The sequence below is a fragment of the Streptomyces sp. NPDC005408 genome (genome assembly GCF_040606445.1).
Taxonomy (GTDB): Bacteria; Actinomycetota; Actinomycetes; order Streptomycetales; family Streptomycetaceae; genus Streptomyces.
Genome location: NZ_JBEXEX010000056.1, coordinates 1 through 44,191, shown reverse-complemented (window position 1 = coordinate 44,191; position 44,191 = coordinate 1). Strand labels below are relative to the sequence as shown.

35 protein-coding genes are annotated in these 44,191 nt (G+C 69.8%); 17 read left to right on the top strand and 18 right to left on the bottom strand.

The window, feature by feature from the left end:
• The 8 genes from ABZS64_RS33165 to ABZS64_RS33130 form a co-directional block, all read right to left on the bottom strand.
• Positions 1–717, bottom strand: a 717-nt coding sequence (locus ABZS64_RS33165; protein WP_355837723.1) for an inositol-3-phosphate synthase, incomplete at its 3' end; no start/stop codon positions are given.
• Positions 718–823: 106 nt separating this feature from the next.
• Positions 824–4,513: a ThuA domain-containing protein gene (locus ABZS64_RS33160; protein WP_355837717.1), complete on the bottom strand. Its 3,690-nt coding sequence runs from the start codon at positions 4,511–4,513 to the stop codon at positions 824–826.
• A 284-nt stretch (positions 4,514–4,797) separates the two neighbouring features.
• Positions 4,798–5,802, bottom strand: coding sequence for a sugar phosphate isomerase/epimerase family protein (locus ABZS64_RS33155; RefSeq protein WP_355837715.1), 1,005 nt, complete (start codon positions 5,800–5,802; stop codon positions 4,798–4,800).
• 9 nt (positions 5,803–5,811) lie between these two features.
• Positions 5,812–7,056: a Gfo/Idh/MocA family oxidoreductase gene (locus ABZS64_RS33150; protein ID WP_355837714.1), complete on the bottom strand. Its 1,245-nt coding sequence runs from the start codon at positions 7,054–7,056 to the stop codon at positions 5,812–5,814.
• A 45-nt stretch (positions 7,057–7,101) separates the two neighbouring features.
• Positions 7,102–8,148, bottom strand: coding sequence for a substrate-binding domain-containing protein (locus ABZS64_RS33145; protein ID WP_355837712.1), 1,047 nt, complete (start codon positions 8,146–8,148; stop codon positions 7,102–7,104).
• A 62-nt stretch (positions 8,149–8,210) separates the two neighbouring features.
• Positions 8,211–9,245, bottom strand: coding sequence for an ABC transporter permease (locus ABZS64_RS33140; protein WP_355837710.1), 1,035 nt, complete (start codon positions 9,243–9,245; stop codon positions 8,211–8,213).
• Entirely contained in the window at positions 9,242–10,765 is a 1,524-nt protein-coding gene (locus tag ABZS64_RS33135) for a sugar ABC transporter ATP-binding protein (RefSeq protein WP_355837708.1), read from the bottom strand. The genes ABZS64_RS33140 and ABZS64_RS33135 overlap by 4 nt, the downstream gene beginning before the upstream one ends.
• 164 nt (positions 10,766–10,929) lie before the next feature.
• A complete protein-coding gene (locus ABZS64_RS33130; protein ID WP_355837707.1) occupies positions 10,930–12,111 on the bottom strand; it encodes an ROK family transcriptional regulator in 1,182 nt (393 codons plus the stop codon).
• Between the two features lie 210 nt (positions 12,112–12,321).
• Between ABZS64_RS33130 and ABZS64_RS33125 the strand changes: the two genes are divergently transcribed.
• Both ABZS64_RS33125 and ABZS64_RS33120 read left to right on the top strand, forming a co-directional pair.
• Complete coding sequence (locus tag ABZS64_RS33125) at positions 12,322–13,158, top strand: NAD(P)H-binding protein (protein ID WP_355837705.1); 837 nt, start codon at positions 12,322–12,324, stop codon at positions 13,156–13,158.
• A 203-nt stretch (positions 13,159–13,361) separates the two neighbouring features.
• On the top strand, positions 13,362–13,970 hold the full coding sequence (locus tag ABZS64_RS33120) for a hypothetical protein (protein ID WP_355837703.1): 609 nt from the start codon (positions 13,362–13,364) through the stop codon (positions 13,968–13,970).
• 50 nt (positions 13,971–14,020) lie between these two features.
• Here ABZS64_RS33120 and ABZS64_RS33115 read toward each other — a convergent pair whose 3' ends face one another.
• Together ABZS64_RS33115 and ABZS64_RS33110 are read right to left on the bottom strand one after the other, a co-directional pair.
• Positions 14,021–14,698, bottom strand: coding sequence for a GntR family transcriptional regulator (locus tag ABZS64_RS33115; protein WP_355837721.1), 678 nt, complete (start codon positions 14,696–14,698; stop codon positions 14,021–14,023).
• 91 nt (positions 14,699–14,789) lie between these two features.
• Positions 14,790–15,266, bottom strand: coding sequence for an NUDIX domain-containing protein (locus ABZS64_RS33110; protein ID WP_355837701.1), 477 nt, complete (start codon positions 15,264–15,266; stop codon positions 14,790–14,792).
• 490 nt (positions 15,267–15,756) lie between these two features.
• Between ABZS64_RS33110 and ABZS64_RS33105 the strand changes: the two genes are divergently transcribed.
• From ABZS64_RS33105 to ABZS64_RS33085, 5 genes are all read left to right on the top strand, one after another.
• Positions 15,757–16,653 carry a LysR substrate-binding domain-containing protein gene (locus ABZS64_RS33105; RefSeq protein WP_355837699.1) on the top strand — a complete coding sequence of 299 codons (897 nt, stop codon included), beginning with the start codon at positions 15,757–15,759 and terminating at the stop codon, positions 16,651–16,653.
• A gap of 324 nt (positions 16,654–16,977) precedes the next feature.
• Entirely contained in the window at positions 16,978–17,634 is a 657-nt protein-coding gene (locus ABZS64_RS33100) for a CatB-related O-acetyltransferase (protein ID WP_355837698.1), read from the top strand.
• A complete protein-coding gene (locus ABZS64_RS33095) occupies positions 17,631–18,569 on the top strand; it encodes a virginiamycin B lyase (RefSeq protein ID WP_355837696.1) in 939 nt (312 codons plus the stop codon). Before ABZS64_RS33100 ends, ABZS64_RS33095 begins: the two co-directional genes overlap by 4 nt.
• Positions 18,566–18,913, top strand: a complete 348-nt coding sequence (locus ABZS64_RS33090) for a YciI family protein (RefSeq protein ID WP_355837694.1) — start codon at positions 18,566–18,568, stop codon at positions 18,911–18,913. The genes ABZS64_RS33095 and ABZS64_RS33090 overlap by 4 nt, the downstream gene beginning before the upstream one ends.
• A gap of 100 nt (positions 18,914–19,013) precedes the next feature.
• Positions 19,014–19,961: a GNAT family N-acetyltransferase gene (locus ABZS64_RS33085; RefSeq protein WP_355837692.1), complete on the top strand. Its 948-nt coding sequence runs from the start codon at positions 19,014–19,016 to the stop codon at positions 19,959–19,961.
• Positions 19,962–20,184: 223 nt separating this feature from the next.
• Here the strand turns inward: ABZS64_RS33085 and ABZS64_RS33080 are convergent, their stop codons facing one another.
• Together ABZS64_RS33080 and ABZS64_RS33075 are read right to left on the bottom strand one after the other, a co-directional pair.
• Positions 20,185–20,355, bottom strand: a complete 171-nt coding sequence (locus ABZS64_RS33080) for a hypothetical protein (RefSeq protein WP_355837690.1) — start codon at positions 20,353–20,355, stop codon at positions 20,185–20,187.
• Between the two features lie 92 nt (positions 20,356–20,447).
• A complete protein-coding gene (locus ABZS64_RS33075) occupies positions 20,448–21,386 on the bottom strand; it encodes a beta-ketoacyl-ACP synthase III (protein ID WP_355837689.1) in 939 nt (312 codons plus the stop codon).
• 115 nt (positions 21,387–21,501) lie between these two features.
• On the opposite strand from ABZS64_RS33075, the gene ABZS64_RS33070 reads away from it, so the two are divergent.
• The 5 genes from ABZS64_RS33070 to fdhD are packed head-to-tail and all read left to right on the top strand — an operon-like array spanning position 21,502 to position 28,109.
• Positions 21,502–22,584 (top strand): 2-dehydropantoate 2-reductase, encoded by a 1,083-nt coding sequence (locus ABZS64_RS33070; RefSeq protein WP_355837687.1) that lies wholly within the window; start codon positions 21,502–21,504, stop codon positions 22,582–22,584.
• Positions 22,581–24,506, top strand: coding sequence for a molybdopterin-dependent oxidoreductase (locus tag ABZS64_RS33065; protein WP_355837685.1), 1,926 nt, complete (start codon positions 22,581–22,583; stop codon positions 24,504–24,506). The genes ABZS64_RS33070 and ABZS64_RS33065 overlap by 4 nt, the downstream gene beginning before the upstream one ends.
• Positions 24,497–26,407, top strand: a complete 1,911-nt coding sequence (locus tag ABZS64_RS33060) for an NADH-ubiquinone oxidoreductase-F iron-sulfur binding region domain-containing protein (protein WP_355837683.1) — start codon at positions 24,497–24,499, stop codon at positions 26,405–26,407. The genes ABZS64_RS33065 and ABZS64_RS33060 overlap by 10 nt, the downstream gene beginning before the upstream one ends.
• Positions 26,404–27,264, top strand: a complete 861-nt coding sequence (locus ABZS64_RS33055) for a 2Fe-2S iron-sulfur cluster-binding protein (RefSeq protein ID WP_355837681.1) — start codon at positions 26,404–26,406, stop codon at positions 27,262–27,264. Before ABZS64_RS33060 ends, ABZS64_RS33055 begins: the two co-directional genes overlap by 4 nt.
• A 5-nt stretch (positions 27,265–27,269) precedes the next feature.
• Entirely contained in the window at positions 27,270–28,109 is an 840-nt protein-coding gene (fdhD, locus tag ABZS64_RS33050) for a formate dehydrogenase accessory sulfurtransferase FdhD (RefSeq protein WP_355837719.1), read from the top strand.
• Between the two features lie 81 nt (positions 28,110–28,190).
• On the opposite strand, the gene ABZS64_RS33045 is transcribed toward fdhD, so the two are convergent.
• The 5 genes from ABZS64_RS33045 to ABZS64_RS33025 form a co-directional block, all read right to left on the bottom strand.
• Positions 28,191–29,864, bottom strand: coding sequence for a PHP domain-containing protein (locus ABZS64_RS33045; protein ID WP_355837679.1), 1,674 nt, complete (start codon positions 29,862–29,864; stop codon positions 28,191–28,193).
• A 63-nt stretch (positions 29,865–29,927) separates the two neighbouring features.
• Entirely contained in the window at positions 29,928–31,832 is a 1,905-nt protein-coding gene (locus tag ABZS64_RS33040; protein ID WP_355837677.1) for a LamG-like jellyroll fold domain-containing protein, read from the bottom strand.
• Positions 31,833–32,057: 225 nt separating this feature from the next.
• Entirely contained in the window at positions 32,058–33,422 is a 1,365-nt protein-coding gene (locus ABZS64_RS33035) for a GAF domain-containing SpoIIE family protein phosphatase (protein WP_355837675.1), read from the bottom strand.
• A gap of 132 nt (positions 33,423–33,554) precedes the next feature.
• Positions 33,555–33,974, bottom strand: coding sequence for a (2Fe-2S) ferredoxin domain-containing protein (locus ABZS64_RS33030; RefSeq protein ID WP_355837673.1), 420 nt, complete (start codon positions 33,972–33,974; stop codon positions 33,555–33,557).
• A gap of 512 nt (positions 33,975–34,486) precedes the next feature.
• The gene (locus tag ABZS64_RS33025; protein ID WP_355837671.1) at positions 34,487–35,527 is read right to left on the bottom strand and encodes a bile acid:sodium symporter family protein; all 1,041 of its coding nucleotides are present in this window, start codon (positions 35,525–35,527) and stop codon (positions 34,487–34,489) included.
• Positions 35,528–35,651: 124 nt separating this feature from the next.
• Here ABZS64_RS33025 and ABZS64_RS33020 point away from each other — a divergent pair, with 124 nt between their 5' ends.
• Positions 35,652–36,563, top strand: a complete 912-nt coding sequence (locus tag ABZS64_RS33020) for a LysR substrate-binding domain-containing protein (RefSeq protein ID WP_355837669.1) — start codon at positions 35,652–35,654, stop codon at positions 36,561–36,563.
• Here the strand turns inward: ABZS64_RS33020 and ABZS64_RS33015 are convergent.
• Positions 36,541–36,684 carry a hypothetical protein gene (locus ABZS64_RS33015; protein WP_355837667.1) on the bottom strand — a complete coding sequence of 48 codons (144 nt, stop codon included), beginning with the start codon at positions 36,682–36,684 and terminating at the stop codon, positions 36,541–36,543. The two genes, ABZS64_RS33020 and ABZS64_RS33015, sit on opposite strands and share 23 nt — an antisense overlap.
• Before the next feature lie 514 nt (positions 36,685–37,198).
• Here ABZS64_RS33015 and ABZS64_RS33010 point away from each other — a divergent pair.
• From ABZS64_RS33010 to ABZS64_RS32995, 4 genes are all read left to right on the top strand, one after another.
• On the top strand, positions 37,199–38,998 hold the full coding sequence (locus tag ABZS64_RS33010; protein WP_355837665.1) for a long-chain fatty acid--CoA ligase: 1,800 nt from the start codon (positions 37,199–37,201) through the stop codon (positions 38,996–38,998).
• A 131-nt stretch (positions 38,999–39,129) separates the two neighbouring features.
• Positions 39,130–40,386, top strand: a complete 1,257-nt coding sequence (locus ABZS64_RS33005) for an ABC transporter substrate-binding protein (protein WP_355837663.1) — start codon at positions 39,130–39,132, stop codon at positions 40,384–40,386.
• A 12-nt stretch (positions 40,387–40,398) separates the two neighbouring features.
• Complete coding sequence (locus ABZS64_RS33000; RefSeq protein WP_355837661.1) at positions 40,399–43,107, top strand: ATP-binding cassette domain-containing protein; 2,709 nt, start codon at positions 40,399–40,401, stop codon at positions 43,105–43,107.
• A complete protein-coding gene (locus ABZS64_RS32995; protein WP_355837659.1) occupies positions 43,104–43,883 on the top strand; it encodes an ABC transporter ATP-binding protein in 780 nt (259 codons plus the stop codon). Before ABZS64_RS33000 ends, ABZS64_RS32995 begins: the two co-directional genes overlap by 4 nt.
• The last annotated feature ends 308 nt before the right edge of the window (positions 43,884–44,191 follow it).

The following is a 44,191-nucleotide window of genomic DNA, read 5'->3' as shown; positions in this document are numbered from 1 at the left end:
CGACCACGCCCGTACCGACAGGGCGCGCTGCACGAACATCGGGGCGAGCACGGAACGAAGCAGCGTCTGGCCTGTCTTGCCGTCGCGGCCCGCGTGGGGAAGTCCACTTGCCGCGGCGGCGTCGGTGAGGGCCGCGGTGCGCAGCCCGGTGGAGGGGGTGAAGTTGACGAAGGGGCACCCGGCCCGCAGGGCCGCGGCGGCGTAGAGCGAGCTGGGCGGGAGCCGTACCGCGTCGGGCTCGGGCACCGGTTCGGTGGAGGAGACGTTGACGACGACGACTCGGGCCAGCCCGTGCCGTTCCCGGAAGTCGCTCATGTCCCCGGCGAAGGCGGCGATGAGTTCCTCGTCGGTCCGCATATCGCCGGACTGCGGCCCACCGGGACGTATCTCCGCGTCCGCGGCGGCCAGTTCACCGCGTACCGCAGCAGCCAGGCCGTGCGGCAGCACTCCCCCGTCGGTCAGCGCTTCGGCCCGCTTCGGCAGCGGGCAGTGCGCGGTGTCGTGGCCGCCGAAGACCAGCGACGACAGGGCGGGCAGCCCCGATCCGGCGAACGGCCCGGTCTCCGTGACCATGCCGTTCGGGGGATGCAGTCCGGCGGTCATCGCCGCACACCCCGCGACGGCCGTGGTGGCCACAGAACCACGCGCTCCCACGAACCAGACTCCGGTGCGTATCTTCCCGCCATTCCCGTTCGTCACGTCATTCCCGTTCGTCACGGGATTCCCGTTGGTCACGGGCTGCCTCCCTGCCATTCGGTGTGGTGGAGGACGGCGGGCGGGGGGTACGGCGCCTCCCCGCCCGCCGTCGTCTAGGGGGACGCGCCTAGGTGGGCAGCTCCCGGAGTTGGATGTCGCGGAAGGACACCTGGTCGTCGGCTCCGTGGTTCTGGATGCCGATGTAGCCGTCCTTGAGGCTGCGGGCCGGGTCGGTGTTGGTGAAGTCGTTGATCTTCACGCCGTTGAGGAAGATCTGCAGCCGCTCCCCCTGGACCCGGATCTCGTAGCTGTTCCACTGGCCGGGCGGCCGAAGGACGCGGTCGCGGGCCACGAGGTCGGCCGACTTGAAGCCGTAGACGGCGCCTGTCGTACGGTCGGGCGCGTCGGTCGCGTCGATCTGCACCTCGTAGCCGTTGTTCACGGCCGACCAGGGGTCGTCGGAGGCCGGGAAGCCCACGAAGACTCCGGAATTGTCATCGCCGTCCAGCTTCCAGTCGAGCTTGACCGAGTAGGACTTCAGCTCTTTGGCCTGGTACCAGAGCATGCCCATGCCGCCCTCGGTGCGCAGTTCACCGTCGACGACATTGAACTTTCCGGGCCCGGCCTGCTTCCAGCCGTCCAGGGTCTTGCCGTTGAAGATCGGCCGGTATCCGGTCTTCGGCTTGCAGTCGGCGTTGACCTGTCCGGCGGCGTAGCGCAGTCCGCCCAGCAGGTGCTGGCGGAAGGCCGGTTCGGCGTACGACTCCTTGGTGTGGCCGCCTCCGGTGTAGAAGGCGCGGCCGCCCTGGTAGGTCTGGCACCAGGCGATCGGGTGGTCGCCCTTCATGGTGCCGCCCTGATAGGTGGTTTCGTCCAGGGTGGCAAGGACCCGTGCCTGCTCACGGGGGTTGGTGCGGTAGTTGTACCACTCGTCGGTCCGCTCCCAGGCGTCATCCAGGTGCGCGGTCGACGGATGGGCGTGGTCCTCGACCCGTACGGTCGCGGGCTGGATCTGCGGGTGGGATGCGAAGTAGGCGCCGACGAGCCCGCCGTAGAAGGACCAGTCGTATTCCGTGTCGGCCGCCGCGTGCACGCCCATGTAGCCCCCGCCGGTGGCGACATAGTTCTCGAACGCCTTCTGCTGCTCGGCGTTGAGTACGTCACCGGTGGTGGACAGGAACACGACGGCGTCGTAGCGGGCGAGGTTGCTGGTCGTGAACTGGGCCGCCTCCTCCGTGGCGTCGACCGTGATGTTGCTGGTCCCGCCCAGTTCCTTCAGTGCGGCAATGCCGGTCGGGATGGAGTCGTGGCGGAAGCCGGCGGTCTTGGAGAAGACCAGGACGCGCTTGGCGGTCCGGTCGACCGGCGTGTTGGAGAGTTCGAAGTCGTCCACGTCGTAGAGCGCTCCCTGTCCGCCCTTGAACACCAGGAACAGTTCGGTGGTCTTCCTCGGTACGGCCCGCAGCGGGACGTCGATGTCCTGGAAGGTGTCCCAGCCGCCGGTGACGGGCACCGGGGCGGAACCCAGGATCGGACCGCTCGCCGAGCCGGTGCGCACCTCGAGGAAGCCGCCCGCTCCACCCGATGAGATACGGGCGGTGAGCTTGGTGGTCCCGGTCAGGTTGTAGGGCTTGAAGGCGATCCAGTCGCCGTTGTCGATGTCGCCGACCGTCTTGCCGCCGTGGGCGCTCGCCTTGTCGTAGAGCTTGATGCCCGAGGAGGTGCTGAAGTGTTCCGCCTGCCGGTGGCGGGGCTGGAGCTGGGCCTGGTCGTGGCTGGTGAGCGCGGCCTGGCCGCCGCCACCGCCGTCGGTGTACTCGGCGTCGAAGACTCCGAAGATATTGGCGTTGGGGTCGTGGCCGCCGTCGGCGGAGGTCTTGATGGTGCCGCTGCAGCCGTTGGCCGAGGTGACGGGGTGGCCATGGCTGTCATGACCGAGTACGTAGGTCACCTTCACCTTGGCGCAGTCGATGGTCCCGTCTTCGGGGTCGGTGACCGTGACCTTGAAGGGGATCTCGTCGCCGAAGCTGAACAGCTGTCCCTCTGCGGGGAGTTCCAGGGTCACCTTGGGGGCGGTGTTGCCGACCACGACATGGACGCTTGCGGAGCCGGTGCGGCCGATGGGGTCCTTGGCGGTGACGGTCGCCGTGTAGGTGCCGTTCTTCTTGTACGTGTATGTGGGGTTGGCCTCGGTGGACTTGCCGCCGTCGCCGAAGTCCCAGGCGTACGTGAGGGCGTCACCGTCGGCGTCGGTCGTGCCGGCCGAGGAGAAGCCGACGCGCAGCGGAGCCTTGCCCGAGGTCTTGGTGGCTGCCGCCTCGGCCACCGGGGAGCGTCCGCCGGTTGCGTTCTCGATGCGGTAGAGACCGGAGTTCTCGTCTCCCCCGAACCAGGCGGTGCCGTAGTCGAGTACGTACAGTGCACCGTCGGGTCCGAAGGCCATGTCCATGATCTGCGTCCCGGTCCACGGGACGGGGTTGATGGACTGGACGGCGCCGTCCTCGCCCTGCTCGATCCGCTTGATCCAGCGGCGGCCGAACTCACCGGCGAAGAAGTCTCCGTCGTACGCCTCGGGGAACTTCACCGGGGAGGTGGACGCGGCGTCGTAGTGGTAGACGGGTCCGCCCATCGGGGATTCGGAGCCGCTGCCGAACTCGGGTACGGAGCCGCCGTCGTACGGAATCCAGGCCGGCTGCGCGGGCGGCAGGTCGACCAGGCCGGTGTTGTACGGCGATTCGTTCTTGGGAGCCGCGCAGTCGAAGGTCGCCCCGGACGTCTTGGTCGCGAAGTCGTAGTCGACGTACGGATCGTTCTTGCCGGTGCAGAAGGGCCAGCCGAAGTTACCGGCCTTGGTGATCCGGGCGAACTCGACCTGTCCCCCCGGGCCGCGCTTCGGGTCGGCCGCGCCCGCGTCGGGGCCGTAGTCGCCGAGGTAGACGATGCCCGTCTTCTTGTCGACGCTGAAGCGGAAGGGGTTGCGGAAGCCCATGCCGTAGATCTCGGGCCGGGTCTTGGCGGTCCCGGGCGCGAAGAGGTTGCCGTCGGGGATGGAGTAGCTCGCGTCGTCGTTGACCTTGATCCGAAGGAGCTTTCCGCGCAGGTCGTTGGTGTTGCCGGAGGTGCGGCGGGCGTCGTACGCGGGGTTGCGGCCCGGGCGGTCGTCGATCGGGGTGAAGCCGTCGGAGGCGAAGGGGTTGGAGTCGTCGCCGGTCGACAGATAGAGGTTGCCCTGCGCGTCGAAGTCGATGTCGCCGCCGACGTGGCAGCAGATGCCACGGGTCGCGGGAATGTCGATGATCTTCTTCTCGCTGGCGTTGTCGAGGGTTCCGTCTGCCTTGAGGACGAACCGAGAGAGCCGGTTGACGCCGTCGAACTTCGCGAAGTCCTCGGGTGTGCCCTCGTTGGGGGCATCGCCCGCGGGGGTGCTCAGCGGCGGCGCGTAGTAGAGATAGACGAAGCGGTTCTCGCCGAACTTGGGGTCGATACCGATCCCTTGGAGGCCTTCTTCGTCGTGCGAGTAGACGGGGATGGTGCCGACGACACGGGTGTTGCCCGCGCTGTCGGTCATCCGCAGCTCGCCGTTGCGGGAGGTGTGCAGCACGCTGCGGTCGGGCAGGACCGCCAGCGACATGGGTTCGCCGGTCTCCTCACCGCCCTTGGCGAGGGTGACCTGCTGGAATTCCTCGGCGGCCGCGGCCGGTTCGGGGTCGGCGGCGAGTGCGGTCTGCGGCGCGGTGAGGGCGAGCGAGCCGGCGGCGAGGAGGCTGCCGGTGAGGAGTGCGAGTGCCTTGCGGGCTCTGTGCCGTTTCCTGTGCACGAATGTCCTCCGGGATAGACCGGTCGACCGGGCGGGGCCATGTGCTGCCCTCAATCGCCGGGCGGGTGGGCGTGGAACCGGAGTGCGCCGTCACACCGGAGACCACCTATGTCCTGTACACCTCATGGGACGGTAGTCGGGTTCGTCCGGGACGGAAAGCCCTTGTGCAGTAGGGAAGTTCAACTTTTTCCTACCGCAGGACAAAGACGGACCCGAGCAGCTGGGACCGGCCCGGCGGCTGATTCGCCGCCGGGCGTGGAGCTGCGTCTATGTGCCTTGCTGCGCTACTCACCGCCTCCGAATGCCGCGTCGAAGGACGCGGTGGGCGGGTCGAAATCGAAATGCTTCAGGTCAGCAAGCGCTTCCGGAGCGCCCGCCAGGCGGTCCATTCCGGCGTCCTCCCACTCCACCGAGATCGGACCGTCGTAGCCGATCGAGCGCAGCATCCGGAAGACGTCCTCCCAGGGGACGTCACCGTGCCCGGCCGAGACGAAGTCCCAGCCGCGCCGCGGGTCTCCCCACGGCAGATGGGAGCCGAGCCTGCCGTTGCGGCCGTCGAGACGCTTGCGCGCCTCCTTGCAGTCGACGTGGTAGATCCGGTCCCGGAAGTCGTACAGGAAGCCGACCGGGTCCAGGTCCTGCCAGACGAAGTGGCTGGGGTCGAAGTTGAGCCCGAAGGCAGGGCGGTTGCCGACGGCCTCCAGCGCCCGCTGAGTGGTCCAGTAGTCGTACGCGATCTCGCTGGGGTGCACCTCGTGGGCGAAGCGCACGCCCTCCGCGTCGAAGACGTCGAGGATCGGGTTCCAGCGCTCGGCGAAGTCCTCGTATCCCCGCTCGATCATCCGCTCGGGCACCGGCGGGAACATAGCCACCAGATGCCAGATCGACGAGCCGGTGAACCCGATGACGGTCCGCACGCCGAACGCGGCCGCGGCCCTGGCGGTGTCCTTGATCTCGGTCGCTGCCCGCTGCCGAACGCCTTCGGCCTCGCCGTCGCCCCAGATACGGGCGGGCAGGATCGCTTGGTGGCGTTCGTCGATGATGCTGTCGCAGACCGCCTGGCCGACCAGATGGTTCGAGATCGCCCAGCACTTGAGGCCGTACTTCTCGAGGAGCGCATGGCGCCCGTCGAGATACGAGGAGTCGGCGAGCGCCTTGTCGACCTCGAAGTGGTCGCCCCAGCAGGCGAGTTCGAGGCCGTCGTAGCCGAAGTCCCGGGCGAGCCGGCAGACCTCCTCCAGCGGCAGATCGGCCCACTGGCCGGTGAAGAGCGTGAACGGACGTGGCATTCGGACCTCCTAAGCCTGTGCCTGTGAATGTGTCTGTGTCTGAACCGGTGCTTGCTCTGGCGTCTGTACGGGGGTGTAGACGGCGTTCTTCTCGGCGCTCTCCTCCACCGCCGCGAGCACCCGCTGCACCTGCAGCCCGTCCGCGAACGACGGTGCCGGGTCGGTGCCCGCCGCGATCGCCTCGACCAGGTCGCGGGCCTGGTGGGCGAAGGTGTGCTCGTAGCCGAGCGCGTGGCCGGGGGGCCACCACGCCTCCAGATACGGATGCTCCGGCTCAGTGACGAGGATGCGCTTGAAACCGGAGGAGGCTGCGGGCTCGGTGTGGTCGTGGAAGAACAGCTCGTTGAGCCGCTCCAGGTCGAAGGCGAGCGACCCGAGCTCGCCGTTGATCTCGAGCCGCAGGGCGTTCTTCCGTCCGGACGCCATCCGGGTGGCCTCGAAGGAGGCCAGCGCGCCCGAAGCAAGACGCCCGGTGAAAACGGCCGCGTCGTCCACGGTGACCGGCCCGCGCTCGGTGCCTCCCGCCGCGGACAGCCCGGCCGATGCCCCCGCGAGCAGCGGGCGCTCCCGTACGAAGGTCTCCGTGAGCGCCGAGACCCCCACCAGCGGCTCCCCCGCCAGATACTGCGCGAGGTCCACGATGTGCGCGCCCAGATCGCCGAGCGCCCCGGAGCCCGCGTGCTCGCGCTTGAGCCGCCAGGTGAGCGGGAAGTCGGGGTCGACCAGCCAGTCCTGGAGATAGGTGAAGCGCACATGCCGCAGCGTGCCGAGCCTGCTGTCGGCGATCAGCCGCCGGGCGTACGCGATCGCGGGCACCCGCCGGTAGTTGAAGCCGACCATCGCCACCTGGCCGCGTTCCCTGGCCGCTTCGGCCGCGGCGACCATCGCCTCGGCCTCGGCGACCGAATTGGCCAGCGGCTTCTCGCACAGGACGTGCTTGCCCGCCTCCAGTGCCGCGACGGCGATCTCCGCATGGCTGTCCCCCGGAGTGCAGATGTCGACCAGCTGCACATCGTCGCGGGTGATGAGGTCGCGCCAGTCGGTCTCCGCCGCCGCCCAGCCGTGTCTGTCGGCAGCGGCCCGCACGGCCGCCGCGTCACGGCCGGCGATCGCGGCGAGGACCGGCCGCAGCGGCAGGTCGAAGACGCGGCCCACGGTGCGCCACCCCTGTGAGTGGGCGGCGCCCATGAATGCGTAACCGACCATGCCTACGCCCAGTGTCGGCGGGGCGGCCTCACTTTCCCTCTGTTCCATACGGGTTCCTCCTCGTCGGTTGCTCGGTGGGGGCGGGCAGGCCGGTCAGCTGAACCCCGTGGGCAGGTACTCCTCGACGTTCTCCTTGGTCACGACGGCGGAGTAGAGGGTGATCGAGGCGGGGATCTCCAGTTCCGACATCCCGCTCAGGCCCTTGGCCTGGCCCAGTGCGCGGGCGAGGTCGATGGCGGAGGCAGCCATGGTCGGCGGGTAGAGAACGGTGGCCTTCAGGACGCTGTTGTCGGCCTTGATGGCGTCCATCGCGGACTTGGCGCCCGCGCCGCCGACCATCAGGAAGTCCTTGCGGCCCGCCTGCGCGATGGCGCGCAGGGCGCCCACGCCCTGGTCGTCGTCGTGGTTCCACAGTGCGTCGAACTGGCTCTGCGCCTGCAGGAGTTGCGCCATCTTCGCCTGGCCGGACTCGACGGTGAACTCGGCGGCCTGACGGGCCACCTTCTTGATGTTGGGGTAGTTCTTCAGGGCGTCGTCGAAGCCCTGGGTGCGCTGCTTGGTGAGCTCCAGGTTGTCGAGCCCGGCGAGCTCGATGACCTTGGCGTTCGGCTTGTCCTTGAGCTGCTGGCCGATGTAGTTGCCGGCGTTGAGGCCCATGCCGTAGTTGTCGCCGCCGATCCAGCAGCGGTAGGCCTGCGGGGACGCGAAGATCCGGTCCAGGTTGATGACGGGGATGCCCGCCTTCATGGCCTGCAGACCGATCTGGGTGAGGGCCTTGCCGTCGGCGGGGAGGATGACGAGGACGTCGACCTTCTTGTTGATCAGTGTCTGGACCTGGCCGATCTGGGCGGCGGTGTCGTTCGAGCCCTCGGTGATCTCCAGGGTCACCTCGGAGTACTTCTTGGCACGCGACTTGGCGTTCTCGTTGATGGCATTGAGCCAGCCATGGTCGGCCTGCGGTCCGGCGAAGCCGATGGTGACGGCCTTGCCCGGCTTGTCGTCGGCGGCCGGGGCGTTGTTGGTGGCCGCCTCCGACTTCTTGGGCTCGTTGCTGGTGCATGCGGTGAGCAGTGCGCCGGCGGAGACGGCGGCGGTGCCGAAGAGCAGTCCTCTGCGGCTGGTTGCTGGGGTTTCTGGCATGACGGATCAACCCTTCGGCTGGGCGGTGCGACAGTTGGGGAAGTGGAGGGGTGGGACCGGGGTCAGTGCTCGGCGCCGCGCAGTGTGCGGTGCTGCACCAGGACGGCGGCGACGATGATCGCGCCCTTGGCGATCTGCTGGACGGCGCTCTCCAGGTTGTTGAGCGCGAAGATGTTGGTGATCGTGGTGAAGACCAGGACGCCGAGCACCGAGCCGACGATGGTGCCGCGGCCGCCGCTGAGCAGCGTGCCGCCGATGATCGCGGCGGCGATGGCGTCGAGTTCGTAGAGGTTGCCGTTGGTGTTCTGTCCCGAACCGGCCAGGACGATCAGCATGAACGCGGCAATTCCGCAGCACAGTCCGGAGAGCAGATAGAGATAGAGCCGCTGGCGGCGTACGTCGATACCGGCGAGCCGGGCGGCTTCCGCGTTGCCGCCGACGGCGACGGTCCGCCGCCCGAAGGTCGTACGGTTCAGCAGCAGCCAGCCGACGACCGTGACCGCCGCGAAGACCAGTACGAGCGGCGGGATGCCGAGGATGTATGCGTCCTTGATGCCGAGGTCGAGCACGGAGTTGACGGTGACCATCTGCGTCTTGCCGTCGGTGATCTGCAGGGCGAGGCCGCGGGCGGACGCGAGCATGGCGAGGGTCGCGATGAACGGCACCATCCCGCCGTAGGCGATGAGCAGACCGTTCACCAGGCCGCAGCCGAGACCGACGATCACGGCGGTGAAGAGGATGCCCGCGAAGCCGTACTCCTGTGTGGCCAGCGTGGTCGCCCAGACGGAGGCGAGCGCCACGATCGCGCCGACCGACAGATCGATGCCGCCGCTGGTGATCACAAAGGTCATACCGACGGTGACGACGCCGATGATCGACGCCTGGGTGAGGACGAGTTGAAGATTGCTGGTGGCGAGGAATTCGTCCGGCTTGGTGATACCGCCGACCGCGATCAGTACGGCGAGAACGCCCAGGAGCGAAAGGTTGCGGACATCGGCGCGCAGCCCGAGCGGCCGACGCCAACCCCCGCCTGCCGGTGCGGTCTTGGCGGTGGGTATCGGCGCATCCTGCTGCGCCGGAGAGACTGGCTGCGTCATGCCGTCGGGCTCCCTTCCATCACAAGGTCGAGTACGCGGTGCTCGTCCAGCTCCCGGGCGTCGGCCATGTGCACGACGCTGCCCTCGCGGAGCACCAGCACCCGGTCGGCGAGGCCCAGGACTTCGGGCACTTCGCTCGATACGAGAAGTACGGCGAGGCCTTCGTCGGCCAGCCGGCGGATCACGGCATACAGCTCGGCGCGCGCTCCGACGTCGACACCGCGAGTGGGCTCGTCGAGCAGCAGCACCCGGCAGCCACGCAGCAGCCAGCGGGCGAGTACGGCCTTTTGCTGATTGCCGCCGGACAGCGTGCGGATACGGGCGTCGGGGTTGTCGGGGCGCAGGGAGAGTTCCCTGGTCGCCCGCTGTGCCGCTGCCCGTTCCGCGCGGCGGTCGAGCCAGCCGCCGCGGGAGAAGCGGGAGAGGGTGGAGACGGAGACATTGCGGGTGACGGACTCCAGCATCAGCAGGCCCTGCGCCTTGCGCTCCTCGGGGGCGAGCCCGATTCCGGCACGCACGGCGGCGCGTACGCTGCCGGGGCGCAGCGGGCTGCCGTCGACGAGGACACGCCCGGCACTGGGTTTGCGGGCGCCGTAGATCGTCTCCAGGATCTCGGAGCGTCCTGAGCCGACGAGCCCGGCGAGTCCGACGATCTCGCCGGGGCTCAGTTCGAGGTCCACGGGCGCGAACTCCCCTTCCCTGGCGAGCCCTTCGACCTTGAGGACCGGCGGCCGGTCCGCGGCGTGTGCGGCGTGGGGGCGGTCGGGGAAGACGTATTCGACGTTCCGGCCGGTCATCATGGCAACGATGTCGCGGGTGGGGGTGTCCCGCGCGGGCAGACCGACGGCGACCGCCCGGCCGTCCTTGAGGACCGTCACCCGGTCGCCGATGCGGCGGATCTCTTCGAGGCGGTGGGAGATGTAGACGACGGCGACTCCGTCTGCGGTCAGATCGCCGACGATACGGAAGAGATTGTCGACCTCATCGGGGTCAAGGGCGGCGGACGGCTCGTCCATCACGATGAGGCGTACCTCGTGGGAGAGGGCGCGAGCCATCGAGACGATCTGCTGCTGTGCGGCCGAGAGGCGGCCGACCTGGCGGCCCGGGTCGATCTCGGAGTGACCAAGCCGCTTGAGAATAGCGGCAGTTGACGACCTGGCTTCTCGGCCGCGTACGACGAACCCGGCGGAGGTCGGCTCGTGTCCGAGGAAGACGTTCTCGGCGACGGAGAGCCCTTCGACCAGGTCGAGTTCCTGGTAGATGGTGGCGATGCCGAGCCGCATGGCGGCGATGGGCGACTTGAGGGAGACCGCTTCGCCGCGCCAGGTGATCTCTCCGCCGTCGGGCTGATGGGCTCCGGCGAGCACCTTGATGAGGGTGGATTTGCCGGCGCCGTTCTGGCCGAGGAGGCAGTGGACCTCGCCGGCCTGGACCTCCAGGTCCACTCCGTCGAGTGCGCGGACGCCGGGGAACGACTTGGTGATGCCGGACATGGTGAGCAGGGGTGGTTCTGGTGCCATGACAAATCCCCTCGGCGGGTGCGGCCGGGTGAGCGGGCAGGGCGTGGTGTTGTGTCTGCTGTACGGGTGGTGCTCGCGGTGCGGCTCTTGCAGATGGTGCTCGCGGTGCGGGGTGGTGCTCCGCGGTGCGGCTCTTGCAGGTGGTGCGATCGACCGGCCCGGTGTCAGGCAGGCGAGAACAGGTGGTCGCTGATGAGCCGGGCCGCGCCGATCACTCCGGCGGTCGGGCCCAACTCGCCCAGCACGATGGGCAGATTGCCGGTCGCGAGCGGCAGCGACTGGCGGTAGACCTGGGTGCGGACGCTCGCCAGCAGCGTGTGGCCGAGGCCGGTCACACCGCCGCCGATCACCACGAGCCCCGGGTTGAAGAAGCTGACGAGTCCGGCGATGACCTGGCCGACACGATTGCCGCCCTCGCGGATGAGGTCGAGCGAGGTGGCGTCGCCGGCGGCCGCGGCGGCCGCGACATCGATCGCCGTGAGCCGTCCCGCGGTCTCCAGTTTGGCGGCGAGCTCGTCCGACTGGCCGGTGCGGGCTGCCTCTTCGGCGTCGCGGGCGAGTGCGGCGCCGCTGAAATGGGCCTCCAGGCAGCCCTTGTTCCCGCAGGCGCAGGCGCGGCCGTCCGGTTCGACCTGGATATGGCCGATGTCGCCGGCGCTGCCCGTCGTACCGCGATAGACCTCACCGCCGACGACGATGCCGCAGCCGATGCCCGTTCCGATCTTGACGCAGAGGAAGTCGCCCACGGAGCGTGCGACGCCCGCGTGCTGCTCCCCCATCGCCATCAGGTTCACATCGTTGTCGACCATGACCGGGCAGCCGAGGTCCTGACTGAGCGCCTCGCGGACCGGGAAGCCGTCCCAGCCGGGCATGATCGGCGGCGCGACCGGCACGCCTTCGGGGAAGCGGACGGGACCGGGGACGCCGATGCCCGCCCCGTCGAAGCCCTCGGCGAGCCCGGAGGCCCGGAGCTTGGCCGCCATCGACAGCACCTGCTCGAAGACGGCGACCGGGCCCTCGCGTACATCCATCGGGTGGTTGAGGTGGCCGAGCACTTCGAGTTCGGCGTTGGTGACGGCGACGTCGATCGAGGTGGCGCCGATGTCGACGCCGAGGAAGCGCAGCGCGGGGGCGAGTCGGATGTTGTGGGAGCGGCGCCCGCCGCGCGAGGCGGCGAGACCGTCCGCGACCACGAGCCCGGTCTCAAGAAGGCGGTCGACCTCGACGGCAAGCTTGGAACGGGACAGATCCACCTGGTCGCCCAGCTGGGCACGGGAGTTGGGCCCGCCGTCGCGCAACAGCCTGAGCAGTCGCGCCTGGTGCGCGTTCGCGGGTCGAGCGGTCATGCGTCTCACGTGCCCCTCCCCGCCTTTTCGGCCGTGTCCGTCGTTCTTTCGAGGGGAACGTAGCAGCGCTTTCCCCAACTGGGAAGAACTTGCGCGGGGTTCTGGTACAACTTTCGCCACACCCGGGACAAAGCTCTGATGGCCGATGGAGACTGAGAGCTGACCGAGAGCTAACTGAGGGCAGCGAGGGTCTTCGAGAGGGGAAATCGCATGATCCTGGTGACAGGTGCGACGGGGAACGTGGGATCGGCGCTGGTCAGGCAGCTGGCCGAGGCGGGCGAGCCGGTCCGCGGACTGAGCCGCAGCGGTGACCCCGCCAAGCTCCCGCCGGGCGCGGAGGCAGCTGCCGGCGATCTCAACGACCCCACGTCGCTGCTTCCCGCACTCGCCGGAGTGCGCGCGGTCTTCCTTATGCCGGGCTATGCGGACATGGTCACGACGCTGGCCGAAATCCGCGCGGCCGGTGCCGAACGCGTCGTGCTCCTGTCGGGCAGCTCCACCGAAAGCGCTGACCTCGACAATGCCATCTCCCGCTACATGGTCGAGTCCGAGACGGCGGTGCGGGAGTCAGGGCTGCCCTGGACGTTTCTGCGGCCGAGCGCATTCATGACCAACACACTTGAATGGGCGGATCAGTTGCGCGCCGGGGATGTGGTGCGGGCGCCGTGGGAGGGCGTACGGATCGCGAACGTCGACCCGTACGACATCGCGGCGGTCGCCGCGGCGGCACTGAGCTCGCGCTCCAAGGAGCACGAGGGCCGCGTGTACGCACTGTCCGGGCCCGAATCGCTGCTCCCGGCAGACCGGGTGCGGATTCTGGGCGAGGTGCTCGGCCGCGAGCTGCGCTTCGAGGGCCAGTCGGACGAGGAGGCGCGGGCGGAGATGAGCGCGCAGATGCCGGTGCGGTACGTGGACGCCTTCTTCAGCTTCTACTCGGAGGGGATGCTGGACGAGTCGCGGGTGGTGGGGACGGTGCGGGAGGTGACGGGGCGGGAGCCGCGGACGTTCCGCGCGTGGGCGTCGGCGAACGCGGCCGCGTTCGCCTAGGCCCAGTCCCGCCGATCTTGCCGGGCTCGCGTGACCTGGGACCTGGTGGCCTTGCTTCGCGCCGTCGCATGCAAGCCCGCGGACGCTACAGCCGATCGGCCTACCTCTCACCCTCACGGGTCGCAGGACCGGGCGGTTCACCCTAGCGTCGGGTACAGGAGCCGGTGGCTCCATGGGCTCGGCGATAGGTACGAGGAGTACTCATGTTCACTCAGGTCATTCAGGGCCACGTCAGCGACGCCGCGGCGCTGCGGGCGCAGCTCGACCGCTGGCAGACGGAACACGCTGCGGGCGCTACCGGCTGGCTCGGCTCCACAGGAGGTGTGACCGGTGACGGCACATTCGTGGGAGTGGTCCGCTTCGAGTCCGCGGAAGCGGCGCAGCGCAACAGCGACCGGCCGGAACAAAGCGCGTGGTGGTCGGAGACCTCGAAGCTCTTCACCGGCGAGGTCACCTTCCACAATTGTCGTGAAGTCCTGTCGTACCTGCGGGGCGGCTCGGACGACGCGGGCTTCGTCCAGATCATGCAGGGGCGGATCTCCGACCCCGCTCGCTTCCGTGAGATGTACGACGCGTCCGACGAAGAACGTTTTGCCGCGTTCCGGCCGGACCTGATCGGCGGCACGGTGGGGCTGCACGGCGACGGTGGGTTCACCGAAGCGATCTACTTCACCTCGGAGAAGGCCGCCCGCGAGGGGGAGAAGAAGGAACCACCGGCCGAGATGAAGGAAGAATTCGAGCAAATGATGTCCCTCATGCAGGACGTCACCTACTTCGACCTTTCGGAACCCTGGCTCAGGTCTCCGAGTTAGCGAGGCTCCGCCCCGGACCCCGCTCCTCAAACGCCGGAGGGGATGAACGTTCAGGACTGTTCGCGTTGGTGGTACGTCGTGCGCGTGTGTTCCGTGTGCGCGCGCATGACCTGTGTCGCCCGCACCTCGTCTCGGTCCGCGATCGCCGCGATCAACTCCCTGTGCTCGATCCAGGACTGACGGCCGCGCTGGCGCGCAACGGGCGTGTAGTACCAGCGGACCCGCCGGTCCACCTGCGCCGCCAGTTCGGCGAGGACGCTGTTGCCGGCGAGGTCCATCACCTTGGCGTGGAAGCGGGCGTTGGTGTCCACCGCCAGGTCGACGTCGTCCGCCGCGACGGCCTGTTCGCCCTGTGCGCAGAGTTCTTCGAGCGCGGTGATCCCCGCGGAGCCGGAGTTCGCGGCGGCGAGCCGGGCGGCCTCAGCCTCCAGCAGCGTACGGACCGAGAGCAGTTGGTCCGCTTCCGCCTCGGTCGGCTCGTGGACGAACGCGCCCTGCGCAGGGCGGAGATCGACCCAGCCCTCGGTGTTGAGCCGCTGCAGCGCCTCGCGCACGGGCTGGCGGGAGACCCCGAGGTGGCCGGCGAGTTCGCTCTCGACCAGGTGCTGGCCGGGGCGCAGTGCGCGGGTCGTGATCAGTTCGAGCAGTGCCTCGTAGACCCGCTCACGCAGCGGACCGGGTCGTTCCAGCTTGGGCACGGTTCCCTGCGGCAGTCCTGCGGACAACATCACGGTCCCCCTCCTGGCCATCGACGGCGAGCGACAATTGGCTATCGTCTACAGTCTACCGAGCGCAATCCCTCTCATGCCGAGATCCGCGTCACGTCCGGCCGGATTCGAGCAGCTCCTCCAGCCGGTCGATGAAGACCCGCTGCCCCGTCACCAGCTTTTCTCTGGCCTCATCCACACCGAACCACCCGGCCCGGTCGATCTCGGGGAACTCCTGCATACGGCCCGAACCGCGCGGCCATTCCATGGTGAAGGTGCCCGGCACCACGAGGTCCGTGTCGAGGTCGCCCTCCAGCGCCCATGCGGTGACGATCTTGCCGCTCGTCTGGCGGGCATCACCGAGCGGCTGCCAGTCGCCGTCCGGCGGCGGCAGGCCCAGTTCCTCCTCGAACTCCCGCCGCGCGGCCGCCATCGGCTCCTCCTCCGGGGTGTACTCCCCCTTCGGCACGGACCAGGCCGCGGCGTCACGAGCCTGCCAGAACGGCCCTCCCATATGGCCGATGAGCACCTCGACATCAGGACTGCGCCTGCGGAAGAGCAGCAGGCCCGCGCTTCGTTTCGCCACCATGCCGCTCAGTGTGCCGCGCTGGGGGTGTCTTTCGGATCAGGCCGGATCAGTGAGCGGGGTCTGGTGCGTGCAGATGCAGGTCGGAGGATGGGGGTCCCCCCGCCGAAGGCAGGGGAAGAGCCGGCGCGGAGCGTCGGCGACTGACGCAACGCAGCGTGGGGGCACCTCCCGTGCCCGAAGGGCTATGGGGGAGTGCCGTGCCAGGGCACGCGAGCCCGGCAAGATCCGAAAGACACCCCCTAGGGGTATGACCCCAGGGGCATGGACAATGCAACAACGAGCCTGTGAGAAAAGGGGCTTGACGATCTGCTCAGGCGGATCGGGGGCCGTTTCGCCCGCGTGGAGCCCCGGCGGCGGATGCGGGACCACATCCGTGGGCTCCTTGGACCTGTGGGGCCCTTCCACCTGGCCTCGCATGCGTGGCTCGGCCACGGAGGGCATCAACCAAAGTTGTTATGGTCGTTAACTCACAGATTTACAGTGCGGGGGCATGATGGAACTTCGGGACATAGAGATCTTCTTGACGCTCGCGGAGGAACTCCACTTCGGCCGGAGTGCGGAACGTCTGCATGTCTCCCCCGCCCGTGTCAGTCAGGCGATCAAGAAGCAGGAACGGGCCATCGGTGCCGAACTGTTCGAGCGCACCAGCCGCCAGGTACGGCTCACCCCCGTGGGGGAGGTGCTGCTCAAGCAGTTGAAGCCGGCGTACGAAGGCGTCCAGGACGCCATGACCGCGGTGGCCGCAGCCGCTCGTCACTCCACCGGCACGCTCACGCTGGGTGTCCTGGGCGCGCAGATGCACGAGATGGCGCCGGTGCTCGCCCGGTTCCGGTCCTGCCAGCCGACCGTCAAAGTCCGTTTCCGGGAGATTTTCTTCAGTGATCCGTTCGGAGCTCTGCGGGCCGGAACGGTGGATGCGGCGATCACGTGGCTGCCCGTCCTCGAGCCGGACCTCACCGTCGGGGTGGTGCTGCGCGAGGAGCCGCTCAACCTGATGGTGGCAGCGGATCATCCGCTCGCGAGCGAGGAATCCGTGAGCATCGAGGTGCTCGGCGACTACGTCGTTCCACTGCTGCAGGGCGCGATTCCCGCCTCCTGGGAGGCCGGGGTGCTTCCAGCCCGCACACCGTCAGGACGCCTCGTGCGCCGCGGCCCGAGTGTCGCCACCTTCCACGAGATTCTGGCCCTCGTCGCGGCGGGTGAGGCTGTGTGCGCGGTGCCCGACGAGGGGCGCCGCTACAACCCGCTCCCCGGCGTCGCCTACCTCCCGATCCACGATGCGCCGCCCGTACGGTGGGCCCTGATCTGGCACTCGGATCGCGAGCTTCCGCTGGTTCGCGCCCTTGCCGAGGTGGCGTCGGACTGCTTGGACGCACCCAGTCGTTAGCGCCGGGACGCAGCCCCGGCGCGACGCCTCATCGCGACGCCTCGTCGCGCTGCCGGCGCCGGACAGGGATCAAGCGACTGTTCCACGGCGAATGGACGTGGCGGGCGGACTTGCCGGTGCCCGCTTCCCCCTCCCCCTCCCCCGCTTCGTGAAGCTGTGGGTTAACGACCGCGGCGGAATCGGCTGTTGTTCCCGCCGCGGTCGGCCACACATGCTTGGCCAGGGCCGGAAAGGCCGCCCCACCCGGTGCAGTTGCCCGGACGGTGGGGCGGCCCGTTTCTTCCGGCCCCGAACCACCGACGGCCGCACGGAAAGAACCCTCGCGTGACACCTGATCCGACCACTGTCCATCCCCTGCCGGCCCACGAACGGGTCGTCTTCCTCAAGCCACTGGTCGCCGGGACGAACGTCGTTGCGGGTGACTACACCTACTACGACGACCCCGACGGCGCGACCGACTTCGCTCGGCGCAACGTGCTGTACGCCTACGGTCCTGAACGGCTGATCATCGGCAGGTACTGCGCGATCGCCACAGGGACACGGTTCCTGATGGCGGGCGCGGACCACCCGTCGATGGGAGTGTCCACCTTTCCCTTCACCATGTTCGGCGGGGAGTGGGCCAAGCGGACCCTCGACCTCGTCACCGGCATGCCCAGTCGCGGGGACACTGTGGTCGGCAACGACGTGTGGTTCGGATACGGAGCCACCGTGATGCCAGGGGTGCGGATCGGCGACGGCGCGGTGATCGCGGCCGGAGCACTGGTCACCGCCGACGTGCTGCCGTACACCGTCGTGGGCGGAAACCCGGCCAGGACGATCCGGCGGCGCTTCGACGACAGCGACGTCGAACGGCTGCTGCGGGCCGCCTGGTGGGACTGGCCCGTCGAACTGGTGACCGCGCACGCCCGAACCATCATGGCCGGATGCCCGCGGGACATCGAGCGCATCGCCGCCGCCGAAGGTCTGGAGCAGCGGCAATGACGACCCCTACCGTTCAGGAGTACGCCGTGTCCGGTCGCGACAGCGGCCCGTACGCGATCACCACAGGGCCGGACGAAGCGCTGTGGTTCACCATGGTGCACAGTGGCAGGATCGGCCGGCTGGTTCCGGGACGGGAACCGTCCAATCACCAACTCGCCCAGGACAGCGGGCCGACGATCATCACCAACGGGCCGGACGGCGCGCTGTGGTTCACCGAGTACCGGGCGCACCGGATCGGGCGGATTACGACGGCCGGCCGGGTGACCGAGTTCGCGCTGCCGACCGCGGAGTGCGGGCCCTTCGGAATCGCCGCGGGCCCGGACGGCGCGCTGTGGTTCACCGAGACCGCCGCCGACCGCATCGGCCGCATCGCCACCGACGGGACGGTCACGGAGCACCCGCTGCCGCGTACCGGTGCGTTCCCCTCCGCGATCGCCGCGGCCGGGGACGCGATGTGGTTCACGATGAACCAGGGCAACGCCGTCGGACGTATTGGCATGGACGGCCGCATCACGGTCCACGAGCTACCCACCGAGGCCGCCGCTCCGGTGGGGATCGCCGTGGGGCCGGACAACAGCGTCTGGTTCACCGAGATCGCGGCCGGCCAGATCGGCCGGATGACACCTGATGGCCGGATCACCGAATACCCGCTGCCCGACCGTTCCGCTCGGCCGCACGCCATCACCACCGACGCTGACGGTGTTGCGTGGTTCACCGAGTGGGGCGGCAACCGCGTCGGCTCGCTCACCCCCGACGGAACGGTCGCCGTCCATGACCTGCCCACCCCGGCGTCCGAGCCGCACGGGATCACGGTGGGCCCGGACGGCGCCTTGTGGGCGGCCCTGGAGACGGGCGCGTTGGCCCGCATCGAGCCGGCCATCACCACACCGACCCTCACGACGAACAAGAGCACCGAGCAGAGGAATGCCACATGAAGTACGCCCTCGTTGTCTTCGAGACCCATGCCTCACGCGCCCTGATCGAGGCCGACCGGGCCGCCTACCGGAAGGCGTACGAGACCTGGATCGGTGAGCTCGCGGCCGCGGGCAAGCTGGTGGGAGGTGACGCCCTCGACACCGAGCGCCAAGGCCCCGTCACTGTCCGCAAGACGGCCGACGGATCCGCTTCGGTGACCGACGGGCCCGTCCACACCGGGGAGGAGACCCTCGGCGGCTGGTTCGTGGTGGAGGTGGCCGACCACGCCGAGGCCATCGAACTGGCCCGGGGCTTTCCCACCCCGGAGGCCCTGGAAATCCGCCCGCTCCTCGAATCGGCCTGAGCCACATGCCGCCCTCGACGCCCGCTGCCGGGCCCCCGGCGTGCCCGGCCCACACGACATCGAGTTCGGAACGCCGCCCCGCTTCACAGGAGTTGACTTGATGCAGACAGCGGTGAGCTACCGCCCTCTGACCGGCCCCCAGGAGATCGATCTGTTCTGCCGGCTCTCCTACGTCCTCGACCACGAACTGACCGGCGACTTCGCTGTCGGCTGCCGCCGCCCCGAGTGGGCGTGGGTGGCCGTGGACGGTGACCGCCTCCTTGCCCGTCTCGCCTGGTGGACGACCCCGGGCTGCGACCTCCCACTGCAGTTCGACTTCTTCGACATAGACGACACGCTGCCCCGGGCCGACCGCGACGAAATCGGCCTGCGGCTGTTCGAGACGGCGAGGGCAGCCGTCTTCCCGGCGGGCACGAAACCACCGGAGTACGTCCGCTTCGTCCCGCCCGACTGGCACGAGGACCCCGCGGCCCACGAGGTGGTGGAATCCCGCACACGCGTACTGGAGAGCACGGGCGCACGGCTGCTGGTCGAACGGTTGCGCCTGCAGTGGACCCCGTCCACTCCGCTACCGGAATCCAAGCGGCGTCTCGTCTTCCGACCGGTGGCCGACCGCGAGGACCTTCTCGCCCTGATGGCCCCCACCATGGACGGCACCCTCGACGCCCATGGCCAGGCTGACCTGGCATCCGGACTGAGCCCGCGCGCTGCCGCGGAGCGGCACTACGACGGAGAGTTCGCCGGGTTCACGAGCCCGCACGAGTGGTGGCGCATCGCCGAACTCCCCGACGGGGGCGGCCCGGTGGGCTTCGTAGTCCCGGCCCGCAACAGCTACCACCCGATCATCGCGTACATCGGTGTCCTGCCCGCACACCGCGGTAACGGCTACATCGACGACATCCTCGCCGAGGGGACCAGCATCCTGGCCGGCGAGGGTGTGGACCGGATCAGGGCATCGACGGACCTCAGCAACGTCCCGATGGCGATGTCCTTCGCCCGCGCCGGATACGTCAACTTCGAACGCTCCCTCAACCTGGTCTGGGACTGACCCCTTGCCGGGTCGCGGCTCCGCAGGGGAGAACCCGGGCCGGGCATTTGCCGGCCACCCGTGCGGAGCCGTCCCTCAGACGGGCACGGCGAACACGGTCACCGCCCAGGCGCTGAAGGGGGAAAGACCGCATTGGCCGCACCATGACCCTGATGGAGGCCGGCTCGGTCAACGGTGACCTCCGCAAGGTGCGACACGATGCGGTCAGGCCGGGGTGAAGACGCTATGCATCGACGAATGGATCACCCAGTACACCGGCAAGGCGGATGAGCCCCGGCTTGCCGCCATCGGTGGTTGACACATAGGTGGTGTAGACCCGTCCCCGCCCGCGCCGGCGGTAGTTGAAGTTCCGGCTGAGCCAAGGAGCGCCGTCGGCCGCGTCGGTGGAGAGCATCAAAGCCGCCCTGCCGCACAGGGCGGCTTCAGATCGGTGGCTCGGGCCCACATGCTCGGGCCGCCCCCACGCCGCGCGTCCGCCCGCAGGCCCTAGGGGCAGCGGACGACCTGACCCGCGTACGAGAGATTGCCGCCGAAGCCGAAGAGCAGCACCGGATCGCCCGACTGGATCTCGCCGCGCTCGACGAGCTTGGAGAAGGCCATGGGGATCGAGGCGGCCGAGGTGTTGCCGGACTCGACCACATCCCGGGCGATGACGGCGTTGACCGCGCCGATCTTCTGCGCGACGGGCTCGATGATCCGCAGGTTCGCCTGGTGGAGAACGACCGCGGCCAATTCCTCGGGGGTGACGCCCGCTCGCTCGCAGACCTTGCGGGCGATCGGCGGCAGCTGGGTGGTGGCCCAGCGGTAGACGGACTGGCCCTCCTGCGCGAAGCGGGGCGGGGTGCCCTCGATCCGTACGGCATGGCCCATCTCCGGGACCGAACCCCACAGCACCGCGCCGATCTCCGGCTCCGCGCTCGCCTCGATGACGGCAGCGCCCGCGCCGTCGCCGACGAGTACGCAGGTGGAGCGGTCGCTCCAGTCGACGATGTCCGCCATCTTGTCGGCGCCGATGACCAGGGCGCGCGCGGCGGCTCCGGCCCGTACGGCGTGGTCGGCCGTGGCGAGCGCGTGGGTGAAGCCCGCGCAGACGACATTGAGGTCCATGACGGCGGGCGCGCCCATGCCGAGACGGGCAGCGACTCGGGCCGCCGTGTTGGGCGAGCGGTCGATCGCGGTGGAGGTGGCGACCAGTACGAGGTCCACGTCGGCGGGCGTGAGTCCGGCGGATGCCAGCGCCTTCGCGCCGGCGTGCGCGGCCAGCTCGTCGACCGGCTCGTCGGGTCCCGCCACATGCCGGGTCTCGATCCCGACGCGGCTGCGGATCCACTCGTCGCTGGTGTCGACCACGGCCGCCAGATCGGCATTGGTGAGCACCTTTGCGGGCTGGTAGTGCCCGAGCGCGACGATGCGTGAGCCGGTCATGAGGGGTCCCCCTGAGTGCGGACAGTGGAATCACCCAGTCTTGGTGGCTACCGCCCGGTACGACGGCAAGTGATCCCACAGGATTCGGGGGCCGGAATTTGGAGCCTTCCGAAGGGTGCCCCATCCCTTGACCCCCCGAAAGGCATACTGTAGACAATATTCTGTCGACGCTCCCCCCTCTCCTTGTCGGTCGCTCAACCGAACGGAGTGCCCCGTGAAAGTCGCAGTTGTCGGCGCCGGTGCCATCGGCGCATATGTCGGGGCCGCGCTCCATCGCGCAGGCGCCGAGGTCCATCTCATCGCCCGCGGACCGCACCTGGCGGCCATGCGCCGCGACGGCGTGCGGGTGCTCAGCCCGCGCGGCGACTTCACCGCGCGGCCCGCCGCCACCGACGACCCGTCATCGGTCGGGCCCGTCGACTATGTCTTCCTCGGGCTGAAGGCCAACTCCTATGCCGCATCGGCTCCGTTGGTGCATCCGCTGCTGCACGGGAGCACGGCCGTCATCGCCGCGCAGAACGGGATCCCGTGGTGGTACTTCCACGGCCTGCCCGGCCCGTACACCGGACGCCGTATCGAGAGTGTCGACCCGGGTGGCGCGGTCAGCGCGACGCTGCCGCCCGAGCGCGCGATCGGATGCGTCGTCTACGCCGCGACCGAGCTCGAAGCCCCCGGTGTCGTACGCCACTTGGAAGGCACCCGGTTCTCCATCGGGGAGCCGGATCTGACCGTGTCGCGGCGCTGTCTCGACTTCAGCGAGGCGATGGTGGCGGGCGGGCTCAAGTGCCCCGTCGAGCCGGATCTGCGCAATGACATCTGGATCAAGCTGCTCGGCAACATCTCCTTCAACCCGATCAGTGCCCTCTCGCGGGCCACGATGGCGCAGATCTGCCGCCACCGGGACACCAAGTCGCTGGTCGAGACGATGATGCGCGAGACGCTCGACGTCGCGGCCGCGGTCGGCTGCCATCCCAAGATCTCCGTGGAGCGGCGCATCGCCGGCGCCGAGCGCGTCGGCGACCACAAGACCTCCACCCTCCAGGACCTGGAGAAGGGCAAGCCGCTCGAACTGGACGTGCTGCTCGCGGCCGTCGTCGAACTGGCCGCCCTGACCAGGACTCCCGTACCCAAGCTGTGCGCGGTGCACGCGCTCGCCGATCTGCTCGCCACCACGTCCTCAACAGGAAGTGCAGCATGAAGAAGAAGCCGCAGAAGCAGTATCCGAGGCTCACTCATCCACTGGTGCGCGACGACAACGGCTTGTTGCGCAGGGCGAGTTGGGACGAGGCGCTGGAGCGTGCCGCGGCCGGGTTCCGACAGACCCGGGCGGCGCACGGCCCTGACGCCTTCGCGATGCTCTCCTGCGCCCGCGCGACCAACGAGATGAACTATGTGGCGCAGAAGTTCACCCGCGTGGTGATGGGCACCAACAATGTCGACTCCTGCAACCGCACCTGCCACGCGCCGAGCGTGGCGGGCCTGTCGGCCGTCTTCGGCTCGGGTGGCGGCACCTCCTCGTACGAAGAGGTCGACCACACCGATCTGATCCTGATGTGGGGCTCCAACGCCCGTTTCGCGCACCCGATCTTCTTTCAGCACGTACTGAAGGGGATACGGAACGGGGCACGGATGTACGCCGTCGATCCGCGCCGCACCTCCACCGCGGAGTGGGCGGAGAGCTGGCTCGGGCTGAACGTCGGCACCGACATTCCGCTGGCGCACGCCGTCGGCCGCGAGATCATCCACGCCGGTCTGGTCAACCAGGCCTTCGTCGACCGGGCGACGACCGGCTTCGAGGAGTACGCGGAGCTGGTCGAACCCTGGACCCTGACGGCGGCCCAGAAGGTGACGGGGGTGCCCGCCGCGGCGATCCGCGAGCTCGCCCACGCGTACGCCACCGCCGAACGGGCCCAGCTGTGCTGGACGCTGGGCATCACCGAGCACCACAACGGCACCGACAATGTCCGGGCGCTGATCAATCTGTCGCTGCTCACGGGCCATGTGGGGCGCTACGGCGCCGGGGTGCAGCCGCTGCGCGGCCAGAACAACGTCCAGGGCGGCGGCGACATGGGCGCCATCCCCAACCGGCTGCCCGGCTTCCAGGACATCCTCGACCCGGTGGCACGCGGGAAGTTCGAGCGGTCCTGGGACACCGTCATCCAGCCGCGCTACGGCAAGACGCTCACCGAGATGTTCGAGGCGATGGAGAGCGGCGAACTGCGCGCCGTGTACTGCATCGGCGAGAACCCGGCGCAGTCCGAGGCGGACAGCGAACAGGCCATCCGGCGGCTCGCCGCGCTCGACCATCTGGTGGTGCAGGACATCTTCCTGACCAAGACCGCGGAGATGGCGGACGTGGTCCTCCCAGCGACGGCCGCGTGGGCCGAGACGGACGGCACGACCACCAACAGCGAGCGGCGGGTGCAGCGGGTGCGGGCGGCTCTGGTGCCGCCGGGCGAGGCGCGCGAGGACATCGACATCATCTGCGAGATGGCCGAACGGCTCGGCCATGACTGGAAGTTCGCTGACTCGCAGGCCGTCTGGAACGAGCTGCGGTCCCTGTCCCCCGACCACTACGGGATGACGTACGACCGTCTCGACGAGCAGAAGGGCCTGCAGTGGCCCTGCCCCGACGTCGACGAGCTGCCGTCGAGCTTCCTGCACGGGCGCCTGTGGGAGACGGACCCGGAACGGCGCGGGGTGCCGGCGGCGTTCGGGCTTGTCCACCACGATCCGCCGGTGGATCTGACGGACGAGGAGTATCCGCTGCGGCTGACGACGGGCAGGCGGCTCGACTCGTACAACACCGGTGTGCAGAGCGGCTCTTTCGCCTCTCCGCTGCGGCGCGGTGAGTACATCGAGCTGTGCCCGGAGGACGCGGAGGCGTTCGGGGTCTCGGTCGGCGAGGAAGTCCGCATCTCCTCGCGGCGGGGCTCGGTGACGGCACCGGTGTGGATCGACCCCGGCCTGCGGCCCGGGCTCGCGTTCATGACGATGCACTTCCCGGACGAGGTCGACACCAACCAGCTGACGATCGAGGCGAACTGCCCGATCGCGGGCACGGCCGAGTTCAAGGCCTCCGCCATCAGGATCGAGAAGCTGGTGCCCGCATGGACCTGAGATTCGCGGACGCGGCGAAGGCGACGGACGAGGAACGGGACGCCGTCGACGGACTGTTGGGCCCCGCGGACACGGGCTGGGAAGGCGGCGCCGAGCGGACGTCCGAGGACCTGCGCTGGGCACGCGGGGGTGCGGCGGCGCGCGAACGGCGGGACCTGCTGCTGCCGGCGCTGCACGCCGTCAACGACCGGGTGGGCTGGCTGAGCGAGGGTGCGCTGGACTACATCTGCCGGCGGCTGACGGTGCCGCCGGCGGAGGCGTACGGGGTCGCGACGTTCTACTCGATGTTCTCGGTGAAGCCGCGCGCGTCGAAGGTGCTGCACGTGTGCACGGACCTGGCGTGCGCGGCGAAGGGTTCGTCGATGGCGCTCGCCGAGGGGCTGGGCCCGGACGTGGCAGTGCAGCCGAGCCCGTGCCTGGGGCTGTGCGAACGGGCACCGGCGGCGCTGCTGCTGCAGGCGGGTGCGCCGGCTCCGGCAGCGCCTGCGGCGGGCCTTGTCCCTGACCCGCCCCTTCCCGAACCGGGGCTCCGCCCCAGACCCCGCGCCTCGAACGCCGGCGGGGCTGGATGTTCCGCCGCAGGCGACCCGCACCCCTACGCCACCGCCGTCATCGCCCCCGCCACCGTCGACGCCCTCATCACCGCCGCCGACCGACCGCAGCACGCACCCGACGACCCCCCCGCCTCCGCCGCCGTCCCCCAAGCCGGGGACCCCGGGCTCGTCCTCCTGCGGCGGGTCGGGGTCGTCGACCCCATGTCCCTCGACGACTACCGCGCCCAGGGCGGATACGCCGCTCTCCGCCGTGCCTTCGACCTCGGCCCCGCCGGAGTCATCCGCGAGGTGACCGATGCCGGGCTCGTCGGGCGCGGTGGGGCCGCCTTCCCGACCGGGCGCAAGTGGCAGGCCACCGCTTCGCAGCCCGATCACCCGCACTACCTCGTGTGCAACGCCGACGAGAGCGAGCCCGGCACCTTCAAGGACCGGGTCCTGATGGAGGGCGATCCGTACGCGCTCATCGAGGCGATGACCATCGCGGGCTATGCCATCGGCGCCCACAAGGGGTTCCTCTACCTCCGCGGCGAGTATCCCCGCGCACTGGAGCGGCTCAGCAACGCCATCGACCGGGCCAGGACCCGCGGGCTGCTCGGCGACGACATCCTCGGCCAGGGTTACGCCTTCGACATCGAGATACGCCGCGGCGCCGGCGCGTACATCTGCGGCGAGGAGACCGCGATCTTCAACTCCATCGAGGGCTACCGCGGCGAGCCGCGCACCAAGCCGCCGTTCCCCGTCGAGAAGGGCCTGTTCGGAAAGCCGACCGCCGTCAACAACGTCGAGACGCTCATGAACGTCCTGCCCATCCTCACCGGCCGGGCGGAGGAGACGAAGCTGTTCTGCCTCTCCGGCAATGTCGCCAGGCCGGGCGTGTACGAGCTGCCGTTCGGCGGCTCGACCCTGCGCGAGCTGATCGAGCTCGCCGGGCCGCCGATGACGATGCGCGCCGTACTTCTAGGCGGGGCCGCCGGGAGTTTCGTACGACCTGACGAGCTGGACATACCGCTGACCTTCGAGGGCACCCGGGCAGCGGGCACGACCCTCGGCTCGGGCGTGGTGCTGGTGCTCGACGACGCCGTGGAGCTGCCGCGGATTCTGCTGCGTATCGCGGAGTTCTTCCGCGACGAGTCGTGCGGACAGTGCGTGCCGTGCCGCGTCGGCACGGTCCGCCAGGAGGAGGCGCTGCACCGCATCAAGGACCGTACGGGCGCCGAAGCGGCCGGCGACATCGCGCTGCTGCGCGAGGTGGGCCAGGCCATGCGCGACGCCTCGATCTGCGGTCTCGGACAGACCGCCTGGAACGCCGTCGAATCCGCCATCGACCGGCTGGGAGCCTACGAATGACCGCGATCCCGCTTCAACCGCCGTGCAGGCTCGTCGAGTTCACGCTCGACGACGAGCCGGTGAGAGTCCCTGAAGGGTCGACGATCCTGGATGCCTGCCGGGACGCGGGCAAGGACATCCCGACCCTGTGCCAGGGCGACACGCTCACGCCAAAGAACGCCTGCCGGGTCTGCGTGGTCGAGGTCGAGGGCGCCCGGACGCTCGCGCCCGCCTGTTCGCGGCGTGCGGAGGAGGGCATGACGGTACGCACGGACACCGAGCGCGCCCGCCACAGCCGGAAGATCGTGCTGGAGCTGCTCGCCTCCTCCACGGATCTGACGACGACCCCGCGCGCCGCCGAGTGGATCAAGGAGTATGAGGCGAAGCCTGATCGTTTCGGCGCGGACGCGGCCCGTATGAATGCGGAACCCAAGGTCGACAACGACCTGTATGTCCGTGATTACGACAAGTGCATCCTCTGCTACAAGTGCGTGGACGCCTGTGGCGAGCAGTGGCAGAACACCTTCGCCATCGCCGTCGCGGGCCGCGGCTTCGACTCCCGTATCTCCACCGAGCACGACGCCCCGCTCACCGACTCCGCCTGTGTCTACTGCGGCAACTGCATCGAGGTCTGTCCCACCGGTGCGCTGTCCTTCAAGACCGAATTCGACATGCGTGAGGCCGGGACCTGGGACGAGGCCGCGCAGACGGAAACGACCACGGTCTGCGCCTACTGCGGCGTCGGCTGCAACCTCACCCTGCATGTGCAGGAGAATGAAATCGTCAAGGTCACCTCGCCGCACGACAACCCGGTGACCCACGGCAACCTCTGCATCAAGGGTCGCTTCGGCTTCCAACACGTACAGAATCGGAATTGATCGCCATGGGACGGGTCACCGAGCGCCGCCGCACCATCCGCATCAGGGACGGGGCTGTGTCGACACGTCCCGACACGCTGGTGGCCGAGGAGCCGCTGGAGATCCGTCTCAACGGCAAACCGCTCGCCATCACGATGCGCACCCCGGGCGACGACTTCGCGCTCGCGGCCGGCTTCCTGGTCAGCGAGGGTGTGCTCGGCAGCGCGGACGAGCTGCAGTCGATCGTGTACTGCGCGGGGGCCACGGCCGACGGCTCCAATACGTACAACGTGGTGGACGTCCAGCTCGCGCCCGGTGTGCCGGTCCCCGACATCACCCTCGAGCGCAACGTCTACACGACGTCCTCCTGCGGGCTGTGCGGCAAGGCGAGCCTCGATGCCGTACGCACCACCGCCCGCTTCCCGATCGCCGACACTCCCCCGGTCCGTGTCGAACCCGCTCTGCTCTCCGGCCTCCCCGACCGGCTGCGGGCGGCACAGCGGGTCTTCGACCGGACCGGGGGTCTGCACGCGGCCGCGCTCTTCTCCGAGGAGGGCGAGCTGCTGGACATACGGGAGGACGTCGGCCGGCACAACGCGGTCGACAAGCTCGTCGGACGGGCGCTCCAGGACGGCCTGCTGCCGCTGTCCCGGGTGATCCTGCTGGTCTCGGGGCGCGCGTCGTTCGAGCTGGCGCAGAAGGCGGTCATGGCCGGAATCCCGGTGCTGGCCGCCGTCTCCGCGCCGTCCTCGCTCGCCGTCGACCTGGCCGCCGAGACGGGTCTCACCCTGGTGGGCTTTCTGCGCGGCGCCAATATGAACGTGTACGCGGGCGACGAGCGCATCGCCCTGAGCACCGGGGTCTGAAGCGCCCCCGCTGCACGGGATAAGGACCCGGCCGGCGGGGAGCGCCCCCTGCGCCGGCCGGGTCCCTCCGTGTGCACTTCGTCAGCGGACGACGTCCACGAAGACCGGGTTGGTGTAGCACCAGGTGTCCGCCCACGCGTCGCCGTTGCCCGGCTCGTGCGGAACCGGCCCGTGCGGGTCGATCGCCGTGCCCAGGAAGCCGGGGCCGTTGCGCTTGCCGTCGCTGCCGCGCAGCCGGACGTAGAAGGACTCCTCGGCCTTCCCCAGCGGGATGCGCAGCGTGTACCGGCCCGTGCGGCCCTCCACGTCGGCGGTGTGCACGACCTTGGTGTCGGGTGCACGCCACTCGTCGCGGTCGGTGGCCGGGCCCGACACCGCGCCGCGGATCACGTCGAGGTGGGCGAGCTGCGGCAGTTCACCGTGATGGTTGGGGCGGGTCGCGGTCGTGACCGTGACGTTGAGGACGATCTTCTCGCCCCGGCGTACGCGCAGCCGGCCGCCCAGCGTCACGCCGCGGCCGATGCCGTGCTCCCTGTTCACGCGTACGTCGATGCCGTCGATCAGCTGACCGTGGTCGACCCAGACCCGGCCTGCCCGCAGTCCGGCCATCACATGGCGGTAGCCGTAGCGGGTCACACCCACGTGTGTACGGCTGAACTGGCCCGGCCAGAAGTCGCTGCCGGGCTGCGGCTCGGTGGTGTTGACCGGGTCGGGCAGGCGGCCGGTGTTGTCGAAGTTCTGGCCCGGCAGCCAGTCGCCGTTCTTCCAGGTGTCGAAGGTGACCCGGTGTACGTCCGAGTTGGACGTGACCGAGAACAGCGTGCCTTCGGCGAGCATGGCGTCCCACAGACCGCCGACGGTCGCGGTCGCCCAATCGAAGCCGCCGTAGGTCAGATAGGCCGCACGCGGATACCCGGGGAAGGAGTTCTCGGACGGGGAGTTCTCGTAGTCACCGCGCATGGCGGTCGGTGCGTTCCGGCCGGGCGAGGCGGCGGCCTGGGCGCCGGGCGCGCCCTCCATGCCGATCATGATGCCGGGGGCGGCGTCGCGCCACGCGCGCATCTCGTGCGGGGAGTCGATTCCCAGGCGCAGCGGGTGGTTGGCGAGGATCAGGACGTCGTCGACATAGCCGCAGCGGCGCTGCTGCACGAGCCACTGGAGGGCCTTGAGGGCGTGGGCCTCGTTGCGCGGGGTGTCGGGGTGGCCCGGGCCGCCCGCGGTGTAGCCGAGGAGCTTGCCGTCGAAGGCCTGCTCGAAGCGGGTGAGCAGCTCGACCTCGTGACGGCCGGGCGGGGAGAAGACGGTGGCGTGCTCGGCGCCGGGGATGTACCACTCGAGGCCCTGGAAGAGCAGCATGCGCCGGTTCTCTGCACGGGCCTTGAGGATCTCCTCGTGCTCGGCCTGCGCGCCGCCCGCCTTGTGGTGGCCGATGTTGCTGTGCTCCGTGAGGACCATCCAGTCCAGGCCGAAGCGTGAAGCCGCGCCCGCGAGCTGCGAGAAGGTGTACTTCGCGTCGTGGCTGTAGACGGAGTGCACGTGGTGGTCGCCGACGAGATAGGACAGCGCGGGGTCGCCGAGGGACTGGCTCTGCGCCTCGGCAGCGGTCGGCGCGAGCAGGGCTCCGCCTGCGAAGGCGGCGCCGAACAGGCCCGCGCTGCGCAGCAGTCCGCGCCGCGAGAGTCCCTGGGGGTCGAGCGAGTCGGCGGGTACGTCGGGGTCCGCCCAGCGCGGCAGGGGCTGGATCGGTCGCGGCATGGTGTTCTCCTTGAGGGGTGCTGCGGTGCTGCTGGGTGTTGCTGCGAGGACGGTTGCGCCGGATCAGGCGTTCATGAAGTCGCGTACGGGCAGGGCCCGTTCGGCGATCCTGATGTCGCCGAGCCAGCCGTGCATCAGCTGGTCGAGGGTGCCGCCGTACTCGTAGGCGCCGAGCAGCCAGGGCAGGCCGAGGGTGGCGAGTCCGGCGGTGTTCGTTGCGGGGTTGCGGGCGACCCGGCAGCCGTCGACGTACATCGCGGTGTGCCGTCCGTCGTTGACGACGGCGACATGCCACCACCTGTCGCGCTCCAGCTCATGGCTCCAGTTGGTGACCAGGCCGGGCTGGTTCAGCGGCGCGGCAGCCCACTGGAGGCCGGGTCCGTCGGAGAGGGAGAGGGTGGCAACGGGCTCTTCCGGGTCGCCTCCGGTCTTTCCCGCGGCGCCGAGCATGCCGCGGCGGCTGAGGACCGATCCCCAGGCGTGGTGTCCGGCGTCCCAGTCGGCGGGGAGCTTGAGGAAGGCCTCGATGGTGTAGCCGGAGCGGAAGGTCTTGGTGTTGAGCGGGGCGTCCTTGGCGGTACGCAGATAGGCGCCGTGCAGCGGGGGCTTGCCGCCGTCGAAGTAGAGGCTGCCGTGTCCCGGCTGGTCGGGGTGGTGGCCGGCGGACCAGCGCAGGGCGTCGGCCGGGGAGCCGGGGACGGGCTCGCGGGTGAGGTCGTTGCCGTGACCCGACAGGTCGGGGACGCGCAGGGCGGGCTCGGCCGGGGAGCCTTCGGGGTGCGGGCCGTCGAAACGCCAGTACGCGACGGTGCCGGGCACCAGCATCTTCGCGGCGGGGCGGGTGCCGCGCGCCGGTATGGGCGCGAAGCCCGCGAACCGCTTCTCGAAGTCGACGGGGACGGGGAAGCTGTCCTGGGGGCCGGTCAGTTCTATCTCGCGGCGCTCCAGCTCGTTGAGGTCCTCGCCCGCGCGGCCGAGGATCCACGGGGAGATCGTCTCGACGTCGATGGTGTTCCTGGCGAGGTCGAAGCGGTAGAGGCGGATCATCGCGCTGCCGCCGTAGTACCGGTTCTGGTAGTTGGTGATGTGCAGATGCACATCGTGGCCCGCGGCGTTCTGGCGGGTGGTGCGGGCGGCGGGCCAGTAGTGGCCGTTGAGGGTGAGGAAGATCTGGTCGTTGTCGGCGATCAGCTCGTCCCACAGGTGCTTGCCGTGCGGGGAGAACTCGGCCTCGTCGCCGTACTGGTCGGCGTACACGAGCTCGTGCGTGGTGAGGATGACGGGCGTCTTCGGGTGCTTGGCGATGACGCCCCTGGCCCAGGCGAGCGATGCCTCGGAGGGCCGCCAGTCGAGGGCGAGGACCAGCCACTCGCGGCCGGCGGCGCGGAAGAGGTGGTACGTGTTGTAGCCGTCGGGCGTGGCGCCGCCGAAGGTCGGAAGCCGGCGCAGGCGCTGCGGGCCGAAGGCGTCCAGGTAGGGGGTGCGGCCGCGCTGGTCGTCGGTCGATGACTTGATGTCGTGGTTGCCGGCGACGACGCTGTAGCCGACGCGGCGCCGGTCCAGGAGCTCGAAGGCCTCGCTCAGCGGCCCGAATTCGCCCGGCTGCCCGTTTTCGGTGAGATCGCCCAGGTGGGAGAGGAAGACGATGTTCTCCTCGCGCCCGTGGTCGAGGATGTAGCGCAGGGATGCCTTGACGGGTTCGGCGTGGATGCTGGCGCCGTCGAAGAGGTACTGGGTGTCCGGCATGACGACGAAGGTGAATCTCTGACTGTCCGGGTCGGGCCGCCAACTGGCAACGTTGTCAGCGCTCTTCTGCTGCGGCAGCGCCGCGGCGGGCGCGGCGGCGACTCCCCCCGCGACGGCGGCTGCGGCGGTAGCGGCACCTGTCAGTCCGGTGGCTCGTAGGAACGTACGACGGCTGGCTGCGGCCGGGAGCAGGCCGTCGGGCTGGTGGAGCGGACTGCACATGGACTCTCCGCGGGACGATCGTCGGGGTGATCGAGTGCACGGTAGCGAGGAGCCGTGGCCGGCAGCGGCGCTTTAACGGCGACAGCTGAGCGAAGAGTTCGTGAATGCGGGTGGCTGGATTCGGCCGGTCGGGCCCGGCGGCCCCGTGGGCCTCGGTGCCGTACAACATCGTGGCCCTGAGCCGTTTCAACACAATCCGGAGGCGGTGGGCGCGACTTGGTGGCCTCAGTCGGCGGTGGCGGTGGCCGACTCGGGGCTTTCGTGACGTGGAGGGATGCGGACGGCGATGAGTGCCACATCGTCGCTGCTGGCCTGTGCGAGGCCGGTGAGCAGCTCGTCGCAGAACGACTCCAGAGGTTCCTGGGCGAGGGCGGCCGCGTGCTGGCGGAGCCGGGCGGCACCGCGGTCGAGGTCTTCTGTTCGTCGTTCGATGAGGCCGTCGGTATAGAACAGGAGGGTGGAGTTCGACGGCAGGATCTCGGTGGCGTCAGGGCGTAGTTGGCTGGGCTCTACTCCAAGCAGCATGCTGCGGCCCTCGGTCAGGAATCGCGTGTCACCTTCCGCAGTGATCAACAGCGGAGCGGGATGGCCGGCGGCGGCGTACTGCACCCTCCACCGCTGATACTCGTCGGGCTTCTCCACCAGTGCGTAGATGCAGGTCAGCGTCAGGTGCGGGTAGAGAATACCGATGGCCGTGTCGAGCCGGCCCAGGATCTTGCCCGGTGGCTCTTTGCGGTCGCTGGCGATGCCGCGCAGCATGTTGCGCATGTGGCTCATGGTCACGGTGGCTTGCAGGTCGTGGCCGGCGACGTCGCCGATGATCAGTGTCATGGCACCGCCGGGCAGCACGAACGAGTCGTACCAGTCACCGCCGACCTGGGAGGTGGCCATCGCGGGCTGGTAGCGGGCGGCCAACTCGACGTGGCGGTCGGTGGGCAGATCGGGCAGCAGGGAGCGTTGGATGCGCTCCCCTGTGTGCTGGACCTCGGCCTGCAGACGTGCGTTCTCGACGGCGAGCGCGACGCGGTGGGCCAGGTCCTCCGCCAGCGGAAGAGTGTCCTCTCCCAGCGCACCGGTGGCCTCTGTGCGTGCCAGGGTGAGGGCGCCCAGCACCTGGCGGCGGGCCCGCAGCGGCGCGATCACCACCGTGTCGGCTCCCAGATGGTCGAACAGTTCCAGCTCTCTGGCATGCAGTGGATCGACCGTGTTGGCGGGCGCGGTGAACGTCGTGACCAGTAGTGGTCCAGCCCCCCGCAACGCGCGGGCCACTGAGGAGTCCGACTTCTCGGACACGGGTGGCAGCTCACCCTCGTACAGGCCGGGTGACAGCAGATCCGGCTCACGGTGCTCGACCACCTGGCGGCGCAGACGGCCACGGTCGTCGAGCAGATCCACCGCGCACCAGTCCGCGAGACCCGGCACCAGCGTGCGGCACAGGCGTCGCAGACCCTCGTCGATGTCGAGGGTGCTGGCCAGCGCCTCAGAGGCATTGGTCAGCAGCGTCAGCCGGTCCAGGGCGTGCTGCACGGCCCGGTCGACGTCATGGACAGCCTCGGTCGGCTCATCGTGGCTGTGCGACTTCGAACCCATGGACATGCACCTCTTCCGCCTCTGCCGGTCCGGCCGGTCCGCCGCAGCGAACCCCGCCACGCGGCCTCGAGCGGCCGGGGGCCTGACTCCATGCTGCAACTCAGACGGGCCCGCGGCTGGTGGTGACATCTTTCAGGCGCGGCGCGAGGTGCGGGCGCGGCGGCGGGATTCCGCCGGGGCCGGGATCGTCTGGAGTTCGAGCGTGGCCGGGAGTTCCGCGAGGCCGGGGCCGCCCGCCCGCACCCAGGCCAGGATGTCGTCGGTCGCGTCGTCGTCGAGCGCCCAGCCGATCCAGGCCGCGCGGGCTCCTCGGCGGCGGCCCTCCGTGGAGGGCTGGACCACGATCACATTCGCCTGGCCGCAGGGGCCGAGGCAGTCGCTCGTACGCACCGCGAGCCGCCCGCCGGAGTCCGCGGCCGCCTCACGCAGCCTGGCGAGCTGGCCATCGTGGTCGGTGCCGGGGTTCTTGCGGGCGTCACCGCAGCAGCACCCGCGGCATACGACCAGGGTGCAGGGGCGGGCGCCGTAGGGGCGTATCGCGTACGTCGTCACCCGGCGATCTTGTCAGTCGCAGGGCGCGTCCGGGTTCGGGGTGCCGCGGGGTGGCCGTTTGGCGGTGCGGGCCGCGGGGTTGCCCGGTGCCGCCGGGCGCGCCGTTTGGGGGCCGCTCCGGGGTTGCGCCGGGACCGCATGATTTACGGCGCGTCTCTGGTCGTTCGTGGGGTACGGGCGTCCCCGCGCCGCAAATCACGCTTTACGTCCCGACTCCACCCGCTACGCGGCCCCCTTACCGGTGACGGCCATCGGTCGCCCCGCGCCGCGCGTGCAGGGTCCCTCGGGGGAAGCGCTGGTCTGGCGCCGCCAAGCCGACGCGGTACGCGGGCGGGCTCGCGCCGCGAAGCTGGCGCCCTGAGGGTGTGGAGCGTCAGCCGCCACGTTCCCTCCCCTCGCGGGGCTGGGGCTCGCGCCGCGAAGCTGGCGCCATGGGGGCCCGGGGGCTCGCCCCCAGTTTCGGGAAGGGGCGGGGTGGGGGAAACACCCCCCTCACCGCGCACCCGCGCCGCTCAAGGGGTCCGGGGCGCAGCCCCGGTTCGGGAAGGGGCGGGGTGGGGCAGAGGCACCGCGGGCACCACCGCGTCCCGCGCCCGCCTCTTTGCCAGTACCGCGCACACCATCAGCTGCATCTGGTGAAAAAGCATCAACGGCAGCACCGCCACACTCGCCTGTGCCCCGAACAGCACGCTCGCCATCGGCAGCCCCGCCGCCAGGCTCTTCTTCGAGCCCGCGAACTGGATCGCGATCCGGTCCTCCCGGCCGAAGCCGAGCCGTTTCGAGCCGTACCAGGTCAGGGCAAGCATCGCGGCGAGCAGCAGCGCCTCGACCAGGAGGAGCGCGCCCAGGCGCAGGGGCGTCACCTGGTGCCAGACACCCGCGACCATGCCTTCGCTGAAGGCTGCGTAGACGACGAGCAGGATCGAGCCCCGGTCGACATAGCCGAGCGCCTTCTTGTGGCGGATCAGGAAGCCGCCGACCCACCGCCTCAGCAACTGCCCTGCCAGGAACGGCACCAGCAATTGCAGGACGATCTTCAGCAGCGAGTCCGCGGAGAAGCCGCCGCCGGTGCCGCCGAGCAGGACGGCCGCGAGCAGCGGGGTCAGGACGATGCCCGCGAGGCTGGAGAAGGAACCCGCGCAGATCGCCGCGGGGACGTTGCCGCGGGCTATCGAGGTGAAGGCGATCGAGGACTGGATCGTCGACGGGACGAGGCACAGGAAGAGCAGGCCGCTGTAGAGCTGCGGGGTGAGCAACAGCGGTTGGAGGCTTCGAGCCGCGAGGCCGAGGAGCGGGAAGATCAGGAAGGTCGCGCCCAGCACGGTCAGATGGAGCCGCCAGTGCTTGAGCCCGTCGAGGGCCTCTCGCGTCGAGAGGCGGGCGCCGTACAGGAAGAAGAGCAGGGCCACTGCCCCGGTCGATGCCCCGTCCGCCACGTCCCCCGCTGCGCCCGATGCCGGGAGGAGTGCCGCGAGGACGACCGTCCCGAGCAGAGCCATGATGTACGGATCGATCGGCAGCCAGGACGGCAACTGCATCGTGCGGCGGCTCATGTGCTCCACTTGCTCTCGGTTCCGATCGTGCCCTCTCCATGCTCCTCCGGATCGGCGCGATCGGGAATCCCGTACACCACTCTGACTGTCATCACGTTTCGCGATGACGCGTTAACCTCGAAGGATGTACGACCCGGCCCAGCTCCGTACCTTTCTCGCGGTCGCCCAGACCCTGAGCTTCACCCAGGCCGCCCGTCGGCTCGGTCTGCGTCAGTCGACGGTGAGCCAGCATGTGCGGCGGCTGGAGCACGCGACCGGGCGCCAGTTGTTCACGCGGGACACGCACAGCGTGGCGCTGACGGAGGACGGCGAGGCGATGCTCGGTTTTGCCCGCTCCATCCTGCAGGCGCACGAGCGGGCGTCCGCGTTCTTCGGGGGCACGCGGCTGCGCGGGCGGCTGCGTTTCGGGGTCTCCGAGGACTTCGTACTGACGAGGCTCCCGGAGATCCTTCAGGCGTTCCGGCGTGATCACCCGGAGGTCGATCTGGAGCTCACGGTCGAGCTGTCGGGCACCCTGCACGAGCGTCTGGAGGCGGGCCGTCTCGATCTGGTGCTGGCCAAGCGGCGCGCCGGTGACACCCATGGCGAGCTGGTCTGGCAGGACGCCCTGACCTGGATCGGCGCGCCCGAGCTGCGACTGGACCCGGACCGTCCGGTCCCGTTGATCGTCTTTCCGCCGCCGGGGATCACGCGCGCCCGCGCCCTGGAGGTGCTGGAGGCCGACGGCCGCGCCTGGCGCATCGCGTGTACGAGTACGAGCCTGAGCGGTCTGATCGCGGCTGCCAGGGCCGGGCTCGGCGTGATGGCCCACACCCGGGGGCTGATTCCGCCGGGCCTGGTCCCGGTCCCGGCCCGTGCGGGTCTGCCCGAGCTCGGCGATGTGGACTTCGTCCTGCTGCACGGCCGGCGCGCGGGTGCGGGCCGCGAGGCGCAGGAGGCGGCGGACGCGCTGGCGGCGTCGATCCTCGCGGGCGGGGACCGGCTGCACCGTCCGGCGGGGCCGCGCCGCCCGGTCAGTCGCCGAGGTGGTCCGTGAGCACGCAGCCCTCGACGAGCGCCTTCTCCTTCTTGTAGCCGCTGGGGGCGGCGAAGCTCGGGTTGCAATTGAGCATGAGCAGCTGGGACTTGCCGAGCCCGCGGACCTCGTCGCCGCCCACCGCGACGACGGCGAAGTCCTGTCCGATGATGAAGTCGCCGTTCAGCCCGGCGCTCGGGCTGTCTTGAACAACCGCGACTCCAGAGTGATCATCACGTTCACGGCAGACCAGCCACCGAGCGGCACTCGGGCGCCTCAGGGTGCCGCTGGAGGCGGTGCCGGACGCGGATTTCGGGGCGGGCCGCCCTGACGGCCGGGCTGGCGGTGCTGGTGTGGGTGCGGAACTCGACGGCGCCCGCCGTGCAGGTACGGACCAAAGCCCCGTACCCGTAGAGCGGCGGTGATCGCTCCGTACAGATTCGGTGGAGATTCGGGCCCGACTAACTTACTCAGGGGTCAGAACGGCGCCCAAGCCTGCACCATGTTGCCGGATATCTGCGCCTGACCTGTGGTGATGCCATTCGTCCACAGTTCGTGAAGCCTCTCCCGCCCGACGGCGTCGTGGGGTAGCGTCACGGCGCTGTGCGGGGAGCGCCACAAGGAGCAGGCCATTGCGCGAGTTCACTGTCCCACCCATGGCCGCGGCGCCTCAGGTCGGTGGACTTGCGGACGCGGTCTTCGACCATGCCGAAAGCGATCCGGACCGGATCGCCCTCGGCCGCAAGGACGCGGCGGGCACCTGGCAGGACATGAGCTCCGCGCAGTTCCGCGACGAGGTGCTGGCCCTGGCAAAGGGGCTGCTCGCGCACGGTGTGCGCTTCGGGGACCGGGTGGCGCTGATGTGTCCCACGCGCTACGAGTGGACACTCTTCGACTTCGCGCTCTGGACGGTGGGCGCCCAGTCGGTGCCCATCTATCCCACGTCGTCGGCCGAGCAGGTCTTCTGGATGCTGCACGACTCCGAGGTCACGGCATGCATGGTCGAGCACGAGGACCACGCCATGACCATCGGCTCGGTGATAGACCGGCTGCCGCAGCTCAAACGGCTCTGGCAGCTGGACACCGGTGCCGTCGCCGAACTGGTCGAGGCGGGCGCGCACATCGAGGACGAGGTGGTGCACCGCCACCGGCGGGCGGTGACCCCCGACTCGATCGCCACCATCATCTACACCTCGGGCACCACCGGCCGCCCCAAGGGCTGTGTGATCACGCACGCCAATTTCATGTTCGAGGCCGACACCATGATCGGCCGGTGGGAGCCCGTCTTCCACTCCAAGCCCGGTGACGAGGCCGCCACACTGCTTTTTCTGCCCCTGTCGCACGTCTTCGGCCGGATGGTCGAGATCGCGGCGATCCGCGGCCGGGTCAAGCTCGGTCATCAGCCGGTGCTCCAGGCGAGCGCCCTGCTGCCCGATCTGGCGGCGTTCCGGCCGACGTTCATCCTGGCCGTTCCGTACATCTTCGAGAAGGTCTTCAACGCCGCCCGCCGCAAGGCGGAGGCCGCGGGGAAGTCGGGCGCGTTCGACAAGGCCGCCGAGGTCGCGGTGAGGTACGCGGAGGCCATGGAGCACCGGGCGTTCGGGCTGGGCCCCGGACCCTCGGCGGGGCTGCGCATGCAGCACCAGTTCTTCGAGAAGGTCGTGTACGGCAAGGTCCGCGACGCGATGGGCGGCCGCGTGCGGCACGCGATGTCCGGCGGCTCCGGTATGAACCGGCGGCTCGGGCTCTTCTTCGAGGGTGCCGGCGTCACCATCTTCGAGGGATACGGACTCACCGAGTCGACGGCGGCGGCGACCGCGAACCCACCCGAGCGCACGCGATACGGCACGGTCGGCCAGCCTATCCCCGGCACCACGGTGCACATCGCGGAAGACGGCGAGGTGTGGCTGCACGGGGCCAATATCTTCGGCGGATATCTCGGCGACCCGAAGTCCACCGACGCCGTGCTGCACGACGGCTGGCTGGCCACCGGTGACCTCGGGGCGCTCGACGAGGACGGCTATCTGACCATCACCGGGCGCAAGAAGGAGATCCTGGTGACCTCGGGCGGCAAGAGCGTCTCGCCCGTGGGCCTAGAGGAGCGGGTGCGCAACCATCCGCTGGTCGCACAGTGCATCGTCGTCGGCAACGACCGTCCCTACATCGCTGCCCTGGTCACCGTGGACCAGGAGGCCGTCGACCACTGGCTCGCCATGCAGGACAAGCCGCCGCTGCCACCGGCCGAGCTGGTGCGCGACCCGGATCTGGAGATGGAGATCCGCCGGGCCGTGGTGGCCGCCAACACCCTGGTGTCCAAGGCCGAATCGATCCGTACGTTCCGGATCCTGGCGCATCCCTTCAGCGAGGAGCACGGACTGCTCACCCCCTCGCTGAAGCTCAAGCGGAAGGCGATCGAGGCGGCCTACGCGGTCGAGGTGGACGCGCTCTACCACTGACGCGGCACCTCGGCCTGCGCGGAGGTCGCGGTTCGTCACTTTCTGACGGTTCATCAATTAACGCTGCATCAGTTATTGACGGCCCATCAGGTCCAGCACAGAATTTCGGTCACCCGACGGAGGGACCCACTGTGTTGCGACCGATCCGCACCATCGCCGCAGCCGCCGCGGCGCTGCTGCTCGCCACCGCCTGCAACTCCGCCTCCACTTCGGGCGAGTCCACCGGCAAGGACGGCACCTCCGTACGCGGAGTGAGCGAGGACTCCATCAAGGTCGGCGGCATCGTCTCCATGACCACCGCCAGCGGCTACTCCAAGAAGGACACCGACCTCGGCGCCCGCGCCCGCTACCAGCGGGCCAACGCCGAAGGAGGCGTCAACGGCCGGAAGATCGAGTACATCGGTGCCGAGGACGACGGTCAGGATCCGGCCAAGAACCTCGCGGCCGCCCGCAAGCTGGTGCAGCAGGAGAAGGTCTTCGCCGTCTCCCCGATGAGCTCGGTGACCTTCTCGGGCGCCGACTTCCTGGAGAAGCAGAAGGTGCCGACCTTCGGCTGGGGCACGGTGCCGCAGTTCTGTGGGCCCCAGCACATCTACGGCTTCGGCGGCTGCATGGTGCCGATGCCCGGCGGCACCATCACCCAGACCTGGCCGGAGGGCCTTGCGCATGTGCTCGGCGGCGCGAAGGGCAAGTCGGTCGCGATCCTCGCCAACGACAACGACGCGGGCACCTTCGCCATCCGTACCTACAAGCAGGGCTTCGCGGCGGCCGGGTTCCACGTCGGCTACGCCAAGGCGATCGTGCCCGCGACCTCGCTTCCGAGCGACTGGTCCGCGTACACGAAAGAGATCCTGCGCAGCGACGACGGCAAGGCACCCGACGTGGTCGTCTCCGTGATGCAGACCCCGTACAACATCGGCCTGTTCACGGCCGTCAAGCGCAGCGGCTTCAAGGGCGTGCTCACCGACCCGACGGACTACGACCCGGGGCTGCTCGCCAAGAGCGCGACGAGGCAGGCGCTCGACGGGGTTCATGTGCTGCTGTCCTTCGAGCCGTTCGAGTCGCAGAGCGACGCGATGAAGCAGTTCAAGGAGGACATCAGGAAGGCGGCGGGCAATGATGTGCCGCTCAATATTCACATGATGACCGGCTACATGTCCGCCGATCTCTTCCTCTCCGTAGCCCGGAAGGCCGGAAAGGACCTGACCGTCGAGAGCTTCCAGAAGGCCGCCGCCGGGTACTCCGACACCGGCACGATGGTCGGCGACCGGAATGTGGCCACGGGGCACAAGGAAGCCTTCGGCTGCGGCGCGCTCGTGCAGCTCAAGAACGGGGCGTACGAGGTCTCGTCGCCGTTTACGTGCTACGAGCCCATCTCCTTCAAGTAGGGGACGCCCGCCATGGCGGATCTGCTGGGCTTTGTGCTGAGCGGGCTGGTCTCGGGTGCGCTGTACGCGCTGCTGGCGACGGGACTCGTGCTCTCGTACTCGGCCTCCGGGCTCTTCAACTTCGCGCACGGCGCGACCGCGTATTTGTGCGCCCTGTGCTTCTACGAGCTCCACTCGGGCTTCGGCTGGCCCGCCGTGCCGACGGCTCTCCTCCTCGTCCTCGTTGTGGCGCCGGGCATCGGCTGGGCGCTCGACCGGCTGATGTTCCGCAAGCTGGCGCGGGCCGGCGAGACCGCGCAGATCGTGGCTACGATCGGGCTGCTGGTCGCGCTGCCCGCGCTGGGGCTGTGGGTGGTCGAACTGCTTCAGGACGCGGGCGCTTCGGTGCTGCCCGCGGAGAACCAATTCGGGCTGCCGGGGGTCGGGCCGAGCCCCGCCACGTCCCGGCAGCTCTTCGACGGCGTCGGCGTCGACTCCGACCAGCTGATCACCTGGGTGGCGACGGCGGTGGTGGCGGTGGCGCTGTGGGTGCTGATGCGGCACACCCGGCTGGGGCTGCGGCTGCGGGCAGCCGTCGACAACCGCACACTGACCCAGCTGCGCGGCATCAGCGCGGACCGCCTCTCGTCGATCGCCTGGATGCTGTCGTCCGGTCTTGCCGGGCTCGCAGGCGTGCTGGCCACACCGCTGCTCGGCCTTTCGGCCCACGACTACACGCTGTTCCTCTTCGTCTCGGCGACGGCGGCGGTGCTCGGCCGGTTCGCCTCGGTGCCGCTCGCGTTCGCCGGTGGGCTTGCGCTCGGCGTACTGCAGAATCTGGTCGCGGGTTACGCCTCGTTCGCGGACCGCATCACGGGCTTCCGTACCGCGGTGCCCTTTCTGATCCTGTTCACCGGGCTGCTGGTCATGACCCGGCGACAGCGAACGGCGGGCACGGCGGCGGTGGACTCGCCGCCGGTCGACGACCTGGCGGGCCGGTCGTGGGGACGGCGGTGGGGGCCGTGGACGGTGGGTGCGGTGCTGCTGGCCGTGGCCTTCTACACGGTCACGACGCCCTTCTGGAGCGGGATCCTGGCGCAGGGGCTCGCGATCTCGCTGGTCTTCGTCTCGTTCACGGTGGTGACCGGGCTCGGGGCGATGGTCTCGCTGGCGCAGGCGACGTTCGTGACGGGCTCGGCGCTGGTGGCCGGGCTGCTGATGAGCCACGGCTGGCCCTTCGCCGCGGCGGCGCTGGTGGGTACGTGCGCGGCCGCGCTCCTGGGCGCGCTGGTGGCGCTGCCCGCGCTGCGGCTCGGCGGGCGGACGCTGGCCCTCGCCACGCTGGCGCTGGCCTTCCTCGCTGACCAAGTCCTGTTCCAGATCGGCTGGTTGAGGAACGGCGACACGGGGTGGGAGATGCCGCGCCCGGTGTTCGGGCCGGTCGATCTGACGGACGACCGGGCGATGGGGGTGGCGCTGGTGCTCCTGGTTGCGGCGGTCGTCGCTGCGCTGAGCGCCCTTCGCAACTCCCCGTCGGGCCGGGCGATGCTCGCGGTCCGCTCGGGGCCGGCGGCGGCGCTCGCGAGCGGGGTGTCTGTGGTGCGGACGAAGCTGGTGCTGTTCACGCTGTCGGCAGGGCTGGCGGGGTTCGGCGGCGTGATGTACGCGTCGTACAACACGCGCATCACGGCGACGGACTTCACCGCGATGACAGGCCTGATCTGGCTCGCGGTGGTGGCCGCGGCGGGCGTACGCCGCCCCCAGTTCGCGGTGGTGGCGGGCCTGGTCTTCGCGCTGGTGCCGCATGTGCTGTCGGAGTACGTGACGGAGTCGGCGCAGATACCGGTGGTGCTGTTCGGGCTGGCGGGGCTTGCGCTGGCGGACGATCCTGACGGGTACTGCGCGGGGGTCTGGCGGCGAGTGCGGGCGGTTCGCCCGGGGGTTGTTCCCCCACCCCGCGAACTGGGCACGGATGCAACGGCCACTGCGGCTGAGCCGCACATCGATACGGCGGGGAGGGGCGGGGTGGGGGAAACACCCCCCGCCCTCCAGCTCAGCCGCGTGCACGCGGCGTACGGCAGCGCCCCTGTCCTTCACGACATCGACCTCGCCCTCCGTCCCGGCCAGATCCTCGCCCTCCTCGGGCCCAACGGCGCCGGCAAGTCCACTCTCTGCCGCGTCGCCGCCGGGCTGCTGACGCCCACCCGCGGGGTCGTCCGCACAGACGGGCGGGACGCCACCCGCGACGGGCCCGTGCGGCGGGCTCGTAGCGGGGTGTTGCTCGCGCCCGAGGGGCGCGGCATCTTCCCGTCCCTCACCATCGAGGAGAACCTCGCGATCACCCTCAAGGACCCAGCCGCACGCGACGCCGTGTACGCACAGTTCAGCAGCCTCGCCAAGCGCCGTACCGTGCCCGCCGGTTCGCTCTCCGGTGGAGAGCAGCAGATGCTCGCCCTCGCCCCGCTGCTCCAGCGCCCGCCCAAGGTGCTGATCGCCGACGAGCCCTCCCTCGGTCTGGCGCCGCGCGTCGTGGAGGAGGTGTTCCGGCTGCTCACCGAGCTCCGCGCGGCCGGTACCGCGCTGCTGCTCGTGGAGGAGAAGGCCGCCGAGGTCCTCGGTGTCGCAGACACCGTGGCGTATCTCGCGCAGGGCCGGATCTCCTGGTGCGGCCCGCGCGACGAGGTGGAGACGGACCGGCTCACCGAGGCGTACCTCGGGGTCACGGAAGGCGCGCGGCCATGAGCGAGTACGTCCTGCACGCATCCGGCATCGGTGTCCACTTCGGCGGCATCCGCGCCCTGGACGGCGTGGATCTCGGCGTTCGCCCCGGCGAAGTCTGCGGGCTCATCGGCCCCAACGGCGCGGGCAAGACAACCCTGTTCGACGTCATGTCCGGCATCCGCAGGCCGGACGAGGGACGCGTCCGGCTCGACGGCGTGGACATCACGCGCCGCTCCCCCGTCTGGCGCGCCCGGCACGGCATGCGCCGCACCTTCCAGCGCCAGCAGCTGTTCGGGCAGCTCACCGTCGCCGACAACCTGCTGGTCGCCCAGGAGTGGCGCGGCGGCGGTGGCGGGCTCGCCGCCGATCTGGTCGCGTCGCCCACGCGGCGTACGAGAGAGACGGCACGACGCGAGCGCGCGGCAACCGTGCTCGGTGCCTGCGGACTTGACGCGCTGGCCGGCTCGTACGCCGGAGTCCTGCCCGTAGGACAGGCCCGCATGGTGGAGCTGGCCCGCGCGCTCGCCGACCTACCCCGCGTGCTGCTGCTCGACGAACCGGCCTCGGGCATGACCGCCGAGGAACGGGCCCAACTCGCCGCCGTCGTACGGCATCTCGCGGACGAGGAAGGCTGCGCGGTGCTGCTCGTCGAGCACAATGTGGCGTTCGTGATGGAGCTCTGCGCCCGGGTCGTGGTCCTCGACCTGGGCCGGGTCCTCGCCGAGGGCAGCGCAGCCGAGGTACGCGCCGACCCGAAGGTCCTCGACGCGTACCTCGGCACGAACACCCCAGAGTGATCCAGGGAGCCGCACCCATCGGAGATTGGTCTCCCCCGCGAAGAGGCGGACACGAGGCACGTGAACGGCGTGCATACACACACGAGCGGGCGATCAACAGGAGCAGTCCCGGGCCGTGGCCACTCGCTGAGACAAACGCGGCTACGTCTTCCTCGGCACAGCCACCGCAGCAGCCCCGGCCATCTGGCTCAGCACATGATCATCCGGACCAGTCCTAGGCGCTGTTTCTCGGATCATGTTCGGAGCCAGATCATGAGGGCTGCGAGGGTGACAGTGCCACCGTAGATGTAGGCGCGCTTCTCGTAACG

What these genes read in the sequence shown, in the direction of transcription:
- ABZS64_RS33110 (WP_355837701.1), bottom strand. Translation starts at nt 15,266, where the DNA reads ATGGTGGCGAAACGAAGCGCGGGCCTGCTGCTCTTCCGCAGGCGCAGT.
- ABZS64_RS33055 (WP_355837681.1), top strand. Translation starts at nt 26,404, where the DNA reads ATGACCGCGATCCCGCTTCAACCGCCGTGCAGGCTCGTCGAGTTCACG.
- ABZS64_RS33025 (WP_355837671.1), bottom strand. Translation starts at nt 35,527, where the DNA reads ATGAGCCGCCGCACGATGCAGTTGCCGTCCTGGCTGCCGATCGATCCG.
- ABZS64_RS32995 (WP_355837659.1), top strand. Translation starts at nt 43,104, where the DNA reads ATGAGCGAGTACGTCCTGCACGCATCCGGCATCGGTGTCCACTTCGGC.
- ABZS64_RS33125 (WP_355837705.1), top strand. Translation starts at nt 12,322, where the DNA reads ATGATCCTGGTGACAGGTGCGACGGGGAACGTGGGATCGGCGCTGGTC.
- ABZS64_RS33105 (WP_355837699.1), top strand. Translation starts at nt 15,757, where the DNA reads ATGATGGAACTTCGGGACATAGAGATCTTCTTGACGCTCGCGGAGGAA.
- ABZS64_RS33000 (WP_355837661.1), top strand. Translation starts at nt 40,399, where the DNA reads ATGGCGGATCTGCTGGGCTTTGTGCTGAGCGGGCTGGTCTCGGGTGCG.
- ABZS64_RS33010 (WP_355837665.1), top strand. Translation starts at nt 37,199, where the DNA reads ATGGCCGCGGCGCCTCAGGTCGGTGGACTTGCGGACGCGGTCTTCGAC.
- ABZS64_RS33155 (WP_355837715.1), bottom strand. Translation starts at nt 5,802, where the DNA reads ATGCCACGTCCGTTCACGCTCTTCACCGGCCAGTGGGCCGATCTGCCG.
- ABZS64_RS33140 (WP_355837710.1), bottom strand. Translation starts at nt 9,245, where the DNA reads ATGACGCAGCCAGTCTCTCCGGCGCAGCAGGATGCGCCGATACCCACC.
- ABZS64_RS33120 (WP_355837703.1), top strand. Translation starts at nt 13,362, where the DNA reads ATGTTCACTCAGGTCATTCAGGGCCACGTCAGCGACGCCGCGGCGCTG.
- ABZS64_RS33135 (WP_355837708.1), bottom strand. Translation starts at nt 10,765, where the DNA reads ATGGCACCAGAACCACCCCTGCTCACCATGTCCGGCATCACCAAGTCG.
- ABZS64_RS33075 (WP_355837689.1), bottom strand. Translation starts at nt 21,386, where the DNA reads ATGACCGGCTCACGCATCGTCGCGCTCGGGCACTACCAGCCCGCAAAG.
- ABZS64_RS33150 (WP_355837714.1), bottom strand. Translation starts at nt 7,056, where the DNA reads ATGGAACAGAGGGAAAGTGAGGCCGCCCCGCCGACACTGGGCGTAGGC.
- ABZS64_RS33145 (WP_355837712.1), bottom strand. Translation starts at nt 8,148, where the DNA reads ATGCCAGAAACCCCAGCAACCAGCCGCAGAGGACTGCTCTTCGGCACC.
- ABZS64_RS33035 (WP_355837675.1), bottom strand. Translation starts at nt 33,422, where the DNA reads ATGGGTTCGAAGTCGCACAGCCACGATGAGCCGACCGAGGCTGTCCAT.
- ABZS64_RS33060 (WP_355837683.1), top strand. Translation starts at nt 24,497, where the DNA reads ATGGACCTGAGATTCGCGGACGCGGCGAAGGCGACGGACGAGGAACGG.
- ABZS64_RS33130 (WP_355837707.1), bottom strand. Translation starts at nt 12,111, where the DNA reads ATGACCGCTCGACCCGCGAACGCGCACCAGGCGCGACTGCTCAGGCTG.
- ABZS64_RS33095 (WP_355837696.1), top strand. Translation starts at nt 17,631, where the DNA reads ATGACGACCCCTACCGTTCAGGAGTACGCCGTGTCCGGTCGCGACAGC.
- fdhD (WP_355837719.1), top strand. Translation starts at nt 27,270, where the DNA reads ATGGGACGGGTCACCGAGCGCCGCCGCACCATCCGCATCAGGGACGGG.
- ABZS64_RS33115 (WP_355837721.1), bottom strand. Translation starts at nt 14,698, where the DNA reads ATGTTGTCCGCAGGACTGCCGCAGGGAACCGTGCCCAAGCTGGAACGA.
- ABZS64_RS33045 (WP_355837679.1), bottom strand. Translation starts at nt 29,864, where the DNA reads ATGCCGCGACCGATCCAGCCCCTGCCGCGCTGGGCGGACCCCGACGTA.
- ABZS64_RS33040 (WP_355837677.1), bottom strand. Translation starts at nt 31,832, where the DNA reads ATGTGCAGTCCGCTCCACCAGCCCGACGGCCTGCTCCCGGCCGCAGCC.
- ABZS64_RS33090 (WP_355837694.1), top strand. Translation starts at nt 18,566, where the DNA reads ATGAAGTACGCCCTCGTTGTCTTCGAGACCCATGCCTCACGCGCCCTG.
- ABZS64_RS33080 (WP_355837690.1), bottom strand. Translation starts at nt 20,355, where the DNA reads ATGCTCTCCACCGACGCGGCCGACGGCGCTCCTTGGCTCAGCCGGAAC.
- ABZS64_RS33085 (WP_355837692.1), top strand. Translation starts at nt 19,014, where the DNA reads ATGCAGACAGCGGTGAGCTACCGCCCTCTGACCGGCCCCCAGGAGATC.
- ABZS64_RS33020 (WP_355837669.1), top strand. Translation starts at nt 35,652, where the DNA reads ATGTACGACCCGGCCCAGCTCCGTACCTTTCTCGCGGTCGCCCAGACC.
- ABZS64_RS33065 (WP_355837685.1), top strand. Translation starts at nt 22,581, where the DNA reads ATGAAGAAGAAGCCGCAGAAGCAGTATCCGAGGCTCACTCATCCACTG.